Annotated in this window: 38 protein-coding genes and 1 pseudogene (2 of these 39 running past the window's edge); 21 read left to right on the forward strand and 18 right to left on the reverse strand. The window is 32.7% G+C overall.

From position 1 onward, the window contains the following. The 6 genes from tgt to DFQ07_RS00780 form a co-directional block, all read right to left on the reverse strand. On the reverse strand, positions 1-524 hold the 5' end (the start) of the coding sequence (tgt, locus tag DFQ07_RS00755) for a tRNA guanosine(34) transglycosylase Tgt (RefSeq protein WP_133534379.1). It extends 607 nt beyond the left edge of the window; only the first 524 of its 1,131 coding nucleotides appear in the window; it begins with the start codon at positions 522-524; the stop codon falls past the left edge of the window. 71 nt (positions 525-595) lie between these two features. After that, complete coding sequence (rluF, locus tag DFQ07_RS00760) at positions 596-1,444, reverse strand: 23S rRNA pseudouridine(2604) synthase RluF (protein ID WP_133534380.1); 849 nt, start codon at positions 1,442-1,444, stop codon at positions 596-598. Positions 1,445-1,511: 67 nt separating this feature from the next. Beyond that, positions 1,512-2,459 carry a PorP/SprF family type IX secretion system membrane protein gene (locus DFQ07_RS00765; protein WP_133534381.1) on the reverse strand — a complete coding sequence of 316 codons (948 nt, stop codon included), beginning with the start codon at positions 2,457-2,459 and terminating at the stop codon, positions 1,512-1,514. Between the two features lie 8 nt (positions 2,460-2,467). Then, complete coding sequence (locus tag DFQ07_RS00770; RefSeq protein ID WP_133534382.1) at positions 2,468-16,264, reverse strand: T9SS type B sorting domain-containing protein; 13,797 nt, start codon at positions 16,262-16,264, stop codon at positions 2,468-2,470. 45 nt (positions 16,265-16,309) lie between these two features. Further along, positions 16,310-18,145 (reverse strand): PorP/SprF family type IX secretion system membrane protein, encoded by a 1,836-nt coding sequence (locus DFQ07_RS00775; RefSeq protein WP_133534383.1) that lies wholly within the window; start codon positions 18,143-18,145, stop codon positions 16,310-16,312. An 8-nt stretch (positions 18,146-18,153) separates the two neighbouring features. Beyond that, a complete protein-coding gene (locus DFQ07_RS00780) occupies positions 18,154-20,388 on the reverse strand; it encodes a T9SS type B sorting domain-containing protein (protein WP_133534384.1) in 2,235 nt (744 codons plus the stop codon). Between the two features lie 279 nt (positions 20,389-20,667). Between DFQ07_RS00780 and cmk the strand changes: the two genes are divergently transcribed. After that, positions 20,668-21,357 (forward strand): (d)CMP kinase, encoded by a 690-nt coding sequence (gene cmk, locus DFQ07_RS00785; RefSeq protein WP_133534385.1) that lies wholly within the window; start codon positions 20,668-20,670, stop codon positions 21,355-21,357. Positions 21,358-21,433: 76 nt separating this feature from the next. After that, entirely contained in the window at positions 21,434-22,921 is a 1,488-nt protein-coding gene (locus DFQ07_RS00790; protein WP_133534386.1) for an NAD(P)H-hydrate dehydratase, read from the forward strand. Here the strand turns inward: DFQ07_RS00790 and DFQ07_RS00795 are convergent. The 3 genes from DFQ07_RS00795 to DFQ07_RS00805 form a co-directional block, all read right to left on the reverse strand. Further along, on the reverse strand, positions 22,918-24,576 hold the full coding sequence (locus DFQ07_RS00795) for a sodium:solute symporter (protein ID WP_133534387.1): 1,659 nt from the start codon (positions 24,574-24,576) through the stop codon (positions 22,918-22,920). The genes DFQ07_RS00790 and DFQ07_RS00795 overlap by 4 nt on opposite strands. Positions 24,577-24,854: 278 nt before the next feature. Next, complete coding sequence (locus DFQ07_RS00800; protein WP_243743907.1) at positions 24,855-26,609, reverse strand: cytochrome-c peroxidase; 1,755 nt, start codon at positions 26,607-26,609, stop codon at positions 24,855-24,857. Positions 26,610-26,650: 41 nt separating this feature from the next. Further along, entirely contained in the window at positions 26,651-28,111 is a 1,461-nt protein-coding gene (locus DFQ07_RS00805) for an alkaline phosphatase PhoX (protein ID WP_133534389.1), read from the reverse strand. Between the two features lie 1,673 nt (positions 28,112-29,784). Between DFQ07_RS00805 and DFQ07_RS00810 the strand changes: the two genes are divergently transcribed. Genes DFQ07_RS00810 through DFQ07_RS00820 form a run of 3 tightly spaced genes read left to right on the forward strand, consistent with a single transcriptional unit; the run spans position 29,785 to position 32,736 of the window. Then, entirely contained in the window at positions 29,785-29,979 is a 195-nt protein-coding gene (locus DFQ07_RS00810) for a hypothetical protein (RefSeq protein WP_133534390.1), read from the forward strand. A 54-nt stretch (positions 29,980-30,033) separates the two neighbouring features. Beyond that, positions 30,034-32,049 carry a tetratricopeptide repeat-containing sensor histidine kinase gene (locus DFQ07_RS00815; RefSeq protein WP_133534391.1) on the forward strand — a complete coding sequence of 672 codons (2,016 nt, stop codon included), beginning with the start codon at positions 30,034-30,036 and terminating at the stop codon, positions 32,047-32,049. Between the two features lie 3 nt (positions 32,050-32,052). Then, positions 32,053-32,736, forward strand: coding sequence for a response regulator (locus tag DFQ07_RS00820; protein WP_133534392.1), 684 nt, complete (start codon positions 32,053-32,055; stop codon positions 32,734-32,736). A gap of 43 nt (positions 32,737-32,779) precedes the next feature. Here DFQ07_RS00820 and acs read toward each other — a convergent pair whose 3' ends face one another. Beyond that, on the reverse strand, positions 32,780-34,687 hold the full coding sequence (gene acs / locus DFQ07_RS00825) for an acetate--CoA ligase (RefSeq protein WP_133534393.1): 1,908 nt from the start codon (positions 34,685-34,687) through the stop codon (positions 32,780-32,782). A gap of 289 nt (positions 34,688-34,976) precedes the next feature. On the opposite strand from acs, the gene DFQ07_RS00830 reads away from it, so the two are divergent. Together DFQ07_RS00830 and DFQ07_RS00835 are read left to right on the forward strand one after the other, a co-directional pair. Continuing rightward, positions 34,977-35,906, forward strand: a complete 930-nt coding sequence (locus DFQ07_RS00830) for an AraC family transcriptional regulator (protein WP_133534394.1) — start codon at positions 34,977-34,979, stop codon at positions 35,904-35,906. A 76-nt stretch (positions 35,907-35,982) separates the two neighbouring features. After that, entirely contained in the window at positions 35,983-36,753 is a 771-nt protein-coding gene (locus DFQ07_RS00835) for a sulfite exporter TauE/SafE family protein (RefSeq protein WP_133534395.1), read from the forward strand. A gap of 28 nt (positions 36,754-36,781) precedes the next feature. Here the strand turns inward: DFQ07_RS00835 and DFQ07_RS00840 are convergent, their stop codons facing one another. Further along, complete coding sequence (locus DFQ07_RS00840; protein ID WP_243743908.1) at positions 36,782-38,170, reverse strand: serine hydrolase domain-containing protein; 1,389 nt, start codon at positions 38,168-38,170, stop codon at positions 36,782-36,784. A gap of 114 nt (positions 38,171-38,284) precedes the next feature. Beyond that, a complete protein-coding gene (locus DFQ07_RS00845; protein WP_133534396.1) occupies positions 38,285-38,755 on the reverse strand; it encodes a Dps family protein in 471 nt (156 codons plus the stop codon). A gap of 116 nt (positions 38,756-38,871) precedes the next feature. Between DFQ07_RS00845 and DFQ07_RS00850 the strand changes: the two genes are divergently transcribed. Continuing rightward, positions 38,872-39,813, forward strand: a complete 942-nt coding sequence (locus DFQ07_RS00850) for a hydrogen peroxide-inducible genes activator (RefSeq protein WP_133534397.1) — start codon at positions 38,872-38,874, stop codon at positions 39,811-39,813. Positions 39,814-39,848: 35 nt separating this feature from the next. Here the strand turns inward: DFQ07_RS00850 and DFQ07_RS00855 are convergent, their stop codons facing one another. Next, positions 39,849-41,741 carry a SulP family inorganic anion transporter gene (locus DFQ07_RS00855; protein ID WP_133534398.1) on the reverse strand — a complete coding sequence of 631 codons (1,893 nt, stop codon included), beginning with the start codon at positions 41,739-41,741 and terminating at the stop codon, positions 39,849-39,851. Positions 41,742-41,888: 147 nt separating this feature from the next. Between DFQ07_RS00855 and pyrR the strand changes: the two genes are divergently transcribed. Genes pyrR through DFQ07_RS00880 form a run of 5 tightly spaced genes read left to right on the forward strand, consistent with a single transcriptional unit; the run spans position 41,889 to position 45,040 of the window. Next, positions 41,889-42,443 (forward strand): bifunctional pyr operon transcriptional regulator/uracil phosphoribosyltransferase PyrR, encoded by a 555-nt coding sequence (gene pyrR, locus DFQ07_RS00860; RefSeq protein WP_133534399.1) that lies wholly within the window; start codon positions 41,889-41,891, stop codon positions 42,441-42,443. Positions 42,444-42,467: 24 nt separating this feature from the next. Then, entirely contained in the window at positions 42,468-43,400 is a 933-nt protein-coding gene (locus tag DFQ07_RS00865; RefSeq protein WP_133534400.1) for an aspartate carbamoyltransferase catalytic subunit, read from the forward strand. A 2-nt stretch (positions 43,401-43,402) separates the two neighbouring features. Next, positions 43,403-43,735: a hypothetical protein gene (locus DFQ07_RS00870; protein ID WP_133534401.1), complete on the forward strand. Its 333-nt coding sequence runs from the start codon at positions 43,403-43,405 to the stop codon at positions 43,733-43,735. Between the two features lie 42 nt (positions 43,736-43,777). Next, positions 43,778-44,098, forward strand: a complete 321-nt coding sequence (locus DFQ07_RS00875; RefSeq protein ID WP_133534402.1) for a T9SS type A sorting domain-containing protein — start codon at positions 43,778-43,780, stop codon at positions 44,096-44,098. Further along, positions 44,099-45,040, forward strand: a complete 942-nt coding sequence (locus tag DFQ07_RS00880) for a ribonuclease Z (protein WP_133534403.1) — start codon at positions 44,099-44,101, stop codon at positions 45,038-45,040. On the opposite strand, the pseudogene DFQ07_RS00885 reads toward DFQ07_RS00880, so the two are convergent. Continuing rightward, positions 45,037-45,400 (reverse strand): annotated as a pseudogene (locus DFQ07_RS00885) (CoA-binding protein). The gene DFQ07_RS00880 and the pseudogene DFQ07_RS00885 sit on opposite strands and share 4 nt — an antisense overlap. 95 nt (positions 45,401-45,495) lie before the next feature. On the opposite strand from DFQ07_RS00885, the gene DFQ07_RS00890 reads away from it, so the two are divergent. Beyond that, complete coding sequence (locus DFQ07_RS00890) at positions 45,496-47,892, forward strand: TonB-dependent receptor domain-containing protein (protein WP_133534404.1); 2,397 nt, start codon at positions 45,496-45,498, stop codon at positions 47,890-47,892. A gap of 82 nt (positions 47,893-47,974) precedes the next feature. Here DFQ07_RS00890 and DFQ07_RS00895 read toward each other — a convergent pair whose 3' ends face one another. Further along, on the reverse strand, positions 47,975-48,985 hold the full coding sequence (locus tag DFQ07_RS00895) for a 3-oxoacyl-ACP synthase III family protein (RefSeq protein ID WP_133534405.1): 1,011 nt from the start codon (positions 48,983-48,985) through the stop codon (positions 47,975-47,977). A gap of 163 nt (positions 48,986-49,148) precedes the next feature. On the opposite strand from DFQ07_RS00895, the gene htpG reads away from it, so the two are divergent. The 3 genes from htpG to DFQ07_RS00910 all read left to right on the forward strand — a co-directional run bounded on the left by htpG (position 49,149) and on the right by DFQ07_RS00910 (position 53,689). Further along, positions 49,149-51,062, forward strand: coding sequence for a molecular chaperone HtpG (htpG, locus tag DFQ07_RS00900; protein WP_133534406.1), 1,914 nt, complete (start codon positions 49,149-49,151; stop codon positions 51,060-51,062). Positions 51,063-51,181: 119 nt separating this feature from the next. After that, complete coding sequence (locus DFQ07_RS00905; RefSeq protein WP_133534407.1) at positions 51,182-51,802, forward strand: SGNH/GDSL hydrolase family protein; 621 nt, start codon at positions 51,182-51,184, stop codon at positions 51,800-51,802. A gap of 93 nt (positions 51,803-51,895) precedes the next feature. Further along, positions 51,896-53,689, forward strand: coding sequence for a DUF885 domain-containing protein (locus DFQ07_RS00910; protein ID WP_133534408.1), 1,794 nt, complete (start codon positions 51,896-51,898; stop codon positions 53,687-53,689). 56 nt (positions 53,690-53,745) lie between these two features. Here DFQ07_RS00910 and DFQ07_RS00915 read toward each other — a convergent pair whose 3' ends face one another. Together DFQ07_RS00915 and DFQ07_RS00920 are read right to left on the reverse strand one after the other, a co-directional pair. Next, a complete protein-coding gene (locus tag DFQ07_RS00915) occupies positions 53,746-54,159 on the reverse strand; it encodes a hypothetical protein (RefSeq protein ID WP_133534409.1) in 414 nt (137 codons plus the stop codon). Further along, entirely contained in the window at positions 54,146-54,730 is a 585-nt protein-coding gene (locus tag DFQ07_RS00920; protein WP_133534410.1) for an RNA polymerase sigma factor, read from the reverse strand. The genes DFQ07_RS00915 and DFQ07_RS00920 overlap by 14 nt, the downstream gene beginning before the upstream one ends. 137 nt (positions 54,731-54,867) lie before the next feature. Here DFQ07_RS00920 and DFQ07_RS00925 point away from each other — a divergent pair, with 137 nt between their 5' ends. The 4 genes from DFQ07_RS00925 (at position 54,868) to DFQ07_RS00940 (ending at position 57,257) form a co-directional block, all read left to right on the forward strand. Then, positions 54,868-55,251 carry a DUF6249 domain-containing protein gene (locus tag DFQ07_RS00925; RefSeq protein WP_133534411.1) on the forward strand — a complete coding sequence of 128 codons (384 nt, stop codon included), beginning with the start codon at positions 54,868-54,870 and terminating at the stop codon, positions 55,249-55,251. A gap of 80 nt (positions 55,252-55,331) precedes the next feature. Beyond that, positions 55,332-55,898, forward strand: a complete 567-nt coding sequence (locus DFQ07_RS00930) for a YdeI/OmpD-associated family protein (protein WP_133534412.1) — start codon at positions 55,332-55,334, stop codon at positions 55,896-55,898. Positions 55,899-55,932: 34 nt separating this feature from the next. Continuing rightward, complete coding sequence (locus DFQ07_RS00935) at positions 55,933-56,460, forward strand: RNA polymerase sigma factor (protein ID WP_133534413.1); 528 nt, start codon at positions 55,933-55,935, stop codon at positions 56,458-56,460. Continuing rightward, a complete protein-coding gene (locus DFQ07_RS00940) occupies positions 56,460-57,257 on the forward strand; it encodes an anti-sigma factor (protein ID WP_133534414.1) in 798 nt (265 codons plus the stop codon). The genes DFQ07_RS00935 and DFQ07_RS00940 overlap by 1 nt, the downstream gene beginning before the upstream one ends. Positions 57,258-57,366: 109 nt before the next feature. Here DFQ07_RS00940 and DFQ07_RS00945 read toward each other — a convergent pair whose 3' ends face one another. Then, on the reverse strand, positions 57,367-57,671 hold the end of the coding sequence (locus DFQ07_RS00945; RefSeq protein ID WP_166627692.1) for a TonB-dependent receptor. The gene runs 1,924 nt beyond the window's last position; only the last 305 of its 2,229 coding nucleotides appear in the window; the start codon falls outside the window, past its right edge — the gene reads right to left on this strand; it ends in the stop codon at positions 57,367-57,369.

Raw genomic sequence — 57,671 nt, forward strand, 5'->3', positions numbered from 1 at the left:
TGATTTACACAACGTTTTAACCAACGATGTGTCATATGCATTGATTGTTTTGCATACGAATAATCACACGGATAAGGTGTACATTCATCAAAAGCCATGATAATATCGGCTCCAATAGAGCGTTGAATTTCCATTACATTTTCTGGAGTAAAAAAATGAGTAGATCCGTCAATATGACTTTTAAACTTCACTCCTTCTTCATTAATCTTTCTTCTTCCTGATAACGAATACACTTGGTACCCTCCACTATCAGTTAAAATATTACGATCCCAGTTCATAAACTTGTGTAATCCTCCTGCTTGTTCTAAGATTGATGTCTGCGGACGCAAGTATAAATGGTATGTGTTTCCTAAAATTATATCAGGATTAACTTCATCTTTTAATTCAGATTGATGTACTCCTTTCACTGTTGCTACTGTACCTACAGGCATAAAAATAGGAGTTTCTATAGTTCCGTGGTCGGTGGTAATAACACCTGCACGCGCTTTACTTTTGGGGTCGGTTATTTTTAAGTCAAATTGCATAAGTGGCAAAGATACACATGTAAGTTGAATGTTGAAATGTAGAAAGTTAAAAGTTTCTTATTACTGGTTTTTTAATGCTTTCTTCTTCTTCCAAACTTATTTTTAAAATCTGTTTTTTTCTTTGATGATGTACTCTTCTTTGAAGTTGAAGTTGATTTTGAGCTCGTTGTAACATCCTTTTTTGAAGCTTCTTCTGTTTTTGATGAACTAGCTACCAGCTTATTAATTTCATCCATTTCTTTGGATGTTAATTCACGCCACTCACCTACTTTTAAATTTCCTAAAGTTACATTCATAATTCTTGTACGCTTGAGTTTTGTTACTTCATAGCCTAAATACTCACACATACGACGTATTTGACGGTTTAAGCCTTGCACTAAAGTTATCTTAAAAGTAATATTATTTATACGCTCTACTTTACACTTCTTGGTCATAGTTCCTAAAATAGGAATACCACTACTCATTCTTTGTATAAAGCCTTCATCAAAAGGTTTATCAACCGATACAATATATTCTTTCTCGTGGTTGTTTCCTGCTCTTAAAATTTTATTGACAATATCTCCATCATTCGTCAAAAAAATCAATCCTTCAGATGGTTTATCTAATCGTCCGATAGGAAATAATCTTTGCGGATGTCCAACAAACTTAACTATATTTTTTCGCTCTTTACTATCGGTAGTACAAACAATTCCTACTGGTTTGTTTAATGCGATATAAATTGTTTTCGGTTTCGCTTTTAATGGCTTTCCATCAATTTTAACTACATCTCCTTCATGTACCCTATTTCCTAATTGAGTTGGTTTACCATTAATGGTAACTCTTCCTTCGGTAATAAAGCGTTCAGCTTCACGACGTGAACATATACCCGTACTACTGATATATTTATTAAGATTAATTGATGTATCGTTATTATTTTCCATTAATGCAAAGAAAAAGAAAATCCTCAAGCTAACACTTGAGGATTTAATAATTTATGCTTTTTAACTTTTAAAAGATAACCATCTTTTGCGTACAACGTGCCAAACTTGGTCTTCTTTCATAATCAAACCCAAGGGTAATCATATGAGTACCGTAGTTAAAATCTTGTGTTTTGTTCATATTGATACTAAATCCGTACGACATATATAAGTTATTCTTTTTTAAACCGAATAATGGAGCAATTGCATTTGGTTGAAAAAATTGATCATTTAAGAACGTGTAACTTAAACCTGCCCAAACATATCCGTCTCTCACTCCTTTTCTCGCTTTAATATTCATATCAGTTCTAGAACGCTTATCAGCCTCTCTATACTCTACTAATATTGATGGTTCTAACTCAAAGTCTCTACTAATTCTTGCTAAAATCAATGAAGCAAAAAAGTTATACTTTCTAAGGATCTCAGGCTCTCCTGTTTGAAAATTTTCAATTTCTTTATTTAAAATATTTACCACATTTGCAGTAATACTAAATCGCTCATAACGATATAAAATTCCCACATCAAAGTTTGAGTTATTTAATGTTCTGTTTGGAACAATTTGCCCAGAATTATTTTCTGAAGTATCAATTCCAAACTGAATAAAACTATAACTCAAAGCAAAAGATAAAAAACTATCATGAAAGTCACTTAATGTTAAGTGACTTGCAAATGATAATTTAGCTCCTTTATGTGATGTATATCCATTTTTATCGTTAAAAACTGTAATACCTCCACCAAAAGTATCAGCAATACGTGCTTCTACTGTTAATGATTGTGTATCAGGTGCATCTTTAACACCGATCCACTGGCTCACTCCATTTAATCGAATTTGTAACCCTGTACCAATACCTGCAAAAGTTGGTGATATTAAAAATGGGTTATCCGCCAAATGACTTACATACTGTGGTAATTCAACTTCTTGTGCAGAGAGCTTTACACTACAAAATACTACACTTAAAATTATTAATATTTTTCTCATTTCTTATTTTATCTATATAGTGTAAAATGTCCCATTATCTTCTTCTCTTGTCCTGATAACTCTTTGAAATTAATTGTATACCAGTAATCACCTGATGGTAACGGTGTACCTTCATAAGTACCATCCCATCCTTCTATTACACCTTTAAAATCTGCAATATTACGTGCATATCTATCATAGATATATACTCTAATTTCATGATAATCTTCAACTTCTCTTGGATACCAGTAATCATTTATTCCATCTCCATCTGGAGTAAATAAATTAGGAACAAAAATACTTATATACTCACCTCTTACTGTTAACGTAACCTCACATCCTCTCGCATCTCTTACTGTAATCGTATAGTCTTTTGTTTGTAAGACCAAGAACTCATTCTCTGGTCCAAAATCTCCTCCGTCTACACTATACTCATATGGAGGTAATCCGAATGATGCATTGGCTATCAATGTATTTTTAACAGAATCGTCAATTGTCATCTCTAATGGTTGATAATCCACTATACTAATTGGACTACTAGTAGAACTTTCAGAACACGAAGTTATTGTGTGAGTCGCTGTAACTGTATAACCATTTCCTGCTGGCACATCAATAAACTCTCCAGTTGCATTCGTTGTTACTGGACTACCATTACCATCATATAAGGTATATGAAACATCATTTCTATAAGCCTCATCAACTATTGCCATAATAACATTACCTGTAGGACAAGTGTATTCAAAATCTACTGTTAACTGTAAATCTACAGGTTCTGCAGTTGTTAAAGTTATTGGTGCAGCTGGGTTACAACCTGCCTCATCTCTAACCGTAATATAATAGAACGTACCTCCTTGGATGTTTTCACCTGCTCCTAATACGATTGTATTCGAAGTGTAAGGAGTTGGTAATTCAACATTATTAATACTTACATAATAAGGTTGTGTTCCTCCCTGTACATCTAAAGTAATTGTTGGTGTTGGATCATCAATACATGTTTGCTCATTTACTCCTGTTAATGATGCCGTAAATTCTTCTGGTTGTGTAACCTCTACTCTTATAGGAGCTAAAATACAGCCTACAACATCTTTTACTGTAATCCAGTAAACACCCGCGCTTAAGTTTTCGAACACATTATTCTTCACAAACTTAGTTTCTGGGAATTCTGGGCTACTAGGATCAGATACAATATTAAACTCATAATCATTATTTCCTCCTTGTGCATTAACTGTAATTGTTCCATCACTACCTCCAAAACATGTAACAGCTGTTGGTATTACATCAGCTTGTAATGGTAACGGCTCAGTTATTGTGTATGCTCCTGTTACGGCAGTACACACAACTCCAAATCTATTGGTACTTCTTACTCTAATTTTATAAGTACCTACATCTAAACCACTAAAGATATTTGATGCTTGCCAAGTACCATCTATCGGAGTATCATTTCCATCTAATAATTGATACTCATAGTTTGCAAAACCACCTTGTACTTCAGCCGATAATACTCCATTACTGTCACCATTACAAGTAATGAAAGCTGACTCTGTATTTAATGTCGCTACAAGTGGTACATATGCTCCAACTGTAACTGTAGTAGGCTCTGATACACATAACTCAGTATCTCTTACGTAAAATAAATAAGTTCCTGCATCTACATTAAATGTATTTGTATTTCCAAAAGTAACTCCGTCCATACTATACATATAAGGACCTGTACCTCCTGCTCCTGTAACTTCTACTACCGCTTGAGGGTCGTTACAAGTAATATCCCCAATAATTTCTGCTGAAGCCACTACTTTAATAGGGTCAACAATATCAATCGGACCAATAAGACCGTCACAAGAATATCCATCTGCTACAATTATAGAATAACCGCTACCTGCTGGTAAATTTGCAAAAATTGGAGACGATTGACTCGCTGTTCTTGTCCCGTCTGGATACTCTAATACGTAAGTATATGCTAAATTCGGATCTTGTGTTTGACCACCCGCTACATTTATAGCTTCAATCGTCGCTGAGTATTCACCTTCACACACATTTGGTGTTACTTGATAATTTCCTGTTATAGTTACTCCTGGTTCTAGTGTAAAGGTTGTTGTCTCTGTACACCCATTAACATCTCTAACTGTAGCTGTATAATCACCTGCTACTAAACCTGTAATTATTGCATTGTTATTAAATGATTGTACTGTTGCACCTGTTGTATTATTTACCAATTCATACTGGTAACCACTCCAACCACCATTGGCCGTCAAGTTAACTGCTCCTGAATTTGCAGGAGTACATTTTAAGTAAGTTAACTGACTAGATAAGGTTAAATCATTATCTGGTTGAGCAATCTCAAAGTTTACTGTTTGAACTGTACAGAATGGTGTATTTGGCATTGTTACTACTACGTAGTACTCACCTGGTACTAAACCTGTAATTGTTGTTGGTGTACCACCAGTTCCTGAACCAGTTCCTACAGATGCTCCAGCTAAAGTAAATACTTCATAATTGTATATATCTGTATAAGGATTTACCGGATCAAAACTTATATCAACACCTCCAGTTCCTCCAAAACATGCTCTTTGGATATTCGTAACCAATATGTCAAATACTGGTGCTGGATCTACAGTATGATACGCTTTTAAAATACATCCTGTTACTGGATTTAAAATTTCAATTGTATAATTATCTGCCGGTAAATTGGTAAATACAGCTGAATCAGTTGCTACTGGAACTGTTTGAGAGCTTGTAGTTCCTGTTGTAGCTCCCGTAATTGTGTATACCGCATTTGCTATATCTGGATTTACTTTTACAGTAATATTTTCACCTGTACTACAGTCAATGGCTTTATCTACAGTTATAGTAGCATCTGTCATTGGTGTAAATGGATCAATAACTACATCTTCAGAATCAAAACAATTATTGTTTTCATCATACACGCTAACTGTATACGTTCCTCCTGCAATATCATTTGATGTATATGTAAAACTACTTCTGTCTTGTAAAATAGTTGCTCCATTAGCAAATACTACACGTACGTAGTTTCCTGTACCACCAGTAATGGCATTTGGATCTACAGTAATTACTGCATTGTTAGTAGTGTTACCAACTGTACAATTAAATTGTGATACAGAAACTGCATTTGAAATATCAATTACAGGATTTTCAGTGATTGTCACTGATACATCAGTTGTACAACCATTTGTTCCTTGCGCTGTAATAGTATAAGTTCCTGCTGGTAAACTATCAAATACTACACTTGTATTTGAAGAAACTCCACTAGCACTATTAGGGTCAGGACTTATTGTATATGTTAATGGTAATATTCCATTATCTGTTGGTAAAACAGTAATTTCTCCATCAGCACTTCCATTACAAATATTATTTACAGTTGCAATAGCCGTAAATACCGGTCTAATTTCTGGTTGAATTACAATATCTTTCGACACATCACATACTGGTGTAGCATCTAAATCACGTACCGTGATTGTATATGTTTGTGGCGTTGTATTCGCACTAGGAATCGTAATTGTAAATGGATCACTAGCTACAGTTCCTCCAGTTACTAAAGCTCCGTCTACTGAACCTACTACATCGTATTGGTAATTACTAGTTCCAGAAGTCCAGTTAACCAAATCAACTGTTACAACACCATCTGGCGAAGCAGAACAATCTACTTTCTTCGTTTCTACTAACGAGAAGTTTACATCTGGATTAATCGTAACATCCGTTGGTGTACCTGCATCACATCCGTTAGAATCTACCACATTAACAGTATAGTCATCAGCTGGTAAATTCGTAAATGTATATGTAGTAGCATTTAAAATTTGAGTTTCTACAACTCCACCTGCATTTGATAAAGTATACGTATATGTACCTGTACCTCCTGCAGCATTCACTGTAATACTACCTCCTACAGAGGTATCACACACATTATCATTTTCTGTTACATTAAATGTTACTGGTGTTGGGTTTACAATGGTTACTGTAGTAGAACGAGGACAACCATTTCCATCTATTACTCGTACTCTATAGTCTCCTGAAGGAATTCCTTCAAATATATTATTACTACTATACGTAAACCCTCCATAAGCCACACCTGGTGTAGATTGTAATTCTAATTGATATTCATAATTACCCCAACCACCTGTAGCTGTTGCTGTAATTGCAGCATCTGAAGCATTTGTACAACTTACTAGTGGATCAACTACAGCAGAAACCAATAATGATTCAGCTGGTTGGTAAATTGTAAAATTAGGAGTTCTAGCCTGACAATTAGGTGTACTTGTCATAGTAACAATTACATAATATGTACGAGAAGTACCAGGATTTGCATCTAAATTAGCGATTGGAGAATCTCCTGTTTGTCCTGTTACAGTTCTGTAAATTGAATCATCACTTGCATCATAAACAACATAGTCATATTGTCCTAAATACGGTGTTGAAGCACTAAAACTCATTAACACACTACCATCGTCATTCTCTCTACAAGATTCATTCATTACATCAGTAATTAACAAATCAAACACTGGCTCCTCATCAACTATATAATAGGTTACCAATTCACAACCTGTTGTTGGATGCGCAATTGTTATTTGGTAATCTCCTGTTGGTAAATTATCAAAATCTCCTGAAGTAACTCCATTTTGAGTTACCGCTGCATAAGCATTACCATTAATTCCTTCAATTGTAATATTTGCTGCTGAACCTAAAGTTGAAGTATAGGTTACTGTAATATCTGCACCAGCACTACAAGTAATTGCAGTATCTAATGTTACAATAGGATTTGAAAGTGCATCAAAAGGAGCTATCGTTGCCGAAGTTGTTCCTAAACATCCTTTATCATCATACACATCGATATTTACTGTACCACCTGCTGTATTTGATGTAGTAAATGTGAAGTTGTTTGAATCTAATGTTTCCACAGCACTACCATCTGCTGGAGTATAAGTAAATACTACTCGTGTATAAGTTCCTGAACCACCAGTAGTACCTGTTGGTAATTCTACAGTAGCAACATTAACTGTATTTCCTGTTGTACATGCAAACTCTGTTACAGTTGGTGTACTAGGTGCAATTGGTGCATATTCATCTATTACAATATTAGATACTGGTGTAGTACAACCATTTGCTGCCGTTCCTGTAACTGTATATGTACCTGGAGGTAAATTAGTAAATGTACTATCACCATCGTATGTACCTGCTACTGGACTTATTGTATAAGTTACTGGCAAAATACCATTATCAACTGCTGTTAAAGTTATTATTCCTGAATTGCTTCCTGAACACAGACTGTTTTCTGCTATAAACGAGAAACTAGGATTCACTGGATCTTGAACAGTAATTGATTTAATTACTGAACATCCTGAAGTTACATCGGTAACGGTTACACTATGTACTCCTGGTGCTAATGAACCAACTGTAGCAGTAGTTCCTGGAGAAGTTATCGTACCTGCTGCTCCTGTATCAAATGAATAATTGTAATTACCTCCTGTACCAGAAGTTACATTTATTAGTACCTCTCCATCATTACCTGGTACACAGGTAGCATTTTGAGATACACTCAAATTAAAGTCAACATCTGGATTTACAATTATTCCAGTTGTAGTATCTGTACATCCATTAGCATCTCTTACCACAATATCATAACTTCCTGGTGTTAATCCTTCAGCTACGTATGTAGTACTAGTTGTTGGTGATGTAAATGTTGTACCTCCATCAATAGAATAACTATAAGGAGCTGTACCATTATTTACATTGATTGTTATTGTTTTATTTACATCACAACTTGCTGCAAGAGCCGATACAATATTAGGTGAAGGACTTAAAGATAAATTCACCGTACCTAAACTTACAGGTCCACAACCATTTGTATCTTCAACAAAAGCTTCAACGGTTACTGGTGAACCCGTTACAGTACCAGCAGCAACAGTAATTGTGTTACCTGATAAAACTCCTGTTCCATTTGTTACATTAAAAGTATAAGTATATCCAGGGAAACCTCCTACTACATTTTCAATTCTTACTAAACCATCTACACTACAAGTAATATCCCTTACTTTGGTTACTTGTCCTGAAATTTCTGTTCCTTCAATAACCTCTACATCTTGAGCACCAAACTCACAAGCTACTCCACCTGTATTTGATAAAACAATGTAATATGTACCAGGAGCTAAACCTGTTACAACAATATCAGCAAAACCTGTTTGAGCAATATTAGTATAACCTGCTACCGCTACTCCTTCATTGTTTGCATCTCTTTTATATAATGTCCAAGTAAAGTCATTCGATAAGTCTCCACTAGTATTATCTATTGAATATGTTATTTGCCCTGAGTTTGCTCCAAAACATGCTTGGTTGTTTACAGTACCTGTAATTAATACTGTTGGAGTGAAATCAGCATAAATATTTTCATTATTCATTTCTATACAACCATTACCATCCATTACGAAGAAATCATAGTCTACTCCTGGTGTTAATCCTGTAAAGGTTCTAGTTCTATCTGGGTCATTAAGCGTTCCATTATTAAGTGCATCCGCAGGCAACCAACCGCTTGAAGGTGAGTTAATTGCAAACATAAAAGGAGCTGTACCATTAACGGCTTCAACGGTTACAGTTAAACCAACTGTACAATCTCCTGTATCAATTATTGGATTTACAATTAAACCTGTAACGTTATAAGGAATTTCATACGGACCATATGCAATCAAACATAATGTAGTACCTGACCCATCAATTGTTTGTAATACAGGATGCACTACATCTCCAGAATTCAGACCTCTAATTTGCCCATCAGTAAAATCTGTCCAAGTAACTCCATTATCTAAACTATACTGTAATGTATTTGGTAAATAATCATTCGGGTCAATATTGATGAAGTTAAATCCTGTTTGTGTAGGATCAACAATACATCCAGCAGGTAAAACAGATTCTATATCCATCACAAGAGCTGGAGGGTCTGTTAACGTTAAGTTGTCTTCTGTATCTATACAACCTAAAGCATCTGTAATTGTAATGGTATAGGTTTCTACCGCTAAATTGTCAAAACTTATGCTAGATCCTACAAAATTATTAATTGTGTTTGTATATCCTCCTCCACTATCAGAAATAGTAATAGTATAAGGAGCTTCTCCTGTATTAGCTACAATTGCTACATCAATACTTCCTGTATCACCATTACAAGTTGGTTCATTAACTGTTGCTGTTATCTCTAATGGCGGTACTGAATTGATTACTATATCTTGAATTACGTATTCACAACCTGCATCATCTCTTACATATACATCATAAGTACCTGCTGCCAAACCTGTAACAGGATTGTTAATAGGATTGTCTATTGGCACATACCCTCCTGCTGGTGAACCATTTGTTACCACAGATGCTTCATACCCACTTCCAGATCCTCCTGTAGGGTTTATTAAAATTTCTCCTGTAGGATTACAACTTGCGTTGGTTGGTATAGCCGTAGCAAATAATTGTGGGTTGATTGTAACAGCCATGTTTTCTGTACAACCTCTACCATCTTGTACATATACTGTATAATTTCCACTAGATAATCCAGAGAATGTATAGGTATTTGATGTTAAAGGTGTTGGTGTTTGCCATGTAGTTCCGTTTAAACTAAATGTGTAATCACCGTTACCTGAATTAACTGTCACATCAATTTGTCCGTTTGTTCCATCATAACATTGAGGTACAGCATCAAAAGTTACAGTCACTATTGGATCAACTGTTACTGCTACTGATTCTGTACAACCTAAACGATCCGTTGCTACCACAGTATATGAACCTGCTGGTATATTTGTAAATGGACTCGTAGTAGAAACTGAAATATTAGAAGCATCAAATAACTCGTACGTATATGTTGGTCCATTACCTCCACTTGCATCTGGTGTAATTGTTGCTCCTGTAGCTGGTGTACAGGTTACTTCTTTTGTTATTGGCGCAGTTACTACAATTGGTGTAGGATCTACTAATGTTTCCTGCAATGTTATAACACACGCTGCTGGTGAAACACTATTTGGGCGTACTTCAATTGTATTAAGTCCTACTGGTAAACCAGTAATTGTAAAAGGATTTGTTCCTGCTGCTTGCCACCCTGATCCATTTGCATTGTATTCAAATGAAGTTGGCGCGCTTGATGGGAAAGAAGCTTCCACGGTAATCGTACCATCATTGCTTCCAATACAGGTTTTAGAACTTCCTGTAATTGCAGCAGTAAACTCTTGATCTGGTTCAACGTTAACTGTTATATCTGTTGTACAATTACTACCATACTCTACAGAAATAGTATGAGGTCCTACAGCAATATTAGTAAACACATTGTTTCCTGTTTGCGGAGTTCCTCCATCCAACGTATATATATAACTTGGATCTAAAGGAGTTACTACAACATCAATATTTCCTGTACCATCACAATTATATGCTATTGAACTAGCTAAAGTTGGCTCAGTTGGTAAATCGGCAATAGTTACTTGATTTAAATCTAAAATACAACCGTTCGCATCTACCACTCTTGTATCGTACGTTCCCGGATCTAAATTTGTTACCGTAGTGCTACCAGCTTGTGTATAATTAGTATCTGATGTTAGCTTATAGAAATATAAATAATTCGGTGTTCCTCCCGTTGGTGCGGTAAACGTAATTGTTCCTAAAATAGTTCCTGAAGTACTACACATCAAATCTGTTGCTGCAGCACTACCTCCTGTTAATGCAGTTGGAACTGTAATTAATGTAGTTGTAGATGCAGGACATCCTTCAGCATCGGTTACTGTAATTGTATAATTACCCGCAGTTAACCCTGTAAATGAATAACTTGTATTATTTCCTGATTGAGCAGCAGGTGTTGTAGGTCCTGTAACAGTTACAGTATAAGGTGGTGTACCACTTGCTACAGTCGCATTAATAGTTCCTGTTTGTCCATTACACTTTGGTAGTACTGCACTAGCTGATATAGTTGGGTCAGCTATTTGATTTACCGTAACTGTATCTGTAAACTCACAGTAGTTTGCTCCTCCATTTTTATCTCTTACATACACCATGTAAGTACCTGCAGGTACACTAATTGAACTTGAATTATAAGTCGTTTGAGTACCTCCATTATCTACAACATATACATAGTTTCCATCACCTCCACTTGGAGTGATTTGTATCTGACCTGGGTTACATGTTGCACTAACTGTAGTTATTGTTGCTGTTACTTGTGGTAAAATTGTTGCAGACTTAGTTAACTCACAACCTTTTCCGTCACGTACAATAACATCATAAGTACCGTCTGTTAAATTATTAAACACATTGGTTGTTTGCCAACTAGTTACTCCATCAATCATATAGGAATAATCTCCATTTCCTGAAGAAACATTTACGGTTAACGTTCCATTTGAACCATTATAACAAATAACTGGATTTATATCAAAATCTAACGCTATTATTGGTTCAACTCTGATAGGGTAAGGTTCAGAAACACATCCTTTTGAATCGGTAGCAACTACTGTATAATCACCAGCTGGTACATTCGTAAACGGAACTGGATTACCAGAACTGTTAAGTAATTCATGTGTATAAGGTGCACCGTTACCTCCATCGGTATTTGTAACTGTAATTGTAGCTCCTGTAGCTGGATTACAAGTAATCTCTTTAGTTATTTGAGCTGTTACAGTTACTACGTCTGGTTCAGTTAACACTACATCATTTGGTATTGTTACTAAACAATCTCCTACAGCATTTACATTAGAACGTACTTGTATTGAATAGGTTCCGTTGTCTAATCCTGTAATGGTGTGCGGACTTGAAGTTAAAGCTCCACTCCAAGTACCTCCGTTTAATGAGTATTGATAAAAAGTACCATAATTAGCTGCACTAATAGTAATTGTTCCATCAGTATCACCATTACAAGTTATATTCGTCCAAGCATCAACATCTGCTGTGAATGCTTGGTTTTCTTCAATTACAAAATTAACTAATGTACTACAGTCTTGACCTTTATAATACACTAGAATTTTGTGAGGTCCTGGTGCTAAATTTGGGAAATTATTAATATTCGTTGTTGGCCCATCGTCCAATGAATAATCAAAATTATTTTTAATCTCAGAAGCCGGTCCTAATACTACATTTCCTGTACCATCACAATTATACGTTATATTTGGCACTAACTGTGGTGCTTGCGGAGAGTCTAATATGATAATATCGTCTGGTATTTCATACACACAACCATTTTCATCTCGTATATAAAAACGATACGTTCCTGGAACTAAACTATTGAATACCGCTTCAGCAGATCCATTATCATCAAAAGAATAATAAGTAATACTAGTTACATTTCCACTGCTATCAACTGCACCAAAACCATACTCATAAGCTCCTGTACCTCCAGTTTCATTAAAGAATCTCACTTTACCTCCTGCACCACAGTTGTAATCTCTTTCTTTTACTACTTCTGCACTTAATGCTGGTGGCTCAGTTATTGTTGTGGTTAATTGATACGCACACTGGTAAGTACTAGCTGATGCAACAACATCAATCGTGTAATCTCCAGCAGCAAGTCCTGTAAACAGACCTGTGTTATTGGTTGTTGATAAGCCATCTATACTATATGCTAGTGTATACCCTGATATACTACCACTTACCAAGTTAACTGCTATTGATCCACTACTATCACCATTACATAAAACATGAGTTGGTGTTGCTGTAAATACTAATTCTGGTTCTACAACAACTGTTGCTTCCGCTGTTATAGTACAATTGTTATCATCTCTAAGTTCAAAAACATAAGTACCCTCATTACCCATAGTTACCTCATAGGTAGTATCAGTAAAATATACTTTGTCTGCATCAGCTACAGATGTACCGTTGATTGAAATTACCGCAAATTCATATGGCGCTGTTCCACCTCCCGGTGTTAATGTTATTATTCCTGGTGAACTTCCATCTTTACAGGTAATATTTTTAGTTGTAACTGCTGATAATGTAACTGGATCGGGTATGGTTATCACTCTTGTTTCATTAGCAGAACATCCATCTTCCGTAGTCACTAAAATTTCGTACGCACCACTTTCAGTTATAGTATATCTCTGGTCATTACTGCTTATATAACCGTTTGAACCAGTCATATATACATTATCTTTTCTTATCTCATAAGAATAACCACCTGGAACATTTTCTATTTGTACAACAAGCTCAGATAAACCTCCACAGGCATCAATATTTGTAAGTACATTCAAGTTAATGTCTAACTCTTGTATGCTTATATTTTCTGTTACATAACTACATGCCGTATCTGAAGATCCTGCTAAACGAATAGTTACTGTATAAGTACCTGGTTGTGTAATTGCGAAAGAATTGCTCGTTTGAAACGGAGTAGTAGTTCCATTTCCTGACAAGCTATATTCATAACCATTTGGAACACCATTAATTACAATACTACCATCTGCACCACAAATAATATCTTTAGACACTATAGTAGGTGATAATGTATTTCTAAAAACATTAAAATAATATGTTCTCGGACATATTCCGTTGTATAAAACTTCTAACTTATAAGCCCCTACCTCACTAAAAGATTGAGTTAAATCTGTTCCTAATGATGTCCATGAACAACCTGTATCTGTTGGTGCACAATTATTAGTTTCATAATCATAACCACAACCTCCATCTCCATTAAGTTTAAACCATTCTACTGTAGTACTTGATCCAGCAAATGGCAATGTAATATCTCTAGTACTATTACCATCTCCACATAAATAAACTTCAGCAAGCTCAGTTGTATTACTGGTACAAGCTGTATTAAATCTATCTGAAAATGGAGAATCTAACGGGTTAGATACATTAGCAAAACTAATAACCTCTATAATTTCTGGTTTGGTAAGACACCCTAATGTTGTTGTTTTAGTAACTGTATATGTACCTGCACTGGCAACCGTAATACTTTGGGTACTTCCTAAATTATTACCTTTTTCATCTTTCCAACTATAAGTATCGAAACCGTCTCCTGCTGTTAATTCTACACTACCACCACAAAGTACTTCTGTTCTTCTGAAATCACAAGCATCAATATCAACTAAAAAGTTTGACGATCCAACTATACCGAAATCACAATCATCAAAACCTGAGTAACTTGGTTCGTTATCTATTGATGAACCTCCTCTAACTCCATCATATCTAGCAAATGCTTGGTTTTGAATAAGATTAGAACAAACATCACGTAATTGATTACAATCAGAAACCACTTGTACATGCAAACGAATATTGTATTTTGCTCCACCTTCTAGTACCATACCATCTGGAATAGCAAACTCTACTTCAGCTCTAAAACCATTAGCTACTGAAGGAGCTTCATAATCATTTATTGTTACTCCTGCTGGTAAATCTATATCAAAACGGGTACCATTATACACAGTACCTCCAGTTACAGTTTCTAGTAAATCTACATTTTTAGGTAATCTATCCGTTATAATTGTATTCGTTGCATCATCCGTACCAACATTCTGATAACTGATATCATACCATAACTCGCTCCCTAAGGTAACAGGGGTTCCTTGAACATCATTTCCTGAACTATCAACTACAGACTTCACCATTTGAAGTTCTGGCTCAATTATCTCAACCGCTAACGCATTTAAAAAAGGCCAATAAACATCTCCACTAGTGGTAAACTTTACTTCAGCAGAAGTTTGTCCGTTTGTAATTACACTATTATTTGGGTTACTTAACTGATATAAATCTACATCAAATCCTAAAGTATTTTCGCTATCAGGGATACGAGAAGTCACATATTGATCATTTATACTAATGGAACCATTAAAGAAATTATACTTCCATTCCCCAGCCCAACTATCCCATTCCATAGGGTTTACATTCGTTGTTACTTGATCTACATAATTACCACTTGTATCTTTAATTTGAAAACTATCTCCAAGTATACTTCTATCTCCTTCTAAAGTTGCTGCTAATAAACTAACTCTTACTGGTGCAGGATTTGCTGGATTACCAACAGGTACTGTGGTAAAACCAGAGTATGAAAGTTCTACATCATTACTTCCGTCAACATCTGCATATCCATCAAAAATGGCTATATTTTTACTTGATAAGGTTTGATTTTCATAAATCACTACCATAGTCCAACCTGCTGATCCACCGAGCCCATAACTTGATCTATATTGATCCAACCCTGTAACTCCTCTAATATTAGCCGCTACATAAGTACCATTATGACCATCAGGATCAGTTGTTGCTAAGCCTTGAATATCTGTAGTAATATCTTTATAGTAAACATAACTAAACCCCTCATCATAAATTTTTTCATCAGCTACAATATCTTGATAAACTCCTCCTGGTAATTTAAATTTTATTTGACTAGGGTCTCCTGATCTATCATTTTCATAATACCATGTTTCATATGGGTATACACCAGCCCAATACAACCCTGCAAATACTACTCTTGAACAAGTAGGTAAACTTAAAGCATCAGAACTCGATGAAAATGTAGATGCATCACCATCAATATCAATATATTGCATATCAACACTTCCGTTTGAGCTAGTACCATCATAAGGATCATTTGGATCACGCTTATTAGTATCAATACTTAAAATATTATTGGCTATGAAGGTTATATCTCCTTTAATGTTTATACCTCCGGAACTACCATCAGGATTTATGGTACGCTGATTAAAACCAGCTGGTAATTTAGCGCTGATTTTACCTGTTTCTAATGATAAGGCTGCTTTCAATTTAGCATAGCCTTTCGCTTCATTTAAAACTTTTGGGGGTGTTTTCGGTTTTTCTTGTGAAAAACTAAAAAAGGTCTGTAATACAATTAATAATAAAGTAATTATTTTTTTCATAATCTCAGGGGGGGGATTAGTTAATCAAGTTCTTCTTTTGTATTCTTATTTAATATGTACGATGGTTTTACGATCGTAAAATGCTCCTTTTAAGTTTGTATTATACATCTTAATAGCTTCTTCTCTATTGTCTGTCTTAAAAATATAAATATGCATATAACCCGTTTTTGGATTTATAAAATAACCTGCTTCTATATCATCATTTCTTAACTCATCAACATTTCTGTCGGCTAACGCTTTTTGAGAATTTACATACACCTGTAAATAATATCCTGGTTCTACACCTTCTAGTTCCATTGTGCGCACCCTTGCTGGTGGTTGTGTTTTAGGCTCTTCGTAACTTTCTCTTTCATCTCCTCCTAATGTAATTTTAACTACATACACAGGATCTTTCGTTATTTTCTTAACTTTTATTGTCGCATCATCTTTCTTATCTTCATTCTTTTCAAATAAACGAGTTTTATCATTAAAATCGTCTACTTTTTCTTGAGCGTCTTCTTCTTTTGCAAATCTATCTATATATACGTAATATAATTTTTTTCTTGGTTCAAATACATATTTAGCTTCAATATCTAATCGTTTCCATTTTTCTATTAAAACTTCAGCATTTTCTTTACTTCTAAATTGATCAGAAATTACATAATACATAGTACCTCCTCCACCTGAACGTGTAATAGTACTTTTACGCCACGGTTTATCCGATCTTCTTCGCAACGTAGTATCTTTTACCTGAGCAACAGTATCTTTAACAATTATATTATTCGTAATCGTTTTTGGTGCTGGTTGATTTTTCAACAATCGTAATACTTCATCTATCTTTTTATTTAAAATATCAATAGAGTCTTGTGCTTGCTGAATTTCATCCGACAAATCATTATGTTCAGGATTCTTATATTCTATTTGTTTTTGAGGTGCTCTCTCTGGTAAAGCCACTTTAACATTACCTCCCCTACGTTTAGGACGCTCTCTAACAAATGATTTTTTACCAAAATTATAAATCAGACCTATCTCGTTAGTAGCGGCAAAACTGCTTTTTTCATACGTAAAACCTATAGCCAACCTATCTGATAAATTTACTCCCATTCCTGCAGAAATACCATAAGTTTTATCATAACCTGCTTTTACCCAACCTGCTTTGGGTAAATCTAAAATTGCATTTCCTGATAATCCAAATTCACCATCTCCAGGTTTTCTGGCAATTGCCATAAGTCTTATATCGGCTCCTTCAAAAAGACCTGAGGCATACGTAAGTTCGTGTGAGTACATTACATGCCCAGAAAATGTTTTCTCGCCGAACGATGTAGCCATCTCACTTTTTTTCATATTGAAATCTAGCAGATTTTCAAAGAATACTCCCACATCAAACTTACCTACCGATAAGGTAATAGCTGGCTGCAAATTCACGACAGGAACGTCTTGAAAATTGGCTACTTGCGGATCTGGCTCGGTTGAATTTACCTTCAATCCATCAGCACTTCTTCTACTGTATAAAAAGTTAAATCCGAAGGTTAAATCCATGGTTTCGTTTAACTGCAAACGGTGCGCATAGTTAGCTAAGGCACCGAAATCTTTAAATACTCCTACTTCTTGTTGGTAAATTGCCATACCAGCGCCGACGTTTTCCCGCATTTTTCCAGAGTAAGCAGCGAGATACAACCTCGGGTTGTCTTCAAATTCTATATTACTATTCCTCACTATAGCTGACAATGAGGTTTTATTTTCTCTTAAAGCAGAAAAAGTAGGTACGGTTAAAAAGCGATTAAACTTCATAAAATTACGAGAGCTAAAAGTATTATACTGCTGCTCATTACTAGAAGTTTGTGCTTGTAAAGCAAACACATTTAACACTACTATAATAAAGAAAGTAATTTTTTTTATCATATATTCACTTAATCTAATACCGATATTGTTCCTGCTTTCATCAACTTATCGTCTTTAATAATCTTATAATAAAATATTTTTTGATTACCCAAACTCTCCATTGGCCAATCATTTTTATAATCGGTTGTATTTAAAATTTCTTTTCCATTTGAATTGTACAATATTACTTGTACACTAGGCTGATATGCATACGAATTTGATAATTTCCAAGTATCATTTATACCATCCTGATTAGGTGACACAATATTAGGCACTATAATTTGCCCATCTGGTTCTACCACTTCTATTGTTTTTTGCACCGTACAATTTCCTACTTTTACATATACCGTATAAAAACCTAGAGTAGTTACTATTAATTCTTCCGTCGTTGACAACAAAGCTCCTGAATTATCTTCACCTTGATACCATTCATATGTCTCGCCTCCTGCAGCAACTACTGTAGCAGAACTTCCTGCTTCCATCACCACAATTTCTGATGGTGTTATGGTAACTGCAGAATCGTCAAAAGGAACTACAACAATTGGATTTAATTCACTATTACACCCAAAACCTGAGTATTTCAACACATATTCTCCAACTTCTGTAACCTCTAAGATTTTTGGATCTGCAGGTGTTACATCTTGAGTACCATCTTTTATCCACTGATATGTATAACCTGTAATAACATTATTTATTGTATAAGTAATTGGCACTCCTACACACAATGAGTTAGAAGCTGAGCTAGAAGTAACCTGAGGAACCTCTACTAATTTAACATCTAAGTTATTAGAACTTCCTGGTATAGCTCCTACACTTACTGTTAAGGTATACATACCGCTATCAATAAATGAGTTAAGCGTCAATTCATTATTGGTTGCTCCAGAAACAGGAGCGCCATCTTTATTCCATTGATAACTTAACAAGCCTATTTGGGCAGCTGTCAAATCATATGTGTTCCCATCTTTAGCTTTTGCTTGTACGCCTACAATACTTAACTTTGCAGTTGAAGATTTACATTCTTCATAATTTGTATCAGTTCTAATAGATGCTATTAGCGAATCAACACCTAACAAAGTATATTTCTCAGAATCTACTATAGCATCACAAGAAGACCCTGTACTCTCTTTTACACTAGCAAAATAAACTCCTGCAACTTTTGCATTGAAACATAGTTGATTAGCCGCGGTACCTAAAGAAACATCATCTTTATACCATTGAATTGTTCCAGAAGACGCATCGTGCGTAATACACAAATCTCTCGTTTCTCCTGGCAAAATCACGGTTTTTAATGTTCCTGTGGTATTTACATTAAAGCCAGCTGTTGTCTTTTGCTGTAACACAACATTATCTGAAACCGTTGTACAACTTCCAGTTTCAATCTCTAAACGATAAGTTCCAAATTGCCCAGCATTAGGTGTAGTATATGTAGGCTCATTAGAAGACTTTACCAAATTACCATCTTGGTACCATTTATATGTATATGAAGTATTGGTTACCTTAGCGTTAAAAGTGTATGGTACCCCCCCACAAATTTCAACAGTTGTTGATGGCACATCTATCTGAGCTTCATTATTACTAAGTCCTGAAACATTTAAATAATTAGACCTAATACCACCACATTTCCCATAATCAATAAAAACATAATATAATCCTGCTTTAGTTATCGTATACTTGGGTTCTTGTGTTGTTGCCACAAGTTCATCAGTCGTTCCACTTTTCGATATATACCATAAATACTCTCCAACTACACTAGTATTAAGCGTTACTTCTTTTGTTTCACTATTACACAATGTAAAGGGCACTCCTCCATTAATTTCCAATTCTCCTTCTGCAAACATATCATAATATGCTTCAAAAAAATCTGATTCTTGCGACATTACAGGAGAAGTTGTTCTAACTCGTATTTTATAGTTTTTACCAAAAGTACCTGCTGGCAACTGAAAAGTTGTTTCTATTTTATATAATTGATTATAATTAGTTCCTCCTACAGTGCTAATAAGCCTCCTTACTTCTTTCACTTTACTAGCATCTGCAAAAGAACCATTTTCGTCAGAAAGCTCAGTAATAAAAACATTATCGTCGTTAAAAGGTGCAGTGTTAAATGTTATTCTTAAAGGAAAGTCAGTCGTACCCGTTAAATCACATGCCTGTCCCTCTCCATTTGCTACAATGGGAGTCTCCAAAACCTGAGACACCACGCTCGTGCTTACGCAAAAGAGGAGCATCGCTAAAAGTACTAAAATGCTTTTAGTGTGTTTTTTCATCTAAGGGATCCTTTTAGGGGTTGTCAAATTTAGGCTTTTTCTCAAAAAAAACGCAAAAAATTCTTAACAAAATTAACGTTGGAATATATAAAATCTATCTGTAAGATACAATTAAAGTTTCTTGAAAAACAAAACCGCTGCTAATTATTTCAAAAGAACATTCATCAAAAACAAATAACAAACTCATTAAAAGCTTGTTAAAAAAGACATCTAATAAGCACTACAACTCTTGTTTGTTTTTAGAATATCTACCATATCTTTGCAATCCATTTTTTTATCATGACAAAGAAAATCACTATAGCTATCGACGGTTTTTCTTCTACAGGAAAAAGCACCATTGCGAAACAACTTGCAAAAGAATTGGGATATATATATGTAGATACAGGTGCCATGTACAGAGCGGTTACCTTATATGCCATGCAACAGAATTATATTTCTGAAAATCATTTTAACCCAAATGATTTAATAACAGATTTAAGCAATATTTCTTTATCGTTTACTTTTAATGAAAACCTTGGCTTTGCTGAAATGTTTTTAAACGGAATTAATGTTGAAAAAGAAATTAGAACCATTGAGGTTTCTAAACTAGTAAGTAAAGTTGCTGCCATTTCTGAAGTACGAAAAAAATTAGTTAGTGAGCAACAAGAAATGGGTAAAAACAAAGGCATTGTAATGGATGGTCGCGATATAGGAACCGTGGTTTTTCCTGATGCTGAATTAAAATTATTTATGACTGCCTCTGCCGACAAACGCGCTACCAGACGCTACAAAGAACTCATAGAACGTGGCGATAAGGTTAACTACCAAGAAATTTTGCAAAACGTACAAGAGCGCGACAGAATAGATTCTACCAGAGAAGATTCTCCCTTAGTAATGGCTAGCGATGCTATTGAGTTTGATAATTCTGACATGGGACTCAAAGAACAATTTGAACGCATTATGAGTCTGGTTAATAACCGAATTAACTAATACACATAATTAAAAACCCGCAATTTTAGCGGGTTTTATTTTTTGAATATCGTGTTTAAAGTCGTAAATTTCTTACATGGATAATCTTCAAAAAATACTTGACACTTCTCAAATAAGAAAGACTGACAAACACACTATTGCTGAAAAAGAGATTACTTCTTTCGCTCTCATGGGGCATGCAGCTCTTGCTTTTGTCAGTGCTATTGAACCATTTCTACTCCATTCACAAAAAATTGCAATTGTTTGTGGAATTGGTAATAACGGTGGTGATGGTTTTGCTGTTGCTCGAATTTTAAGGAGTAAGAAATACAAGGTACACCCTATATTAATTCAATTTAAAGAAACGCTTTCTCCTGATTGTAATACTAATTTTCAAAAACTCAACGATACCATCATTGTAAAATCGAATGATCATATTCCTAATTTCTCTGAATATGACGTAATTATTGATGCAATTTTCGGTTCAGGACTCTCAAAACCCATCACTGGTTTTGTACAACAAGTTATCGAAAGTATCAACCAAGCTAAAAAAACTGTGTATTCCATTGATATTCCTTCTGGATTGTATTGTGATGAGTTATCTAATTCTGAAACGATTATTCAAGCAGATCTTGTGGTTAGTTTTCAACGACCAAAATTTTCATTCTTTTTTCCTGAAAATGGAAACTATGTAAAAAATTGGAAAACAGTTGATATTGGTTTAGATGAAGTGTTTATTCAACAACAAAGTAGCAACTATTATGTTTTAGACGAACAAATTGTAGACATTCTAAAGCCAAGACCTCGTCAATCACACAAAGGAAGTTACGGACACGCTTTATTAATTGCAGGTTCTTACGGAAAAATAGGCGCTGCTGTACTATCCTCAAGAGCTTGCTTGAGAAGTGGTGTTGGCTTACTAACAACTTATATTCCTAAATGTGGATATAACATTATACAATCTACCATACCAGAGGCCATGTGTCTAATCGATGAGAATGAAGAATTCACGACCCAACTCCCAAAAATTTCCAAATACGACATTGTCGGGATAGGTCCAGGACTTGGTATTCATAACAAGACTGCTAAAGTTTTAAAGAAATTACTTTCAGAAAGCAACAATCCACTAGTTATTGATGCAGATGCTATTAATATACTCGCAAACAACCAAGACCTAAAATCTTTAATTTCTGAAAATTCTATTTTAACACCGCATATTAAAGAGTTCGATAGATTAGCAGGAACCTCACATACCTCAACCGAACGTTTTCAAAAACAATTAGCTTTTTCAGTAAAACATAAATGTATTGTCGTTTTAAAAAATGCTTATACAAGTATCTCTTCTCCTGAAGGGAATTTGTATTTCAACACTTCTGGAAATCAAGGTATGGCTACGGGTGGTAGCGGTGATGTACTCACTGGAATTATAACAGGACTACTAGCTCAAAACTACAATTCTTTACACGCCGCTTTACTAGCTGTTTATTTTCATGGGAAAGCAGGTGACGAAGCAGCTAACAAAAAAGGCTACAATGCATTAATTGCTTCTGATATTATTGAGCATTTACGAATAGAAAAAAGTTAGTCCTTAGAAAACGATTGAATTAGTACTGCTAATAACATTACTAAACCACAACCTAGTGCATTTAACCATAAATATGGTAACCAATCAATATACCAAACAGCAATGATGATAAATTGTGTTATAATTGCTGCTATAAACACCGCACTTCCTTTTACATACTTTATAAAAAAAGCGAGTAAAAATATTCCTAACACGTTTCCGTAAAAAATAGAACCAATAATATTTACCAACTGAATTAGGTTATCGAACAGATTAGCCACACAAGCAACTAAAATTGCCATAATACCCCACCCTAACGTAAACCATTTTGACATTTTTACATAATGACCTTCGCTATATTCTTTTGTTACGTTGCGTTTATACAAATCAATTGCAGTAGTACTTCCCAAAGCGTTTAACTCAGAAGCTGTAGAAGACATGGCTGCAGATAAAATAACCGCCAATAACAAACCTATTAAACCTTTTGGTAAGTTATTCAAGATAAAGTGAATAAAAACATAGTCTTTATCATTCGTCTCTACTAGTGGGTCAGCTTTAGAAATAATAGTCTTTCCCTTTTCTTTTAATATTTTATCTTGCTCATTAAACTCTTTAATTTGTGCAATATTTTCAGACGTTAATCCTTCAAAAATTAATGCTTTTTTTCGGCCTTCAATAAAACGATGTTGTTCTTCTAATTTTACATATTCTTCAATTGTTTCAAGATTAGAATTTGCAATAGCTTTTCCTGCTTTTGGATTGAAGTTAAGTGGAGAGGGATTGAATTGATAAAACACAAATACCATTACCCCTACTAATAAAATAAAAAACTGCATAGGTACTTTTAACAATCCGTTAAAAATCAACCCTAACTGACTCTCACGTAACGATTTTCCAGACAAATATCGCTGTACCTGACTTTGATCAGTCCCAAAATATGATAACATTAAAAAAGTCCCTCCCAAAATTCCTGTCCAAACTGTATAGCGGTTGTTTAAGTCCCAAGAGAAATTAAGTACTTTCATTTTATCAGAAGCTCCAGCGATTTCTAATGCTTTAGTAAAAGTAATATCATCAGGTAAGTACTGTAATATCAAACAAAACGCAATAAACATTCCTGCAAAAATTACCGCCATTTGCTGTTTTTGTGTTACACTCACAGCCTTGGTACCACCAGAAACCGTATAAATAATCACCAAAACACCAATGATAATATTTAACTGTATTAAATTCCAACCCAACACAGCCGATAATATAATAGCAGGTGCAAAAATGGTAATTCCAGCTGCTAATCCACGCTGAATTAAAAATAAAATTGCGGTTAACGTTCGTGTTTTTTGATCAAATCTTCCTTCTAAATATTCGTAAGCTGTATACACCTTTAATCGGTGATAAATGGGAATAAACACCAAACAAATAATGACCATAGCAATAGGCAGCCCGAAATAAAATTGCACAAATCCCATTCCACTGTGAAATGCTTGTCCTGGAGTTGATAAAAACGTAATTGCACTGGCTTGTGTTGCCATAACCGACAAACCAATTGTCCACCATTTACTTTCGTTTCCTCCTTTTAAATATTCATTAACGTTTTTACTTCCTCTAGTTTTCCAAGCTCCATATAAAACAATAAACAATAAAGTTACAGAAAGAACAATCCAATCTAATATTTGCATAGCTTATTTTGTATATATATTGGTGATAAAATAAAAGATGATGATATACACTAAATTAGCCACTAAGACTAAAGTGTATTCTTTTTTCCATATATACTTTTTATCCATAATTGAATTGTTTCGTTGATTGATTTTTATTCGGCTTTCAATTTATAGATTTAGGAATAAAAAAACGTTAACTTTTTCTAAATGTTCTTTTCTAATCCGCAAAAAATAAAAAACTCTCTAAAGATATTTTTAGAGAGTTTCTGTTGTTAACTATAAAAAACAGAATGATTTTACTCATCTGTAAGAGTCTCCATAAAGGCTATTAAATCTTGAATTTCATTCTCTGACAAATTCAATTTATCTGCTGGTAACGTTTGATTAGAAACATGGTACCCTAAACCTTGCCCTCCTCCTTTATTGTAAAAATCAACTACTTGCTGTAAAGTCTTATACACCCCATTATGCATATAGGGAGCTGTTTTGGAAATATTACGAACCGTAGCTGTTTTAAAAAAATGTTTTCTTTCTTCAGTTTTAAACACATTATAAACTCCTAAGTCACTATCTAATCCCGTTTCTTCTAAATTTGGAACTCCTATAGACTCCACTTCAGTTTCTGAAAAATTAGGAGGAACCGTTCCATTAAATACAGGTGGAAAATGACAAGTAGCACATTTTGCTTTTCCCATAAAAAGATTGAATCCATTAATCTCAGAAGTAGTTAACGTGTTTTCTTTTTTATTGATATTCTTATCAAATTTAGAACTAAAATCACCTAAACTTCTTATATAATCTGCTATGGCATTTCTAATATTGAAGTCGTTGACTTTTCCGTATAAACTTGTAAACGACGCTACATACGCACTATCATTTTCAATCGATGTTGTTAAGTTTTCTAAATCGGTATGGAACTCATTTTTATTTTCAACCACTCCTACAATTTGCCCTTCTAAACTTCCTGCTCTTCCATCGTGAAAAAAGCTTTGTTGATACGCTGCATATGCTAACGTTGGCGTATTTCTAATTTGCTTCGGAAAAGCCACTAAACCATCTGTAAACGCTTTGTCTTTGATATGACAGGTAGCACAGCTCATCACACCATCTTTAGACAAACTTGTATCGTTGAACAACTTTTTTCCTAAAGCTATTTTTTCTTTAACCTTTGCATTCTCTGCCTGATGATAATCGTTAAAGAAATTAATATTAAACGTTTCTTTTGAAAACAAAGATGTTATATTGTTATTGAATGCCATAGTTAACGGAAACTCTACCTTCCAATCTTCTACTGTATTTGCTAATAATTCTAATTGCTTATGTGCATGATTTTTGATAAAATAAAAACGATTAAAAGAAGTAAATTCACCTTCTTGCAATACTTTTTGAGTTTCCTTTAATTCATTTACCAATGCAGTATATCTTTTAAGACTTGAAAATTCATTTTTATATACGTTCACTATAAAAAGTAAAGTTTCGTAGTTTGTTTTAGCTTCTATTAATGACTGCTCTAAGACTGGAGAATCAAAACCTGTAATTCCTACTAAAGCTATACGAGCAATCTGATCGCGTAGCAACCATAGTACATGGTATTTTTTTAAATATAACTTATTATTGTTTGCTATTAATTTAAGTCGATTTGCGGTTTTACACACCGTTTCTTTAACCGCAACTAAGTCTACTTGATCTTCATGCAATAATTCTTCTATAACTTGGAATCCGAAAGGATTTCGAATCTTAATATCTGTTGCATCTTCTTCTTCAACTTTTAATAGATTAGGAGCATTTACACTTTTATAGTTTTCTTTATCAGTAAAGGCCAAAATAGGTTCAATTAACTTGAATTCCCTCCTTGCTGACTTATATTTTCTTAGCTTTTCTGAAACTGCTTCAAGAGTATTTATTTCTTCTAACAACCTAATACAACTATCGAGATGTTGCGAGTAATACTCTTGAATTTTAGCTACATAAGCTTGATTATTATCAACCTTTATATAACTGGCTGTTTTTTCTTGTTTACAACCAACTATAGATACTAGAAAAAGACACATGATAACATGTGTCTTTTTTATTTTTTTAAAACTGTTTGTCATTATCTATCTAATCCTTGAATCACATATAATTGACTTCCTTCTTTTGTTGTTTCAGCAGCATCATTTGCTAAAGGATCGGTAAAAGCTCCTCCATCTGCTGGAACCCAACCGTGATTTTGAGTAATTACTAAAAATGTATTACTTATTCCTATTGTTTTAGAAATATCAATCATACCAGTAATTTCCCAAGCGTTTTCTGCAAAAGTACTTCCGTACCCTGCAGCTGAAGCTGCTACTTGATCACATTCTAATACTTTCTTTAACTCTCCTGTTTTTAAGTTATATTGATATAAACTTGCAGCGTGATTTTTTTCTCCATCAAAATACCCATTTGGATCTTCTTGGATGTACGCATAGTTTTCTGTTACAACAATATTATCTGGACTATGGAAAAGTTTTGCTTTACCTTCTAATTTATCTCCATCTAACACACACGTAATTTTAGCTGCTCCGGTAGGATCATTTTCGTTTAATTCTACTTTATAAACACGCCCGTAAACTGTTCCCTTACCAATTAATCCATCTTTCTTACGTCCTGTTACACAAAAATAAATTTCGCGATTGTTCTTAGCAGAACCTCTTCTCCAATCAATATCTTCTAAACGAGAGAATCCCATCACTCCTTTTTCTTTTGCCTCAGCATCTAATAAATCAAGGTTTTTCTCTGTCAATTCAACAAAAGAAGCATTATATATTGTACCTTCTTCCATATCCATCTCATAAGTAACTCCTTCATCAGTTACTTTTAATCCATATAGTTTACCACCTTCTAAATCTCCTCTATTTCCTACATACATACCTAGCTGCCCTGAAGGAACTTCATTATCTGAGTGATCGTCACCAATAAACACAACAGTTTTATCACTGTATGCATCTTTACCTATTGCTACAGCGTTTTCAGTTGACCATTGCCCCATAGCTGTTAACATTCTTGGTGTACTTGCTGCTGAAGCATCTTTGAATGGATCGGTTGCAAAAACACCTTTAGAAGCACCTCCCCATTCACCTCCTGATAAATATAAAGGTCCAAAACCATGCTCTTCCATAGTAATTAAAGAACCTGAACATTGAGCTGTACTTGCAGTTGCATTAGCATTTAAAATGTACTCTCCATGAATTGGCTTAAATGTTTCATCAAATTTAATTCGAGCAATAGAATAATCTGCTTCAATATTATTTACTAAACTGTAAGTACCATCTGAATTTCTAATTAATCCAGAACCATCGGCCATAGAGCCATACACAAAGTTTGGTGCATCTTCTAATTTATCTTCTGATGATAAGATTGGGTAAATTTTCACTCCTGAAAACTCAGATTCTAATTTTAAAAAGTTAGGGGTTTTAGAATGAGCCTTTAATTCAATTGAATCTCCATGGTTAGGTGTACTCTCAGAATCACATGATGTTAATGTAATAGTAGTACAAACACCTAATAATCCTAATTTAAGTAAGTTTTTCATTGTTTTGTATTAATTTTTATTTTACAAACGCAAATCAACAATACTTACTTTAACAAGTTCTTAACTACAGTTTAAATCTAGCTCACTAAAAAGTTACGAAGGTTACTATAACATTAAGTATATCAAAACTAAACCTACAGTTAATAGCTTAACTATCAAGCGTCTTAAAAAAACATCATCAACTCCAAAATGAAGACGCTTAACAAATAAAAAACATATAAAATTAGATTTATCAACATTACTCTTATTCTTTTTAACAAAAAAACGCCTTAAAAAAGGCGTTCTTCAACTTGCATCATAGTTTTTACTTTGGTTAGAGTAAAAAATCATTTTGTTTTCTTTTTTCATAGAATTTTCCCCAACGACGTGATATAAATCCCCTTCTTATATCTTACCTTACTTAAGGCTTAAATTTTAACCGAAGCAAAGATATTTTATACATTTTACAACTTGGTGAGGTTCGCCCTTACTTTTGGTGAGGCTCACCCTTACTTTTCACAAAAAAAAACAGTCAACCAATTAGTATTATGTACTATTTTGGTAAATATTGTATATTTGCTTTATTATGAAAAAAATGATTTTACATATAGCACAGGAGCTTACAAGCCCAAAATGTGGTTTTCGAGGAAATACTGATGAAGTAACCTATCGAAATCGGACGTTATATGTTAATTATAATGAAACTCAAACATGATTTGATTATAAAAACTAACTATATATAAAGCGTCCAAGTTATTTGGACGCTTTTTTTATATATTTTTTTAAGACTATGATATTTTAATTTGAAACATACAAAAACTATCTAATTGAACACTAAGCAACTGACAAACAAAATGTTGCAAAAACAATAAATATCTGGATATAATCCGGACAGCTACCCTACATTCTAAAAACAAACTAACTTATTGATTATCAATTAATTAAATTAAATAAATTCTTGTTTTATTATAAAATATTCATATATTTGTACCATACTTATTAAGCAATTCTTAATTGGTATTTAAAACAAAATAATAACAGAAACTATGATATTAATTTACACAAACAGAAGTAACAACAAGTCTCTTAACAGAGGTGTTGATTACAAAACTAAAAAAGATAAGGATGTTTATTGTGAAGAACAATATTTTATGAAGAATTAGCAATTATTCTATACTAATATATAACACAAAGGCGTCTTTTTAAAAAGACGCCTTTTTTTTGAAATACATTTTGCAACAAGCTAAAAACTTGTACAATTCGTTTTTTTTCACTATATTAATAGGACAAATTTAACAGCTATGAAAACATTAAAATTGCACACACTAAATGAAAAAGGACGTTTACTCAAAAAACAAGAACGCTTACTAAAATTACATTCATTATTTATAATGGTGTCACTATTTTAGAATTAAAAATCAACTAGCGTTCATTTCAAAATTGCAAACGCTTCCTTATTAACGGCAAAGTAGAATTTCCTGAAGTCTGTTGTACTCAATAGGCCTTAGCAGTTACACATCTTCATACATTGATGTTTCCATCAATTTAATTCTACCAACTACCCATAATTACTTGGGCTAGATGACTATTGCTTCAATTTAATTGAAGTTAAATAAATCGAAAAAACATTTCGATGCTATACAAGCTGCATATGCGGCCAGGAAAACTATTGTCAAAATTTAAAAATTGAAATTATGAGAACTTTAAAAATAATACTACTAATAAGCATGTTAACTCTTTTAACCACTAGTTGTACAGATTTAACAGAAGATATAGTACCAAACAACACCATTGAGAAAACTGAATTAATTAACTCAATTGACACTGATAACCCAATTGATGATACTGGTGGTGATGGTGGTGAAGATCAAGGAACTGGTAAAGGTTAATCCTTTTTTGCCTTAGGTAAATTTACTTAAGGCTTTTTTTTTAGATTTGCTCATATGAAAAATCTTGTTTTTTTTAGTTTCTTAGTATTATTTTCATTTTTTGCTGTTAGATGTAAAAAGCCTATTACAAATATAAATAGCATACTAAATGATAGCATTAATATTTGGATAAATAAAACAAAAAACGAAGAACTAGATTTAAATAAAAAGAAACAACTTTTACAAAAGGCTTACTCTAAAACTTTATTAAATAAAAATGATAGTCTGAAAGCTATTAATCTTAGCTCCATTGCATATAGATACTATAAATTAAATGACTCTATCAATTTTTTTAAAATCAATAAAGAGGCTTTTGGTTTAGCAAAGAAAATTAACAACTCCTACATCTTAGGTGACGTCCACTGGAGTTTTGCTAACTTTCATAAAACAGCAAAAAAATTTGAACAAGCTTATTATCATTTCAATAATGCTCACAAATACTTCCAAAAAACAGATAATACAGATAATTCTGCTATAATGCTTTATGGAATGGCTTTTATAAAAGGTAGATATAGGGATTATTCAGGAAGTGAAATACTAACTATAGAAGCTATCAAAAACTTCAATCAAACAAAAAATAACAAGAGACTATTCTCTTGTTACAATCATCTTGGCTTACTACAAAATGATATCAAAGAATATGATAAAGCTCTAGAATACTACAATAAATCCTTAAGTTATCTAATAAAACTTGATAATAAAAATTCAGAAGCAAGATACATATCTCTTTACACCAATATAGGTAATACTTATTTAAAAAAGAAAGAGTACAAAAAAGCTATAGAATTTTATAACAAAGCTTTAAAAAAAGAAGTAACACCTAATAGTTATGCTATAACACTAGATAATAGAGCTTATTGTAAACTTTTATCAAGAGACACTTTAAATATAAAATCAGAACTTTTTAAAGCCCTATCTATAAGAGATAGCTTAAAAAACATTGAAGGGTTATTAACTTCTAAAACACATATTTCAGACTACTACAAGTACATAAACGATACACTTAATGCTCTTAGCTATGCTAAAGAAGCTAACAATATTGCTAAAAAACTAAAAAACGGTAGAGATTATTTAACTACCTTAAATCAGCTGGCTAACTTAGACACCAAAAACTCTAAAAAATACTTGGACAGCTATATTGAATTCAACGATAGTTTGATTAGTGCAGAGCGAAGAATACAAAATAAATTTACGCGTATTGAATTTGAAACCGATGAATATATTGAAGAAACCAAACGTTTGAGTCAGCAACGTATTTGGATACTTATTACCAGTTTTGCTGGGATTTTAATCCTTAGTTTATTGTATTTCTTAGGAGTTCAGAAAGCTAAAAACGAAAAACTTAGCCTAGAGTCTGAACAACAAAAAGCGAACGAAGAAGTTTATATACTTACTTTACAACAACAAGCTAAACTAGAAGAAGAAAAAATTAAAGAACGCAACCGAATATCAGAAGAATTACACGATGGTATTTTAGGCAAATTGTTTGGTACTCGTTTTGGTTTAGGTTTTTTAAATATTCAAGGTGATGAAGAAGTTTTAGAAAAACACCAAACTCTCTTAAACGAGCTACAAGACATTGAAAAAGAAATAAGAGACGTTTCCCATAAATTAAGTGATAATTTTGACGGTTCCAACATCAATTTCACCTCTATTATTGAACAACTTTTAAAAGACAAAAGCGAAATCGGGAATTTTAAATATCAATTTATATCTGATGAAAATATCTCTTGGAAAAGTATAGATGAAATCACCAAAGCAAATGTATATCGTATTATACAAGAAGCTTTACAAAATATTATTAAGCATGCTGAAGCTAAAAACATTACCCTCAGCTTATCTACAGATACACACAACCTTATAATTCACTTAAAGGACGATGGAAAAGGGTTTAATGTTAAAAAGAAAAAAACAGGTATTGGAATAAAGAATATTAATTCTCGAATAAAAAAGCTAAAAGGTACTGTGCAACTAGATTCAGAAATTAATAATGGAACTTTATTATCTTTGACCATTCCTCTTAAAAGTTAAATTATGGGCAATAAAGAGTATACTGCTTTAATCATTGACGATCATCCACTAATTTCTGAAGCTTATAAAAGCGCTTTCAATCATGTAACGAAGTTGAACCAACATACAACTTTTAACATACATATAGCACATAACTGCGATTCAGCATTTACTTTATTGCAAGAACATATAAATACTAGCTCACAAATTGACATTGTTTTTTTAGACATGAGGCTTCCTCCTTCTAAAGATGGAAAAATTTTATCTGGTGAAGACTTAGGGTTGAAAATAAAAGAAATGCACCCAGAAGCAAAAATAATTGTTTCTACTACTTTTAATGATAACTATAGAGTACATAGCATCTTAAAAAACATCAATCCTGATGGATTTTTGGTAAAAAACGATATCACTCCACATGAATTAGTTACCGCTATACAAGAAGTTATAACGGACCCTCCATATTACAGTAAAACTATCACAAAACTTCTTAGAAATGAAGTTACTAGTGATTATTTACTTGATGATATAGACAGAAAAATAATACATGAACTTTCAATAGGTACACGTATGAAAGATTTACCTGAGATAGTGCATTTATCAATAGCAGCGATAGAAAAAAGAAAACGTCAAATGAAGCTAACATTTGGTATTAAAAGCCCAGACGATAAAGACCTTATTCTAATAGCGAGGGATAAAGGTTTTATTTAATAAAAATAAAAAAAGCCAAGAGAAAAATCTCTTGGCTTTTTTATTACAATCGATTATCTATAATACTTTGTACAACTTCTGGGTTTAAGAGTGTAGAAACATCTCCTAAATTGTTTAATTCGTCATGTGCAATTTTACGTAAAATACGACGCATAATTTTTCCCGAGCGCGTTTTGGGTAATCCTTCTGTAAACTGAATTTTATCTAGTTTAGCAATAGGACCAATATGTTCGGTAATTATCTGGTTAATTTCTTTTCGAACATTATCTTGATTTCTTGTTTCTCCTGTTTCTTTTAAAATTACATAACCATATAACGCATTTCCTTTTACTTCATGAGGAAAACCTACAATAGCACTTTCTGCTACTGCTGGATGCTCGTTAATAGCATCTTCTATAGGAGCTGTACCTAAATTATGTCCTGAAACAATAATCACATCATCTACCCTACCTGTTATTCGATAATACCCTACCTCATCTCTAAGCGCTCCATCACCTGTAAAATACATATTATTAAAGGCAGAAAAATAGGTTTCTTTATAACGTTGATGATTGCCCCAAATAGTTCTTGCTATAGAAGGCCAAGGAAACTTTACACACAAACGACCATCTACCTGATTTCCTTTTACTTCTTTACCATTTTCATCCATCAAAGCCAATTGGATTCCTGGTAATGGTAATGCTGCATATGTTGGTTTAGTAGGTGTGATATATGGTAAAGGTGAAATCATCATTCCTCCTGTTTCTGTTTGCCACCATGTATCTACAATTGGGTTTTTCTTTTTCCCCACGTTATCATTATACCAGTGCCAAGCTTCTTCATTTATGGGTTCTCCTACAGTTCCCAATACTTTTAATGATGATAAATCGTATGCATCTACAAATTCTAACTTTTCTTTTGCCAACGCTCTTATCGCTGTAGGTGCAGTATAAAATTGGGTAATTTTATGTTTTTCTACCACTTCCCAAAAACGTCCAAAATCCGGATAGCTTGGAACTCCTTCAAACATTACAGTTGTTGCTCCATTTGCTAATGGCCCATATACAATATAGCTATGTCCTGTAATCCAACCAATATCGGCCGTACACCAATACACATCATTTTCTTTATAGTTAAACACGTTTTTAAACGTATATGCTGTGTATACCATGTATCCTCCTGTAGTGTGTAACATTCCTTTTGGACTTCCTGTTGATCCTGAAGTATATAAAATAAACAACGGATCTTCAGCATCCATAATTTCAGGAACACAATCTTGATATGCTTCTTCTAATAAAGGTTCTAACCATTTATCACGCCCTTCTTTTAACTGAATATCTGAATGAATTCGTTTAGCTACTAATACTGTTTTTACAGAAGAGCAATTTTCCAATGCTTCATCAACAATACTCTTTAAATCTATTGTTTTTGCTCCACGATAAGAACCATCAGAAGTAACCACCATTTTAGCTTCGCAATCATTAATTCTAGTTGCTAATGCTGTTGATGAAAAACCTGCAAAGACTACCGAATGTACTGCTCCGATTCGAGCACAGGCTAGCACAGAAATTGCTAACTCAGGAATCATCGGTAAATAAATACAAACTCTATCTCCTTTTTTAATTCCTTGATCTTTTAACACATTAGCAAATTTACATACACGTTTATGTAGTTCTTTATATGAAATATGTTCTGCTTCTTCATCTGGACTGTTAGGTTCAAATAAAATCGCTGTTTTATCTCCTCGAATATGTAAATGACGATCAATACAGTTTTCTGTAATATTTAGCTGAGCACCTTCAAACCATTTAAATTCTGGTTTCTCAAAATCATAACTTAAAACCGTATCCCACTTTTTTCTCCAGACGAAATGTTCTTCTGCTATTTCTTCCCAAAACAATTCAGGGTTTCTTACTGACTTTCTATATACATGAAAATATTCTTCTAACGTTTTAACGTGATAATTACTCATAACAAGATTTACTTAAAAAATGTTTTTTAATTGGTTAGGAAGTTAATATTTAGTTTTGGATAGTCAAAATAAAAAAAGCCAACACTCATTCAGTGTTAGCTTTCTTTTTCTTTCTTTAGCAAAAAAGTGCTAAAATTAACAGGGGGGGACAATTAACTCTTCTTTTAAAAAGAGTAAAGAAAATTAACTTAACTTTCTATTTTTCACACATTAGCAAATTTATCTATATATTGCAATTAAAGATTGAACTATATTATTAAAAAATTGAACTATATCACCAAAATAAAGCATGAAAAACAAAAATATCGCAATACAACATCATTACAATACACGAAAGTTGACTACCCTTATTGAAAACAAAACTACTTACGCTTCTGAATATGCAGAGTTAAATATTTTTGAGACTTATAAAGCCACTAAAAATGTAATTTTAAATTTTGATTCCACTATTATAGCGAGCATGTTAACTGGGAAAAAATCAATGAGTATTGACAACGGAAAATATTTTGATTTTATTCCTGGAGAATCTTTGGTTATACCTGAAAATATGAATCTTCATATTGATTTTCCTGATGCAAGTCTAAAAAAGCCTACTCAATGTTTAGGATTATCTATCGATCAAAACAAAATAAACGAAGTCGTTTATAATTTTAATGAAACTACAGTTATTGAAAGGACAAATAATGATTGGAACCTAAAAAAAGACCCTTCTCATTTGACAAATAATACTGAAATTGATTTACTTGTTAGTAGACTAACCAGCACTTTTATTAAAAACACAAAGTCTAAAGATGTGCTATTAGATTTAATGATACAAGAATTAATTATAAGACTTTTACAAAGTAAAGCCAGACAAGTTATTCTAAACAATGTTAATGATGCTTTTAACGATACAAGAATTGGCTTTACAGTAAAATACATAAAAGAGCATTTAACCGAAAATGACTTAACTCTCGATAAAATGGCAGAAAAAGCCTGTATGAGTAAGTCTCACTTTATTAAAAAATTTAAAAATACTCTAGGAGTTACCCCTATTGATTTTTTAAATTCAGAGAAAATAAAACTAGCCAAACACCTAATTAAAAGTCATCCTAACGAACGTATTTCTGACATTGCATACAAAGTTGGGTATAATAATGTTAGCTACTTTAATCGCCTTTTTAAAAAACACGAACTATTAACTCCACAGCAATTCAAAAACACTCTTGTTAAAAACTAAGTATTGGTTTTAGTTATATTTTTTGATTGTTTATGAATTAACTTTATAAAAAACTTATTTTTACTCTCAAAAACAATTGAATATACTTATTGAAACAGTTTTTTTAAACTGGCACATCATTTTACTTTTTTTCTTTATTGCCATTTTATACTCTTCTGTAGGGTTTGGTGGCGGATCTAGTTATTTAGCTGTTTTAGCTCTAACCAGTTTACTTTTTACTCAAATTAGAGCCACAGCACTCTTATGTAACATCATAGTTGTTACAGGGAATGTTTATATATATATGCGTCAAAAACAATACCAGTGGAAAAAGGTTATTCCTCTTACTCTTTTTAGCATTCCCTTAGCTTTTTTAGGAGGGTATTTACGCATTAGTCAAACATTCTTTTTTATTCTTTTAGGATTTACCCTACTCTTTGCTGCTATTACTATGTGGATTTCTAACAAAACAATTAGTAACAACAAAACAATCAACTTAAGCTTAACAAAAAATGCTGGTTATGGAGGAATCATTGGCTTTATTTCAGGAATGGTAGGTATTGGAGGTGGTATTTTTTTAGCTCCTTTATTACACTTAACCAACTGGGATACTCCTAAAAGAATTGCCGCTACAGCTAGTTTTTTTATTCTGGTTAATTCTATTTCTGGATTAATAGGTCAATATACAAACCCTGAATTTTCTATTGATAAAAATTTAACTTTACTTTTATTGGCTACAGTTTTTATTGGTGGACAAATTGGTAGTAGAATGAGTAATAAATTCTTTACTCCAATTCAATTAAAAAAGGCAACCGCTATTTTGATTGCCTTTGTAAGTATTCGTATTTTAATTAAGTATTTATTCTAATTTCGCTTTTAACTCCTTTTATTACTCTTTAACTTTGATTAGACATATGAATACCTTTTTCTTTTTTTATTCTATTTTGAAAGATTGCTGTTTTCTTTCCTTTTTTCTCTGAAAACTTATACGTGTAAAATCCGTCTTCAAAAGAAAAATTATTTGGTGATGTTGGGTAAATTTTAAATTTGCTTGAACTCCCTTCTCTTTGACTGTACAATTGATTGTTTTCCATCGTAATAACACGAATTCCTCCATCTTCAAACTTATAAGCACCTACCCACTTTTGCTGCTCTTCTTTTGATAAAGACACCTCACTTTTACCTTTAGAAAAAGGTTTATTAATAGCCAATCCTGCTATTTTTATAGCTGTATTTGTCGGTGATTGATTCCCACAATTAGAAAATATAATTACATACACATCTTCGCTTTGAACATACACTCCCATAGACCTATATCCTGGTATTGCCCCACCGTGTTCAATAGTCGGTACACCATTTATTTCATTAAAACTCCAACCATACCCATAATTTATCTTCTTACCATTATTTAACGTGTAATTAGTAAAAGCTTTATCAATTGTTTCTTTTTGCACTAGTGTATTGTTACTAATTGCTGTTTGCCATTGTAACATATCATCTACATTCGACATAATTGATCCTGCTGCATAAGGTAATGTTAAACTTATGTATTGAGCATTTACGAACTCTTCATTCCTTTTTTGGTATCCTGTGGCTCTGTTTTTAATCAATCTTGTATGACTTCCGTAGTAAGAAGAATTCATGTTTAATTTCTTAAAAATTCGTTCTTCTACAAATTTTGGATAACTCATTCCACTTACTTTTTCTACAATATATCCCAAAATGAAATATCCAGAGTTATTGTATTTATACTGTTCTCCTGGTTCAAAATCCATCGGTTCATTTTTAAAGAAATCGATAAACTTTAAAGGAGATTCATCTATAGTCATCACTTCACTAAACTTTCGCATTGATGTATAACTTTTAATACCTGAGGTATGTGTTAATAAATGGTGAACGGTAATTTGTTTTCCTTTAGTTGGGTAATCGGGTATAAACTTAGTTATATCATCTTCTAAACTTAATTTCCCTTCTTCTAGCAACATTAATATTGAAACTGCTGTAAATTGTTTTGTAATTGAACCTACTTCGAAAACATTTTCTGGCTTCATATTTACATCAAGCTCTAAATTAGCTTTTCCAAATGCTTTTCTGTAAAGAACGTTTCCTTTTTTAGCAACCAAAGCAGACACTCCTGTTTCATTACTTTTAAATTGAGCTTTTAATATTTCATCTATTTTTGACTCTAAATTTTGAGCAGAGATTATACTTGTTAGTAAAAAACATAAAGAGAAGAAAAGCACTTTTTTAATTTGAATTTGGTTTTTCATTTGGTTTGTTTTCATGATTATTACATTTAAGACGAAACTAGAGCAAATAGGTTACATACTACTTCTCAAAAATAAAAAAGCAGCATTATTTCATGCTGCTTATGATCCCCAAAAGTATGAATGATGTTCTTAGCCTAACCAAGCGTTCATCATCCATAAAGTTTTTTCCTGTTCCGAGATAAAATCACTCATCATAGAATTTGTTCCTTCATCTTCTGCCTCTCCTGACAACTCCAAAATAGTACGTTCAATTTTTAACAATTCAGACAATGAATTCACGACCAGTTTAACAGCCTCTACATCGTTAGAAATATTTTTTCCAACGGGCACTTTCGATACTTTTGTGTAATCTTCAAAAGTATGCAACGGAGTTCCTTGTAAGGTTAGAATTCTTTCTGCAATTAAATCTACTTTTTCTTGTGCATCGGTATAAAACTCTTCAAACTTAACATGTAATTCGAAGAAATTTTTTCCTTTAATATTCCAATGCAACCCTCTTACGTTTTGATAATACACTTGAAAGTTTGCTAATAGAATATTTAGTTCACTCACTAAATTTACTGTTTTTTCTTTATCTAACCCTAAAATTGTTGTTAACATATTATATTGATTTTAAGTTTTTTGCTTTTTCTCCAACAAAATTACCGCAACTTTTAACACTTTTACCATAAAGCGAATTGATTGTTTTAATATCTTTATCAAAAATTATTATACTGATGACTATAACGCAATTAAAATATACACTTGCTGTTGCTGAATATAAAAACTTTACGATTGCTGCTGAACATTGTTTTGTTACGCAACCAACACTTAGTATGCAAATTCAAAAGCTAGAAGAAGAATTAGATGCTAAAATTTTTAATCGTTCAAAAAAGCCAATTGAATTGACTGACGTTGGTAAACGTATTGTAGAGCAAGCTAAAGTTATTGTGGATGAAAGCAATCGAATTATCGACATTGTACATCAACAAAAAGGGTATGTAGGAGGAGAATTTAAATTAGGGATTATACCTACCATTATGCCTACTTTACTACCAATGTTTTTAAAAACATTTAGCAAAAGTTTTCCAAAAGTACAATTGATTATAGAGGAGTTAACTACAGAAGAAATTATTAGAAAACTAACTGATGGACATATTGATGCTGCCATTGCAGCAACTCCTTTAGAAAATGAAGCCATTAAAGAACGAGTACTTTATTACGAACCTTTTGTTGGTTTAATACCTAACGAACATCGATTGTTCAAACAGAAAAAGATTAAAATTGATGATTTAGAGATTGACGATATTTTATTGTTAGAAGATGGTCATTGCTTTAAAGACAGTGTTATTAATTTGTGCAGAACAAATAAAAGAAGTACAACACATCATTTTCAATTAGAAAGTGGAAGTTTTGATACATTAATAAAACTATCAAAAGATGGACTAGGAATGACTTTACTTCCATATTTAAATACACTTGATTTAAATGAACAAGACAAAACGCATTTAAGAGAATTTGAAACTCCGCCTCCAGCTCGTGAGGTAAGTTTAATATATCATAAATCGCAATTAAAAATGCAATTAATTGAGGCTTTAAAAAATACTATTGATGGTGTTATTAGAGGCGCCATAGCTTTTAGTGATGTAGAAATCATTAGTCCAATTCATAAGAATTAACAATAAAAAATCCCGCTAGTTGCGGGATTTTTTATTTAAAAACTATATTCTGATAATGGCTTCGGAAAATCTTCTGGATTTGCTGCTAAGTGATAACGAGGATCATCAACTGCTTCTTCAATAACATCTGCAAAAATTGGACTTGCTTTATATAACAACACCTTACAATCTTCACTCAAATGCTTTAAAGTTACTTTTTTTCCTGCCTTTTGATATTTCTCTACTAATATAAAAATAGCTTCAATAGCTGAATGATCAGAGATACGAGATTCTACAAAATCAATCTCTACATTAGCTGGATCGTTTTTAATATCAAACTTTTCATTAAAAGCAGTAATACTTCCGAAGAATAAAGGTCCCCAAATTTCATAAATCTTAGTTCCGTCTTCTTTAAAACGCTTTCTTGCTCTAATTTTCTTTGCATTTTCCCAAGCAAAAACTAATGCTGAAATTATTACCCCTACAAATACTGCTATCGCTAAATCAAAAATTACTGTTACTGCAGATACAATGATTAATACAATAGCATCAGATTTTGGAATTTTATTCATAATTCTAAAACTAGACCATGCAAATGTATCAATTACCATCATAAACATTACTCCTACCAAAGCTGCAATAGGCACTTGCTCTATATATTTATCTGCAAATAAGATAAAAATTAATAAGGTAACTGCCATCGTTACTCCAGACAAACGACCTTTACCACCAGCATTAATATTAATTACAGTTTGACCAATCATACCACAACCACCAGTTCCTCCAAACAATCCACTTAACATATTTCCTGCTCCTTGCGCTACACACTCTTTATTACCGTCACCTCTAGAATCAGTTAACTCATCAACTAAATTCATGGTCATTAAGGTTTCTATCAATCCTACTGAAGCTGCTAAAAAGGCATAGGGCGCAATAAACTTTAACGTATCTATATTAAACGGTAGATTACTCCAAAGCTCTAATAGGTTCATTTTTTTTGATATTTCATCAAAACCATTTAAACCTGCTCCACCACCGTCTCTAATAAAATCTCCTACATTGATAGACTCTAATCCTCCAAAAATAGACACAAACGTAACAATTAAAATAGCTGTTAACGCTGCCGGTATTTTTGTTGTAAGTTTAGGAAGTAACCATATAATTAACATGGTTAATAATACCAAACCAATCATCGTATACAATTTTGTTCCTTGTAGGGTAGATTTCACTACTCCACTATCTTTTACCGAATAGAATCCGTCATTTGCTATATTATAAACTACTTTTTTTGTCTGTGCATCAAACACTTGAGTATCTGACTTTACAAAAACTTCTTGGTTTGTTTGATTACTAATGATTGAATTTCCTTTGATAGAAAATAAAGCAGTATCAGAAACTAGATCTTTCACTTCTCCATCAGCAACCTTGTATACCAATTCTTTCGATTCAGTTTTGCGCATATTTTGTCCGAAAATATCCTTTTTATTCTCTTTAAACATTCCCAACTGAGCTATAAAAATAACTACAGCTAAACCATTTACAAACCCCATCATTACTGGGTGCGGAATTAATCGGACTAATTTCCCTAACTTAAAAACCCCAGCAAATACCTGAATAATCCCCATTAACACCACTGCTGCTAGCAAATAGAAATATCCCATATTTTCTACAGGGGTATCAAACAATAGCCCTTTAGCATGACCTTCTTGTATCATGTTTACAAAAATTACGGCTACCGCACCAGCTGCACCAGAAATCAATCCTGGTCTACCTCCAAATAATGCTGAAGTTATCCCTATTACAAAAGCTCCAAAAAGTGCAACAATAGGACTAATTTGAGCTACAAAAGCAAAAGCAACTACTTCTGGTATCATTGCCAAAGAAACAGTGATACCCGCTAATGAGTCATCTTTTATGTTAATCTTCTTATTTTTAATGTATTTCATCATAATATTTAGGCTTCTTTTGTAAAAGTGGGCAAATGTAAAGATTATTTTATAGACATCCTTTTACGTTTCATTAAGTTTAATTTTGTCGGCGTTATTTTTTGCCTTAATTTTGAACGTTGAACTATCAAACCAATTTGGTAGCAACACATGAGCAGAAAAATACTACTTACTTCGAAAGAAATTGAAATCATTCTGCATCGATTAGCTTGTCAGTTAATCGAGAATCACAACGATTTTTCTAATACCGTTTTAATAGGATTACAACCTAGAGGTACTTATTTAGCAAACCGTTTAGCTAAATTACTAAAGAATGAATATCATATTAAAGACTTACAATTAGGTTTTTTAGATATCACTTTTTATCGTGATGATTTTCGCAGAAGAGAAGCACCTTTAGAAGCCACCTCAACACAAATTGACTTTTTAATTGAAGATAAAAAGGTGGTAATTATTGATGATGTTTTATACTCAGGAAGAAGCGTACGAAGTGCATTAACAGCACTGCAATCATACGGTAGACCTGATAGTATTGAACTATTGGTATTAATTGACCGTCGTTTTAGCCGTCATTTACCAATTCAACCTAATTACCGAGGAAGACAAGTAGATGCCATCAACGAAGAAAAAGTAGTTGTTAACTGGCAAGAAACTCATAAAGAAGATACAATTTACCTTGAACCCAAGCCTACAAAGCTTGATTAGTTATGATTAAAAAAACAAACTAAGATGAAGCAGTTAAGCGTTGAACATTTATTAGGAATTAAATACCTTAACAAAAATGACCTTGAGCTTATTTTTGAAACTGCTGCTCATTTTAAAGAAGTCATTAACCGACCTATAAAAAAGGTTCCTTCGTTACGTGATATTACTATTGCCAACTTATTTTTTGAAAATAGTACACGTACAAAACTTTCGTTTGAATTAGCTGAAAAACGTCTCTCTGCCGATGTTATCAATTTCTCTGCAGGACAATCTTCAGTTAAAAAAGGAGAAACTTTAATTGATACCGTAAACAACATTTTATCAATGAAAGTTGATATTGTGGTAATGCGTCATTCAAATGTAGGAGCAGGAATTTTCTTATCGAGACATGTTGATGCAAAAATTATCAATGCAGGTGATGGTACTCATGAACACCCTACTCAAGCCTTATTGGATAGTTTTTCGATGCGTGAAGCTCTTAATAGCGACTTGAAAGGTAAAAAAATTGTAATTGTAGGTGATGTATTACATTCTCGTGTAGCCTTATCAAATATTTTCGCTTTACAACTACAAGGAGCTAAAGTAAAAGTTTGTGGTCCTACAACATTAATTCCGCGTTATATTTCTAGTTTAGGAGTTGAAGTAGAAACCAACCTTAAAAAAGCTTTAGAATGGTGTGATGTTGCCAATGTTTTACGTGTACAGCACGAACGTATGGATATTAAATATTTTCCATCAACTAGAGAATACACACAACTTTTTGGAATTAATAAGGAAATTTTAGACAATCTTGACAAAAAGATTGTCATTATGCACCCAGGACCTATAAATCGTGGAGTAGAACTAACAAGTGATGTTGCCGACAGCAGTCAATCAATTATCTTAAATCAAGTAGAAAATGGAGTAGCTGTACGAATGGCAGTTATTTATTTGTTAGCACAACAAATAAAAAGATAGTCATGAAAACAACTCATAAAACAGATTATACACTAATTACTTCTGATGAAAAATCTTTTTCAGACTTTATAAAAAACTTTGAAAAAGAATATAAAAACTATACAGGAAAAAACCTGATTCTTCAAATTTCAGAAGAATATAACACCACTAACAAAAATATTTTGTTATTTTTGAAATACGCTCATGAACACCAAAACAATGGCACATCTTTTGTTGTAGTATATAAAGATGTAACTATCGATGATTTTCCTGATACATTTAACATTGTTCCTACTTTAACAGAGGCAGAAGATGTTATAGAGATGGAAAACATTGAACGCGATTTGGGCTTTTAAGCTAATATTTAATAATTATTCATTCCCCCTAAATGATAATCTATGGTAAAAAAAATACTATTTTTAACTTTCTTCTTGACTATTTCATTTGGTTTCTCACAAGAAAAATCGATTGAAAAGTTAGTTGCTTCCCCTAACCCATTTACAAATAGTACCACTATTTACTTTAATGCAAACAACGAACAAACAGTTATTTTAACTGTAAGAAACGTGTTAGGAAAAACGGTTTTTAACAAAGAACTTAAAGTTGTGAAAGGACGTAACTCTTTTCCATTTCAACGTAACGATTTAAAGTCAGGAATGTACATTTACGCAATACAAAGCAATAAAGAGATTATATCTAAACGCTTTGTGATAAGATAAATGAGTTTACACTTAACTATTTTAGGTTGCCATTCAGCAACCCCAAGAGTTAATGCTTACCCCACTGCTCAATATTTAGAGATAAACAATCGTCATTTTTTAATAGATTGTGGTGAGGGTACACAACGACAAATGCGAAAATATAAGGTTGGTTTTTCTAAAATCAACCATATTTTCATTTCTCATTTACATGGCGATCATTTTTTTGGCTTAGTTGGACTAATAGCTACTTTTGGTATTTTAAATAGAGAAAAAGAGCTTCATATTTATGGTCCAAAAGGAATTAAAGAAGTTACAACTCTTCAATTAAAGCTTTCTAAATCGTGGACAAAATATGCTATTATTTTCCACGAATTAGAATCAAAAGAGAGTGAATTAATTTTTGAAGATGATAAAGTTTCGGTAAGAACTATTCCTTTAGATCACAGAATCTATACTAATGGTTTCCTATTTACAGAAAAACCTAAACCAAGAAAACTCCACATCGAAAATATTCAGCAATATGACGAGATAGAAACCTGTGATTTTCACAACATTAAAGCAGGAAAAGATTTTGTACTCTCTACTGGTGAGATCATTCCTAACGATGAGTTAACCATCGATCCGCCCAAACCATTAAGTTATGCATTTTGTAGTGATACAGCTTACAAACCAGATATTGTTCCTACAATTAAATATGTTGATTTATTATATCATGAGGCTACCTTCTTAAAAGATAGAGAAGATTTATGTGAAAAGACTAAACATTCAACCTCAGAACAAGCAGCTCTAATAGCAAAACAAGCTAACGCTGGTAAACTTATAATTGGTCATTATTCTAGTAGATACGACAATATAAATGACTTCAAAGCAGAAGCTCAAACTGTTTTTGAAAATGTTGAATTAGCAGAAGCTGGTAAACTTTACAGTACCAACTCATTCCCTATTGAAATTTTAAACTAATATTGATTCGTAGATAACAACACCAATGTGCAAGCTTCTATAGGAGCTATTCCACGGTCTTTCAATCTATCAAAAAACTCTTTATTTTCTGTTCCAGGATTGAAAATTACTCTTCGAGGTTTCAAACTAATTACATAATCATAATATTCTTTTTGATGTTCTGGGTTTAAATACAAAGTAACTGTATCAACATTTGTAAACATTTTTTTTTTTGGTGTCAATAGTAACATCAAACACCTTACCTTCTCTCAAACCAATAGCCAACACAGGTATATCTTTACCTATCAACCTTTTAATAGCAATGTTAGCATACCTATTCGGATTTAAAGAAGCTCCTAATACTAATGTTGTTTTATTCATATTTGTTAAGAATACGTTAAACTCTGTTAATCTAGGTAACAAAAATACCCTATAAGTAGTCTATTAGGCATAAAAACAATCCAAAAAACACCAAAATGAAAAACATATTATTGATACTTTTAACTGTATTAAGCACTAGTATATATGCTCAAATGCCCAAAAGTAGCCTTCCTAAACCAGGAGTAATTTCTGGTAAGGTTATCGATCAAACAACCCAACAACCACTTCCCTATGTTAACATTATAATCAAAGATGCTGCCAAAAAAATTATCACTGGTGGCATTACTGATGACAATGGATTATTTTCTATAAAAAATATTCCAGAAGGGAACAATACTGTTGAAGTTCAATTTATAGGTTATAAAACTTTCACAAAACCCGTTTTAGTAGACCGTAAATCGAGCAAAATTAATTTAGGAACCATTAGTCTTGAAGAAGATAGTACCACTTTGGATGAAGTTGAAGTTCGTGCAGAAACCTCTACCGTAACTCAAAAAGTAGATAGAAAAGTTATTAATGTTGGTAAAGACTTAACTTCTGCGGGCGCTACCGCTTCTGAATTATTAAATAATGTACAATCGGTTAGTGTTGATAGTCAGTCAGGTAACATTAGCTTACGCGGTAACGAAAATGTACGTGTATTAGTTGACGGAAAACCTACCAACATCCCCGCTTCAGAACTATTAAAGCAAATCCCTTCTTCATCAATCAAAAGCGTTGAGTTGATTACCAACCCATCTGCTAAATACAATCCTGAAGGAATGAGTGGAATTATTAACATTATTCTGAATAAAAATGCCAATATGGGCTTTAACGGTTCTATAAATACTGGTGTTGAAGCTGGACATTATGTTCGTTACAATGCTTCTACAAATATGAATTACAAAACAGGAAAAGTTAATTTCTTCGGTAACTACGGATTTAATGGTGGGGATCGTTACAACTTTGGTTATGTTAACAGACCTGGAACTAACAATCAAGATTTTATTTTTATAAATGATAATGAATCTCACTTGTTTAAGATTGGAGCTGACATTTATTTAGATGATAAAAACACTTTATCTCTTTACACTACTCAAAACTGGTTTGATAGCAACGCTAACGGGCGTGCCATAATTACAGATAACAATGGTAATTTAATAGAACATTCTCCTAATACTCAAACTAGTGAAAGCCATAATCAAGCCTATAATGTAAATTACAAACATGATTTTGAAAAAGAAGGACACAATATAGAGTTTGAAGCCAACTTTTCAAAGAATGACTCTCCTAATTTTTTAGAAAATAGATTTTTAGAAGGTTCTCAGCCAGATTATATTAATGATATAAACAGCAAAAGAGAGGGTACGCTTTTAAACTTAGACTATACAAACCCTATTTCTAAAAATGGAAAATTAGAATTAGGTGCAGAATATCGAGTAAATAAAACTGATAATACAAACCTTACTACTCAGATTAACTTTAACAATTCTTCTTTTACTTATGATAGAGATGTTTACTCTGCTTATGCTAATTATAATCACAAATTTGGTAAGCTAGATATGCAAGTAGGTGCACGTTTTGAGCAATATAAAATAAAAGGAATATTCAATCAAGAAGGTGAACCTACAGAAATTGTTACAGATGATATTTTTACTGTATATCCATCAGCTTTTCTTACCTATAATCCTAATGAAAAAGACCAATTTCAATTAAGTTATAGTAAAAGAGTAGATAGACCAAGTGTTGGACAAGTAAACCCTATTAGAGAATGGAGTACTCCATTAATTACATCTGTAGGTAACCCAGATCTTGTGCCACAATTTACAAATTCAGTTGAATTCAATTATACTAGAAAAATAAAAGGTGGATCTATAACTATAGGAAGTTTTTATAGAAATATTAATGATGTTATTAACAGAGCCACTTATAAAGACCCTAGTGATGATAATGACGTAAGGCAAATATTAACTTTTGCGAATTTTGATGATACAGATGCTTATGGTTTAGAATTTTCAGCAAACTATAAAATTGCAAAATGGTGGAGAGCAAATGCTAGTATGGATTACTATTCTCAAAAACAATTTGGTACTACAGATTTAAGCGACCCTAACGCTCCTACTACTGAAGTTAAAGCAGATATTTTTAATGCAAGAATCAGTAACAATTTTACAGTCTCAAAGAAATTACGTTTACAATTATTTGCTATGTATAGAGGGCCTAGAAAAGATATTCAATGGGATGTAGATCCTATGAAAATGGTAAACATCGGTGCTAACTATAGTATCCTTAAAGGAAAAGGAGACATCAACTTTAGAGTAAATGACATTTTTAACACTATGAGATTTAAGTTTGACTCTACTAGACCTTTTGTTCAAAACGGACGCTTTAAATGGGAAAGTAGAACCGTTTACATTGGATTTAACTATAGATTTGGTGGAGGTAAAAACAAAGCTCGTACAAGAAAAAGACGTGACAATAATGATGCACAAGGAGGCGGAGGTTTCCTATAAAAATCAATTTTCAGAAGATTCCCTAGTAACAAAAAATCCGAAGTTAATACTTCGGATTTTTTATTTTATGTATCAGTAAAAATTACCAACGAATCACAACCGATCCCCATGTAAACCCACTACCAAAAGCAGCCAACACAACTAAATCACCATCGTTGATTTTTCCTTTCTCCCAAGCCTCTGTTAATGCTATAATTACAGAAGCAGCAGTAGTATTACCATACTTCATAATGTTGTTATACACTTTGTCATCAGACAATTGGAATTTCTTCTGAATAAACTGTGCGATACGCAAATTCGCCTGGTGCGGAATTAACATATCAATATCTTCTTTTTGCAATCCGTTTGCTTGTAAACCTTCCATTATGGCTTCTGAAAAACGAACTACTGCATGTTTAAACACAAACTGACCATTCATATACGGATAGTAAGAAGTATCATCTGGATCATTCGCTTTCATAATTTCAGGTACCCAACGACCTGTTGAAGGGCCTTCTAACACCAATTCTTTAGCATATTTTCCTTCAGAATGTAGATGAGAAGATAAAATTCCTTTTCCTTCTTCCTCACTACGTGATAAAACCGCTGCTCCTGCTCCATCACCAAAAATTACAGTTACTCCACGACCACGAGTAGAACGCTCTAAACCTCCAGAATGGTTTTCAGAACCAATTACTAAAACATTTTTATACATTCCTGTTTTAATGAACTGATCTGCTACAGAAAGTGAATAAATAAATCCAGAACATTGATTACGTACATCTAATGCTCCAATTGTAGGCATATCTAATAAATCTTGTATCTGTACTCCTCCTCCAGGAAAGTATAACTCAGGACTTAACGTAGCAAAAATGATAAAATCAATATCATCTTTTGTCAAACCAGCACGCTCAATAGCTATTTTTGCGGCTTTTGCTCCCATTACTGATGTTGAATCATCAGAAGTTTTTGGGTCAATCCAACGACGCTCTTTGATACCAGTTCTTTCCTGTATCCATTCATCACTCGTCTCCATAAACTGAGTTAAGTCGTCGTTAGTCACTACGTTCTCAGGAACATAATAACCTAATCCTGTAATTTTTGAATTATACATATATTTTTATCTTGATTATTTTGTTGTTAGCAAATTAAAAGCCTGTAAAAGTATGAATTTTATACAATCCGTACAAAAGGTGTCATCTTGTCACTAATTTTTATTTGGTATTTTTTTTGACTATTCATTCAGTAGAAAATAATATCAAACAAAATATATAATTATGAGTAAAGGAAACATTAATGTGTCGGTTGAGAATATATTTCCGCTGATTAAAAAATTCTTGTATTCTGATCACGAAATCTTCTTACGTGAATTAATTTCTAATGGAACTGATGCAACTACTAAATTAAAGCATCTTATTTCTATTGGTGAAGCAAAAACAGAATTAGGCGACGCTAAAATTGAAATAAGTATTGATAAAGATGCGAAAACCTTAACTATTAAAGACCAAGGAATTGGTATGACTATGGAAGAGGTTGAAAAATACATTAATCAAATTGCTTTTTCTGGTGCTGAAGAGTTCTTAGAAAAGTATAAAGACGATAAAAACGAAACAGGTGTTATCGGTCACTTCGGATTAGGTTTCTATTCGGCTTTTATGGTTGCAGATAAAGTAGAAATTTTTACCAAATCGTTCAAAGACGAGCCTGCTGCTCACTGGACATGTGATGGCTCGCCAGAATATACTTTAGTAGAACACGACAAGTCTGATAGAGGTACTGAAATCGTATTACACATTGCTGAAGATTCTACTGAGTTTTTAGAAGAAGGTAAAATCCGTGGATTATTGACTAAATACAATCGTTTCAACCAAGTACCAATTAAGTTTGGAACAAAGAAAATAAACGATCCTGACTTTACTCCACAAACTACAAAAGACGAAGATGGTAAAGAAGTTACTGAACCTCACAAGCAAATTGAAGTAGACAATATCATCAACAACACAGATCCTGCATGGACTAAAAAACCAGCAGATTTAGAAGATGAGGATTATAAAAACTTCTATCGTGAGTTGTATCCAATGCAATTTGAAGAGTCTTTATTCCATATTCACTTAAATGTAGATTATCCATTTAACTTAACAGGAATTTTATATTTTCCTAAGTTAACACAGAACTTGGATATGCAAAAGGATAAAATCCAATTATACCAGAACCAAGTATTTGTTACCGATAACGTAGAAGGAATCGTTCCTGATTTCTTACAAATGTTAAAAGGGGTAATTGACTCTCCAGATATTCCATTAAACGTTTCTCGTTCGTATTTGCAAGCAGACGGAGCTGTAAAGAAAATCTCAGGATACATCACTAAAAAAGTGGCAGATAAACTTTCTTCTTTATTCAAAAATAACCGTGAAGATTTTGAGCAAAAATGGAACGATATCAAGGTTATTATTGAGTATGGAATGTTATCGGAAGAAAAATTCTTTGATAAAGCGAAGAAGTTTGCCTTATACCCTACTGTTGATGGTAAGTTCTTTACGTTTGATGAGTTAGTTGAAAAAACTAAAGATGCTCAAACTGACAAAGACGGAAATCACATCGTTTTATATGCTGCTCACAAAGATGCACAACACAGTTATATTGAAGATGCAAAAGCAAAAGGATACGAAGTGTTATTATTAGACTCTCCTATCGTTTCGCATTTAATGCAAAAGTTAGAAATGGAGTCTGGCGATGCTAAAGTACAATTCAAGCGTGTGGATGCTGACCATATTGATAACTTAATTAAGAAAGACGATACCGTTATTTCTAAACTTTCTGACGAAGAAAAAGAAAAGTTAAAGCCTGTTATTGAAGGAGCTGTAAACAACACAAACTATACAGTACAGCTAGAAGCAATGGATTCTAACGCTTCTCCTTTCATAATTACCGTACCAGAATTTATGCGTCGTATGAAAGAAATGAGTGCTACTGGTGGTGGTGGAATGATGGGAATGGGTAATTTACCTGAAATGTACAATTTGGTAGTAAACACCAACCATGAGTTAGTATCAGAAATTTTAAATGCTGATGAAGACAAGCAAAAACAATTAGTTTCTCAAGCCTTTGATTTAGCTAAATTATCTCAAAACCTATTACATGGTGAAGAGTTAACCAACTTTATCAAACGTTCATATGAACTAATTAAATAGTAGTAAATCACTACAGATAAATTAAAAGCCTCTTTGTATATACAGAGAGGCTTTTGTTTTTAATTCTCTACAAAATACATTAGATTCGTTTCACTAAAAAACAGCAATAAACTGAGATTATGACACATATTATTTGTTTTGGAGATAGTATTACTAGAGGCGAAAATGATAGTGAAAAAGGTGGTTGGGTAGATCGTTTGAAAGCTCACTGCATGAAACTTTTTCTAAAAACCAGAAAAGATGAGATTTGTGTTTTCAATATGGGTATTGGAGGAGAAACGACTGATGGTTTAGTCAAAAGGTTTGTAAACGAATTCGATACTAGACTCTTAAAAGATGGTAACAATATTGTAACACTAGCCTACGGTGCCAATGATATTACTTTGTTAAATGGTAAAAACACCGTTTCCTTAGAAAAATTTCGCGACAATCTTAATTTATGTATAGAACATGCCTTAAAACACAATGCAACTGTCTATTTAATCAATATACTTCCAGTTATAGAAGACGATAATAATATTAAAAAGAGGTCTCTAAAAGATATTTTAAGATATAATGACATTTTGTTATCAATCGCACAAAAGCAAGACATTCATTTTATTGATGTACATAGCAAATTTGACATTGTTAAAGAGAATTTACTTACCTATGATGGTGTTCATCCCAACGCAGAGGGACATGAAAAAGCTTTTAACCTAATTAAAGAGGCTATTTTTAACAAATCACAATCAACAACCTAATATATTTTTTTCTAAATATTATTATAGCTTCTGAAATTCACCAAACCCTATATTTTCTTTTTGATATATTTGTTCACAATCAAAAATATAATCATGAAGAAAATCCTCTTAACCATAGTAGCTACCGCTACACTTCTTACTTCTTGTAAACAAGAAAAAAAAGAAGCGGTTAACACTCCTACTCCAGAAAATATAGAGTTTAATCAGTTACTAAAAGACTATAACGAAGGAAAACTGCAATTAAACCCCGTTAATGCGACTTTTGCGGGTGATAATCGTTTTAACGATCAATTTCCTAATACACTTTCAGACGAATATCAAACGAAAAGCAATGAGTTTTTCAAAAACTACAAAACAAAACTTAGCAATTTTAATGACGCTGACTTAACAGAAAGTCAACAAATGAGTAAAGCTGTGCTTGATTGGGATTGTGATATGGCATTGGCACAAGCTAGTTATAAAAATGACTTATTAATGCCCATTAACCAAATGTGGACAATTAACCTTACTATGGGGCAATTGGCAAGTGGTAGTAGTGCACAACCTTTTAAAACAGTTGAAGATTACGACAATTGGTTAAGCAGATTAGACAAATACAATACCTGGTTACAATCAGCTAAAGAGCGCATGCAAGAAGGAATGAATGAGGGCTATGTATTGCCAAAATCATTAATTAAAAAAGTTATTCCTCAATTTGAAAGTTTAGCTTTCAAAAAAAATCTTAAAAATCATTTATTCTATTCTCCGATAAACGCTTTACCAGCTGATTTTTCTGATGCTGATAAAACTAGACTAACAGAAGCATATACCAATATTTTGAATGATAAATTAATTCCGTCATTCAAAGTTGTGTATGAATTCTTAAAAAATGATTATTTAGCTGCTGGTAGAGAAAGTAGTGGTATTTCTGATATTCCTAATGGAACAGCATACTATCAACACGCTATAAAAAACTACACTACTACCAATATGACTGCTGATGAAATTCATGAGTTAGGGCTGAAAGAAGTTGCTCGAATTTTATCAGAAATGGAAAAAGTAAAAGAGCAAGTAGGTTTTGAAGGAAGTTTAAAAGAATTCTTTGATTTTGTTCGTAACAACAAAGAATTAATGCCATATACAGAGCCGCAACAAATTATTGATAACTTTAATGCGATTCACCAAAAAATGAAGCCACAATTAGAAAAGTTATTTGGTAACAAGCCAAAAACTCCATTTGTGGTAAAGCAAACTGAAAAATTCAGAGAAGCATCAGCAAGTGCTGAATACAACCCTGGTTCGTTAGACGGAACTCGTCCTGGAGTTTTCTATACACCAATTCCTGATGCTACTAAATACAATGTATTTTCTGATGAAGCTTTATTTTTGCATGAGGCTATTCCGGGTCACCATTATCAAATTTCATTAACGCAAGAAAATAAAGACTTACCAGATTTTAGAAAAACTTTATGGTACAGTGCTTATGGTGAAGGTTGGGCATTGTATACTGAAAACTTGGGAAAAGAATTAGGTTTATATACCGATCCTTATCAATACTTCGGAATGTTAGGTATGGAAATGCACCGAGCGATTCGTTTAGTAGTTGATACAGGAATACATGCTAAAGGTTGGAGTCGTGAAAAAGCAATTCAATATTCATTAGATAACGAAGCGGAAGGTGAAGCAAGTATTATCTCTGAAATTGAACGTTACATGGCGAATCCTGGACAAGCATTATCATATAAAATCGGACAATTAAAAATCCGTGAATTACGAGCTAAGGCTAAAAAGGAATTAGGTGATAAATTCGACATTAAAGAATTTCACAATCAAGTTTTAGAAACTGGATGTATTCCTCTAGCGTTGTTAGAAAACAAAATTGATAAATGGATTGCTTCTCAAAAGTAATAATTCAACTTATTACTATTAAAAATCCGCGTTGAATATTCAACGCGGATTTTTTTTTATGAATTTAAATGTTTCGTAAAATGATTTTTCAGAACATAAATCTGAATAAAAATCATTACTGTAAATAAAAAGCTAGTATATAGTACAGTATGTGAAATTGTAAATCCTTCAAAGAAATTAGGAAATTGAATATTCGATAAATAATCCATTTTTATTTCTGGTACTTTCAACCAGTTAAGAGAAGCTCCTTTCGATACATATAAAACACTAACGGCTAATATACTTGCTAACACAAACCATACTTTCTTAGAAATTAATGGTGTTGCTTTGTAAACAGAAGTCTTTTCTTCTTTCAAGATAGTCTCCATAATATTTGCGGTAAAATCTATCGATGGAGTTTCTATCTCTATATCTTTGATATGCTTTTTTGTAAAAGCACTCAACTCTTCTATATGTTTATTTTCTCCCATAATGATTTATCAATTCAGGTTCAACATTTTTCTCTACTATACTCAACAACATTTTTCTAGCCCTATGTAACTTCACTTTTACATTAGATTCTGAAAAATCTGTAATTTCAATGATTTCTTTCAAACTTAATTCTTCAAAATAAAACATCCACAAAATAGAACGTTCTTCCTCTGGCATACTCAACAAACAACTATTTATTACTTGTGCCCGTTCTTTTCGCTCAATTCCCTCTAAAACACTTTCAGTAGATTTTATTTTATTAATCGTAATTTCATCAATAACATCTACACTGTATTGTTCTTTTGTCTTTTTTAAAGCATCTAAACAAGTTCTATAAGCTATCTTATATAGCCATGTAGAAAACTTTGATTCTCCTTTAAACTTACTCAAGCTCTTATATGCTTTTATAAAAGTATCTTGAGAAATTTCTTCAGCTTCCTCTCTACTCTTCACCATTTTTAACGCCAAGGTAAATACCATTGTTTTATACTTTTCTACTAAAAAAGCATAAGCATTTGTATCTCCTTTTAGAATTTTATCTATGTAAGTTTGATCGTTAATAATAGTCATTTTATACTTTGACTGTATCTTGCTCTAAAAGGTTACAACTATTCATCAAAAAAAATGAAAGTTTTCTGTAACCTTTTTTGAAATATAGCTGTCATACCTGTAAACACATTAAAAATAATCATTTTAAATTCAAAAATATGGAAGCAGCAATTGTATTTATGTTCTTATTTGCAGTAATCTTCGGAATCTTTTATTTATTCTATTCAACAAGAAACAAAGAACGTTTAGCATTAATTGAAAAAGGTGTAGATGCCAAAATTTTTATGCAAGGTGAAAAAAAACGTTCAACTTTAACAGGTAGAGTTATTATTTTGAACTTAGCTCTATTAGCTATGGGAATCGGTGTGGGTGTTTTACTAGGAGCTTTATTAAGCTCTCTCTTCGGGTATAGTGGTCCATGGGAAACTCGTCCAACTGACGCCATAGATTCAGAAGTTTTCTTTATTGCTTCTATCTTTTTATGTGCTGGTGGAGCGCTATTAATTGGATTTAATCAAACTAAAAAATTAGACAACGAATAAACTGTCTTTTTTTTAAAAATAAATATCTAAAAGAGAATGAAGTAAATTTCATTCTCTTTTTTGTTTTGTACATTAGTAATATGAATAACAAACCTCATCTATATTTTAAAACTCATATTGAATGGCGATTGTGGTTAATAGAAAACCATAATCAAAGTGACGGAGTACATTTAATTTTGTACAAAATTGATGTTGACATGCCCAGCATGCGTTGGGAAGAAGCTGTTAAAGTAGCTTTATGCTTTGGATGGATTGATAGCACCGTAAAAAGTTTAGGAAATGGAAAAAGACGACAATACTTTTGTCCGAGAAAACCTAAAAGTATATGGAGTGCTTTAAATAAAAAATATATTGAAGAATTAATTGCTGATAATTTAATGCATGCTTCAGGGTTTACTTCTATTAAAATAGCTAAAGAAAATGGCTCTTGGAATGCTTTAGATTCTGTAGAAAATTTAATTATTCCTAAAGACCTACAAACTGAATTTGATAAAAACCCCATTGCTTTTAACAACTATCAAAATTTTGCACCCTCTTACCGAAAAGGTTATTTATATTGGTTACAACAAGCAAAAAGAGAAACTACAAGAACAAAACGACTTCATGAAATTATTCGTTTGTGTGTTATTAATCAAAAATCTAAATGATTTTTAGTATTTTGTTGTCCAATCAATTAACTATATGCAACTAGAATCCCTCGTCAAAAAATTTAAAACCAAAGATGTAAAAGCTTTTGAAAGTTTATACGAAATGTATAATGAGAGTGTACAAGGTATTGTATTTAACATTGTTAGAGAACAAACCATTGCTGAAGAAATCACTCAAGATGTTTTTATAAAAGCATGGAATAATGCCGAATCTTATTCAGAAAAAAAAGGACGTTTCTTTACATGGATTATTAATATTGCCAGAAATGCTGCTATTGATAAAACTCGATCAAAAAATTTTAAGAATAATTCAAGAAACCTTGATGCCGAAATTTTCGTAGATATATTAGAGAATCATGATAGTTTAGACTCTAAAACCGATGCTATTGGTATTAGAAACTTTGTAAGCAAGTTAAAAGAAACTTGTATTAAGGTTATAGAGCTTCTTTACTTTAAGGGGTTCACGCAAAAAGAGGTTTCTGAAAGTTTAGACATTCCCCTTGGAACCGTAAAAACTAGAAACCGAAACTGTATTAACGAATTAAGAATTATGCTTAAATAATGGCTGCAAACAAACACATAGAATCTGGAATTTTAGAACTATACATAGCTGGAGCACTTTCTGAAAAAGAAAACGAGCAAGTATATCGTTTAATAATGGAGTACCCAGAAATTTTAGAAGAAGTAAAAGAAATTGAAAAATCAATTGCTACTCTTACTTCTCACGTTGCTCCTAAAAATGTTAAAGGATCTTTTAAAGACATTTTAATTCAAATGTTACAAGAAAAAGAAGATTCGGCAAAAGTTGTTGCTTTAAAAACTTCAAAAAGAAATTGGGTTACCTACACAGGTTGGGCAGCAGCTCTAGTTGTAGGTAGTACCTTAATCTTGTCTTTAAACAAAAATGCTAATTTACAAGGGCAAATAGAGAGTATTAATGAAGCTAAAGAACAGTTTGAAATTCAACTAGATAAAACAAATTCTAATTTAGCTGAAAACAAAAAACTTTTAGCCGTAATAAGAAGTAAAGATATAGTTACAGTTCCATTACAAGGTCAAAAAGTATATCCTGAAGCTTATGCAAAAGTATATTGGAATAAAGACTCTAAAAATATTTACTTAGATGTTCAAGGGTTACCTGATCCACCAGAAGGAAAGGTATACCAAGTATGGTCTTTAAAACTCGATCCTTTATCTCCAACTAGCCTTGGTACCCTAGATGACTTTGCAACAAATGAAAATAAGGTATTCACTATAAATAACCCGAACGATTCACAGGCATTCGGGATTACCTTAGAACCTGCCGGCGGTAGTAAAACACCTACCCTTGACCAATTATACACTTTAGGTGCCGTATAAGATTCTTTAAATTTATAAATGAATATAGCCGCTTTTGCGGCTATATTTTGTTGTCATTCATCCTTCAAAAATGACAACTTTACATGAAATTCCCCTAATAACATTTATATTAAAAAGTATAACGTATTGATGCTTTTACTGAAAAAGGCGTCCCAGGAGTAAAATGGATTTCTTCAACTGGATTTGGTTCATTTTGTAACCTCGATTCTGTAGCAAACTGTGTTTCGTTCCAAACTACATCAAAAAGATTTTCTAAAGCTACGCCTACTGTTATATTATTCATTTTATAACTAACATTTGCATCTGTAACAAAATAACCTTCTGCAACTATTGAATTATCTTCATTTGCGGGTCTGTCTCCTATGTACCTGTAATTTATTCCTCCTGAAAAGTTCTTATAACTATTTACTGATA

Source organism: Tenacibaculum caenipelagi (assembly GCF_004363005.1).
GTDB classification, from domain to species: domain Bacteria; phylum Bacteroidota; class Bacteroidia; order Flavobacteriales; family Flavobacteriaceae; genus Polaribacter; species Polaribacter caenipelagi.

What these genes read in the sequence shown, in the direction of transcription:
- pyrR (WP_133534399.1), top strand. Translation starts at nt 41,889, where the DNA reads ATGAGCAGAAAAATACTACTTACTTCGAAAGAAATTGAAATCATTCTG.
- DFQ07_RS00845 (WP_133534396.1), bottom strand. Translation starts at nt 38,755, where the DNA reads ATGTTAACAACAATTTTAGGGTTAGATAAAGAAAAAACAGTAAATTTA.
- cmk (WP_133534385.1), top strand. Translation starts at nt 20,668, where the DNA reads ATGACAAAGAAAATCACTATAGCTATCGACGGTTTTTCTTCTACAGGA.
- DFQ07_RS00925 (WP_133534411.1), top strand. Translation starts at nt 54,868, where the DNA reads ATGGAAGCAGCAATTGTATTTATGTTCTTATTTGCAGTAATCTTCGGA.
- DFQ07_RS00765 (WP_133534381.1), bottom strand. Translation starts at nt 2,459, where the DNA reads ATGAGAAAAATATTAATAATTTTAAGTGTAGTATTTTGTAGTGTAAAG.
- DFQ07_RS00935 (WP_133534413.1), top strand. Translation starts at nt 55,933, where the DNA reads ATGCAACTAGAATCCCTCGTCAAAAAATTTAAAACCAAAGATGTAAAA.
- DFQ07_RS00870 (WP_133534401.1), top strand. Translation starts at nt 43,403, where the DNA reads ATGAAAACAACTCATAAAACAGATTATACACTAATTACTTCTGATGAA.
- rluF (WP_133534380.1), bottom strand. Translation starts at nt 1,444, where the DNA reads ATGGAAAATAATAACGATACATCAATTAATCTTAATAAATATATCAGT.
- DFQ07_RS00940 (WP_133534414.1), top strand. Translation starts at nt 56,460, where the DNA reads ATGGCTGCAAACAAACACATAGAATCTGGAATTTTAGAACTATACATA.
- DFQ07_RS00915 (WP_133534409.1), bottom strand. Translation starts at nt 54,159, where the DNA reads ATGGGAGAAAATAAACATATAGAAGAGTTGAGTGCTTTTACAAAAAAG.
- DFQ07_RS00865 (WP_133534400.1), top strand. Translation starts at nt 42,468, where the DNA reads ATGAAGCAGTTAAGCGTTGAACATTTATTAGGAATTAAATACCTTAAC.
- DFQ07_RS00840 (WP_243743908.1), bottom strand. Translation starts at nt 38,170, where the DNA reads ATGAAAACAAACCAAATGAAAAACCAAATTCAAATTAAAAAAGTGCTT.
- DFQ07_RS00770 (WP_133534382.1), bottom strand. Translation starts at nt 16,264, where the DNA reads ATGAAAAAAATAATTACTTTATTATTAATTGTATTACAGACCTTTTTT.
- DFQ07_RS00920 (WP_133534410.1), bottom strand. Translation starts at nt 54,730, where the DNA reads ATGACTATTATTAACGATCAAACTTACATAGATAAAATTCTAAAAGGA.
- DFQ07_RS00855 (WP_133534398.1), bottom strand. Translation starts at nt 41,741, where the DNA reads ATGATGAAATACATTAAAAATAAGAAGATTAACATAAAAGATGACTCA.
- DFQ07_RS00930 (WP_133534412.1), top strand. Translation starts at nt 55,332, where the DNA reads ATGAATAACAAACCTCATCTATATTTTAAAACTCATATTGAATGGCGA.
- htpG (WP_133534406.1), top strand. Translation starts at nt 49,149, where the DNA reads ATGAGTAAAGGAAACATTAATGTGTCGGTTGAGAATATATTTCCGCTG.
- DFQ07_RS00815 (WP_133534391.1), top strand. Translation starts at nt 30,034, where the DNA reads ATGAAAAATCTTGTTTTTTTTAGTTTCTTAGTATTATTTTCATTTTTT.
- DFQ07_RS00905 (WP_133534407.1), top strand. Translation starts at nt 51,182, where the DNA reads ATGACACATATTATTTGTTTTGGAGATAGTATTACTAGAGGCGAAAAT.
- DFQ07_RS00810 (WP_133534390.1), top strand. Translation starts at nt 29,785, where the DNA reads ATGAGAACTTTAAAAATAATACTACTAATAAGCATGTTAACTCTTTTA.
- DFQ07_RS00880 (WP_133534403.1), top strand. Translation starts at nt 44,099, where the DNA reads ATGAGTTTACACTTAACTATTTTAGGTTGCCATTCAGCAACCCCAAGA.
- DFQ07_RS00775 (WP_133534383.1), bottom strand. Translation starts at nt 18,145, where the DNA reads ATGATAAAAAAAATTACTTTCTTTATTATAGTAGTGTTAAATGTGTTT.
- DFQ07_RS00800 (WP_243743907.1), bottom strand. Translation starts at nt 26,609, where the DNA reads ATGTGTCTTTTTCTAGTATCTATAGTTGGTTGTAAACAAGAAAAAACA.
- DFQ07_RS00850 (WP_133534397.1), top strand. Translation starts at nt 38,872, where the DNA reads ATGACTATAACGCAATTAAAATATACACTTGCTGTTGCTGAATATAAA.
- DFQ07_RS00890 (WP_133534404.1), top strand. Translation starts at nt 45,496, where the DNA reads ATGAAAAACATATTATTGATACTTTTAACTGTATTAAGCACTAGTATA.
- acs (WP_133534393.1), bottom strand. Translation starts at nt 34,687, where the DNA reads ATGAGTAATTATCACGTTAAAACGTTAGAAGAATATTTTCATGTATAT.
- DFQ07_RS00780 (WP_133534384.1), bottom strand. Translation starts at nt 20,388, where the DNA reads ATGAAAAAACACACTAAAAGCATTTTAGTACTTTTAGCGATGCTCCTC.
- DFQ07_RS00910 (WP_133534408.1), top strand. Translation starts at nt 51,896, where the DNA reads ATGAAGAAAATCCTCTTAACCATAGTAGCTACCGCTACACTTCTTACT.
- DFQ07_RS00830 (WP_133534394.1), top strand. Translation starts at nt 34,977, where the DNA reads ATGAAAAACAAAAATATCGCAATACAACATCATTACAATACACGAAAG.
- DFQ07_RS00875 (WP_133534402.1), top strand. Translation starts at nt 43,778, where the DNA reads ATGGTAAAAAAAATACTATTTTTAACTTTCTTCTTGACTATTTCATTT.
- DFQ07_RS00795 (WP_133534387.1), bottom strand. Translation starts at nt 24,576, where the DNA reads ATGCAAATATTAGATTGGATTGTTCTTTCTGTAACTTTATTGTTTATT.
- DFQ07_RS00895 (WP_133534405.1), bottom strand. Translation starts at nt 48,985, where the DNA reads ATGTATAATTCAAAAATTACAGGATTAGGTTATTATGTTCCTGAGAAC.
- DFQ07_RS00820 (WP_133534392.1), top strand. Translation starts at nt 32,053, where the DNA reads ATGGGCAATAAAGAGTATACTGCTTTAATCATTGACGATCATCCACTA.
- DFQ07_RS00790 (WP_133534386.1), top strand. Translation starts at nt 21,434, where the DNA reads ATGGATAATCTTCAAAAAATACTTGACACTTCTCAAATAAGAAAGACT.
- DFQ07_RS00805 (WP_133534389.1), bottom strand. Translation starts at nt 28,111, where the DNA reads ATGAAAAACTTACTTAAATTAGGATTATTAGGTGTTTGTACTACTATT.